Source organism: Leclercia sp. UBA2479 (genome assembly GCF_002341985.1).
GTDB classification, from domain to species: Bacteria; Pseudomonadota; Gammaproteobacteria; order Enterobacterales; family Enterobacteriaceae; genus Enterobacter; species Enterobacter pneumoniae.
In genome coordinates, this window is the sequence record NZ_DDPB01000008.1 from 227,934 (window position 1) to 282,151 (window position 54,218).

Annotated in this window: 50 protein-coding genes (1 of these 50 only partly in view); 32 read left to right on the forward strand and 18 right to left on the reverse strand. The window is 56.5% G+C overall.

Features of this window, described 5'->3' with window-relative positions:
• From B3B59_RS09390 to B3B59_RS09410, 5 genes are all read left to right on the forward strand, one after another.
• Positions 1-29: the end of a YgiW/YdeI family stress tolerance OB fold protein gene (locus B3B59_RS09390; protein WP_040074005.1), read on the forward strand. 379 nt of this gene lie to the left of the window's left edge; the window shows 29 of its 408 coding nt (coding positions 380-408); its start codon lies beyond the left edge, outside the window; it ends in the stop codon at positions 27-29.
• Between the two features lie 119 nt (positions 30-148).
• On the forward strand, positions 149-2,407 hold the full coding sequence (gene parC, locus B3B59_RS09395; protein ID WP_286808796.1) for a DNA topoisomerase IV subunit A: 2,259 nt from the start codon (positions 149-151) through the stop codon (positions 2,405-2,407).
• A gap of 169 nt (positions 2,408-2,576) precedes the next feature.
• Positions 2,577-3,314 carry a 1-acylglycerol-3-phosphate O-acyltransferase gene (gene plsC / locus B3B59_RS09400; protein ID WP_040074007.1) on the forward strand — a complete coding sequence of 246 codons (738 nt, stop codon included), beginning with the start codon at positions 2,577-2,579 and terminating at the stop codon, positions 3,312-3,314.
• 57 nt (positions 3,315-3,371) lie between these two features.
• Positions 3,372-4,784 carry a cell division protein FtsP gene (ftsP, locus tag B3B59_RS09405; protein ID WP_046885858.1) on the forward strand — a complete coding sequence of 471 codons (1,413 nt, stop codon included), beginning with the start codon at positions 3,372-3,374 and terminating at the stop codon, positions 4,782-4,784.
• A gap of 191 nt (positions 4,785-4,975) precedes the next feature.
• Positions 4,976-7,153 carry a YgiQ family radical SAM protein gene (locus tag B3B59_RS09410; RefSeq protein ID WP_286808798.1) on the forward strand — a complete coding sequence of 726 codons (2,178 nt, stop codon included), beginning with the start codon at positions 4,976-4,978 and terminating at the stop codon, positions 7,151-7,153.
• Between the two features lie 7 nt (positions 7,154-7,160).
• Here B3B59_RS09410 and B3B59_RS09415 read toward each other — a convergent pair whose 3' ends face one another.
• The 3 genes from B3B59_RS09415 to yqhD all read right to left on the reverse strand — a co-directional run bounded on the left by B3B59_RS09415 (position 7,161) and on the right by yqhD (position 9,843).
• Positions 7,161-7,634 carry a DUF3828 domain-containing protein gene (locus tag B3B59_RS09415; protein WP_207292408.1) on the reverse strand — a complete coding sequence of 158 codons (474 nt, stop codon included), beginning with the start codon at positions 7,632-7,634 and terminating at the stop codon, positions 7,161-7,163.
• A gap of 110 nt (positions 7,635-7,744) precedes the next feature.
• Positions 7,745-8,572, reverse strand: coding sequence for a 2,5-didehydrogluconate reductase DkgA (dkgA, locus tag B3B59_RS09420; protein WP_040074011.1), 828 nt, complete (start codon positions 8,570-8,572; stop codon positions 7,745-7,747).
• A gap of 107 nt (positions 8,573-8,679) precedes the next feature.
• Positions 8,680-9,843, reverse strand: a complete 1,164-nt coding sequence (gene yqhD, locus B3B59_RS09425) for an alcohol dehydrogenase (RefSeq protein WP_286808801.1) — start codon at positions 9,841-9,843, stop codon at positions 8,680-8,682.
• Positions 9,844-10,037: 194 nt separating this feature from the next.
• On the opposite strand from yqhD, the gene B3B59_RS09430 reads away from it, so the two are divergent.
• The gene (locus B3B59_RS09430; protein WP_040074013.1) at positions 10,038-10,937 is read left to right on the forward strand and encodes an AraC family transcriptional regulator; all 900 of its coding nucleotides are present in this window, start codon (positions 10,038-10,040) and stop codon (positions 10,935-10,937) included.
• Positions 10,938-10,964: 27 nt separating this feature from the next.
• Here the strand turns inward: B3B59_RS09430 and yghB are convergent, their stop codons facing one another.
• Together yghB and metC are read right to left on the reverse strand one after the other, a co-directional pair.
• On the reverse strand, positions 10,965-11,624 hold the full coding sequence (gene yghB, locus B3B59_RS09435) for a DedA family general envelope maintenance protein YghB (RefSeq protein WP_286808803.1): 660 nt from the start codon (positions 11,622-11,624) through the stop codon (positions 10,965-10,967).
• Positions 11,625-11,765: 141 nt separating this feature from the next.
• Positions 11,766-12,953, reverse strand: a complete 1,188-nt coding sequence (metC, locus tag B3B59_RS09440) for a cystathionine beta-lyase (RefSeq protein ID WP_040074015.1) — start codon at positions 12,951-12,953, stop codon at positions 11,766-11,768.
• Positions 12,954-13,202: 249 nt separating this feature from the next.
• On the opposite strand from metC, the gene exbB reads away from it, so the two are divergent.
• Both exbB and exbD read left to right on the forward strand, forming a co-directional pair.
• Positions 13,203-13,934: a tol-pal system-associated acyl-CoA thioesterase gene (gene exbB / locus B3B59_RS09445; protein WP_040074016.1), complete on the forward strand. Its 732-nt coding sequence runs from the start codon at positions 13,203-13,205 to the stop codon at positions 13,932-13,934.
• Positions 13,935-13,938: 4 nt separating this feature from the next.
• The gene (gene exbD / locus B3B59_RS09450) at positions 13,939-14,364 is read left to right on the forward strand and encodes a TonB system transport protein ExbD (RefSeq protein WP_040074017.1); all 426 of its coding nucleotides are present in this window, start codon (positions 13,939-13,941) and stop codon (positions 14,362-14,364) included.
• A gap of 175 nt (positions 14,365-14,539) precedes the next feature.
• On the opposite strand, the gene B3B59_RS09455 is transcribed toward exbD, so the two are convergent.
• From B3B59_RS09455 to B3B59_RS09465, 3 genes are all read right to left on the reverse strand, one after another.
• On the reverse strand, positions 14,540-15,436 hold the full coding sequence (locus B3B59_RS09455) for an SDR family oxidoreductase (RefSeq protein WP_040074018.1): 897 nt from the start codon (positions 15,434-15,436) through the stop codon (positions 14,540-14,542).
• A gap of 150 nt (positions 15,437-15,586) precedes the next feature.
• Entirely contained in the window at positions 15,587-16,024 is a 438-nt protein-coding gene (locus tag B3B59_RS09460) for a cytoplasmic protein (RefSeq protein ID WP_286808805.1), read from the reverse strand.
• 1 nt (position 16,025) lies between these two features.
• Entirely contained in the window at positions 16,026-16,430 is a 405-nt protein-coding gene (locus B3B59_RS09465; RefSeq protein WP_286808807.1) for a hypothetical protein, read from the reverse strand.
• Between the two features lie 101 nt (positions 16,431-16,531).
• Between B3B59_RS09465 and B3B59_RS09470 the strand changes: the two genes are divergently transcribed.
• Positions 16,532-17,035, forward strand: a complete 504-nt coding sequence (locus B3B59_RS09470) for an ESA_00282 family adhesion-associated protein (RefSeq protein ID WP_046886009.1) — start codon at positions 16,532-16,534, stop codon at positions 17,033-17,035.
• A gap of 82 nt (positions 17,036-17,117) precedes the next feature.
• Positions 17,118-17,609: a TIGR00645 family protein gene (locus tag B3B59_RS09475; protein WP_046886010.1), complete on the forward strand. Its 492-nt coding sequence runs from the start codon at positions 17,118-17,120 to the stop codon at positions 17,607-17,609.
• 47 nt (positions 17,610-17,656) lie between these two features.
• Here the strand turns inward: B3B59_RS09475 and B3B59_RS09480 are convergent, their stop codons facing one another.
• Positions 17,657-18,697 (reverse strand): aldo/keto reductase, encoded by a 1,041-nt coding sequence (locus tag B3B59_RS09480; protein WP_286808809.1) that lies wholly within the window; start codon positions 18,695-18,697, stop codon positions 17,657-17,659.
• An 83-nt stretch (positions 18,698-18,780) separates the two neighbouring features.
• On the opposite strand from B3B59_RS09480, the gene yghX reads away from it, so the two are divergent.
• Positions 18,781-19,668 (forward strand): YghX family hydrolase, encoded by an 888-nt coding sequence (gene yghX / locus B3B59_RS09485; protein WP_286808811.1) that lies wholly within the window; start codon positions 18,781-18,783, stop codon positions 19,666-19,668.
• 44 nt (positions 19,669-19,712) lie between these two features.
• Here the strand turns inward: yghX and B3B59_RS09490 are convergent, their stop codons facing one another.
• Positions 19,713-22,313, reverse strand: coding sequence for an autotransporter outer membrane beta-barrel domain-containing protein (locus tag B3B59_RS09490; protein ID WP_286808812.1), 2,601 nt, complete (start codon positions 22,311-22,313; stop codon positions 19,713-19,715).
• Positions 22,314-22,816: 503 nt separating this feature from the next.
• Between B3B59_RS09490 and B3B59_RS09495 the strand changes: the two genes are divergently transcribed.
• Complete coding sequence (locus B3B59_RS09495; RefSeq protein ID WP_207292403.1) at positions 22,817-24,448, forward strand: methyl-accepting chemotaxis protein; 1,632 nt, start codon at positions 22,817-22,819, stop codon at positions 24,446-24,448.
• A gap of 50 nt (positions 24,449-24,498) precedes the next feature.
• On the opposite strand, the gene fucR is transcribed toward B3B59_RS09495, so the two are convergent.
• Together fucR and B3B59_RS09505 are read right to left on the reverse strand one after the other, a co-directional pair.
• The gene (gene fucR / locus B3B59_RS09500; protein WP_040074026.1) at positions 24,499-25,215 is read right to left on the reverse strand and encodes an L-fucose operon activator; all 717 of its coding nucleotides are present in this window, start codon (positions 25,213-25,215) and stop codon (positions 24,499-24,501) included.
• Complete coding sequence (locus tag B3B59_RS09505; protein ID WP_286808813.1) at positions 25,212-26,195, reverse strand: sensor domain-containing diguanylate cyclase; 984 nt, start codon at positions 26,193-26,195, stop codon at positions 25,212-25,214. Before B3B59_RS09505 ends, fucR begins: the two co-directional genes overlap by 4 nt.
• A gap of 181 nt (positions 26,196-26,376) precedes the next feature.
• Between B3B59_RS09505 and B3B59_RS09510 the strand changes: the two genes are divergently transcribed.
• Both B3B59_RS09510 and B3B59_RS09515 read left to right on the forward strand, forming a co-directional pair.
• Entirely contained in the window at positions 26,377-27,429 is a 1,053-nt protein-coding gene (locus B3B59_RS09510) for an ABC transporter substrate-binding protein (RefSeq protein ID WP_286808815.1), read from the forward strand.
• The gene (locus B3B59_RS09515; protein ID WP_286808816.1) at positions 27,429-28,100 is read left to right on the forward strand and encodes a substrate-binding domain-containing protein; all 672 of its coding nucleotides are present in this window, start codon (positions 27,429-27,431) and stop codon (positions 28,098-28,100) included. Before B3B59_RS09510 ends, B3B59_RS09515 begins: the two co-directional genes overlap by 1 nt.
• Positions 28,101-28,127: 27 nt before the next feature.
• Here B3B59_RS09515 and yghU read toward each other — a convergent pair whose 3' ends face one another.
• A complete protein-coding gene (yghU, locus tag B3B59_RS09520; protein ID WP_046886016.1) occupies positions 28,128-28,994 on the reverse strand; it encodes a glutathione-dependent disulfide-bond oxidoreductase in 867 nt (288 codons plus the stop codon).
• A 246-nt stretch (positions 28,995-29,240) separates the two neighbouring features.
• Here yghU and B3B59_RS09525 point away from each other — a divergent pair, with 246 nt between their 5' ends.
• From B3B59_RS09525 to B3B59_RS09545, 5 genes are all read left to right on the forward strand, one after another.
• Positions 29,241-30,830 carry an ABC transporter substrate-binding protein gene (locus B3B59_RS09525; protein ID WP_046886017.1) on the forward strand — a complete coding sequence of 530 codons (1,590 nt, stop codon included), beginning with the start codon at positions 29,241-29,243 and terminating at the stop codon, positions 30,828-30,830.
• A 61-nt stretch (positions 30,831-30,891) separates the two neighbouring features.
• Complete coding sequence (locus B3B59_RS09530; protein WP_207292399.1) at positions 30,892-31,845, forward strand: ABC transporter permease; 954 nt, start codon at positions 30,892-30,894, stop codon at positions 31,843-31,845.
• Between the two features lie 5 nt (positions 31,846-31,850).
• On the forward strand, positions 31,851-32,696 hold the full coding sequence (locus B3B59_RS09535; protein WP_040074033.1) for an ABC transporter permease: 846 nt from the start codon (positions 31,851-31,853) through the stop codon (positions 32,694-32,696).
• On the forward strand, positions 32,689-33,666 hold the full coding sequence (locus tag B3B59_RS09540) for an ABC transporter ATP-binding protein (protein ID WP_286808818.1): 978 nt from the start codon (positions 32,689-32,691) through the stop codon (positions 33,664-33,666). The genes B3B59_RS09535 and B3B59_RS09540 overlap by 8 nt, the downstream gene beginning before the upstream one ends.
• Complete coding sequence (locus B3B59_RS09545) at positions 33,663-34,640, forward strand: ABC transporter ATP-binding protein (RefSeq protein ID WP_212476580.1); 978 nt, start codon at positions 33,663-33,665, stop codon at positions 34,638-34,640. Before B3B59_RS09540 ends, B3B59_RS09545 begins: the two co-directional genes overlap by 4 nt.
• A 39-nt stretch (positions 34,641-34,679) precedes the next feature.
• Here B3B59_RS09545 and B3B59_RS09550 read toward each other — a convergent pair whose 3' ends face one another.
• On the reverse strand, positions 34,680-35,228 hold the full coding sequence (locus B3B59_RS09550) for a DsbA family protein (RefSeq protein ID WP_040074036.1): 549 nt from the start codon (positions 35,226-35,228) through the stop codon (positions 34,680-34,682).
• 153 nt (positions 35,229-35,381) lie between these two features.
• On the opposite strand from B3B59_RS09550, the gene gss reads away from it, so the two are divergent.
• The 10 genes from gss (at position 35,382) to cobT (ending at position 44,897) form a co-directional block, all read left to right on the forward strand.
• Positions 35,382-37,244: a bifunctional glutathionylspermidine amidase/synthase gene (gene gss, locus B3B59_RS09555; protein WP_286808821.1), complete on the forward strand. Its 1,863-nt coding sequence runs from the start codon at positions 35,382-35,384 to the stop codon at positions 37,242-37,244.
• Between the two features lie 136 nt (positions 37,245-37,380).
• Positions 37,381-37,932: a peroxiredoxin gene (locus B3B59_RS09560; protein ID WP_286808823.1), complete on the forward strand. Its 552-nt coding sequence runs from the start codon at positions 37,381-37,383 to the stop codon at positions 37,930-37,932.
• Positions 37,933-37,950: 18 nt separating this feature from the next.
• Entirely contained in the window at positions 37,951-39,183 is a 1,233-nt protein-coding gene (locus tag B3B59_RS09565) for a protein-disulfide reductase DsbD family protein (protein WP_046886022.1), read from the forward strand.
• Between the two features lie 20 nt (positions 39,184-39,203).
• Entirely contained in the window at positions 39,204-39,761 is a 558-nt protein-coding gene (locus B3B59_RS09570) for a sigma-70 family RNA polymerase sigma factor (RefSeq protein WP_286808836.1), read from the forward strand.
• On the forward strand, positions 39,748-40,377 hold the full coding sequence (locus tag B3B59_RS09575; RefSeq protein WP_286791394.1) for an NrsF family protein: 630 nt from the start codon (positions 39,748-39,750) through the stop codon (positions 40,375-40,377). The genes B3B59_RS09570 and B3B59_RS09575 overlap by 14 nt, the downstream gene beginning before the upstream one ends.
• A gap of 32 nt (positions 40,378-40,409) precedes the next feature.
• Positions 40,410-41,927, forward strand: coding sequence for a cobyric acid synthase (locus B3B59_RS09580; protein WP_233800615.1), 1,518 nt, complete (start codon positions 40,410-40,412; stop codon positions 41,925-41,927).
• A complete protein-coding gene (cobU, locus tag B3B59_RS09585; RefSeq protein WP_286808824.1) occupies positions 41,924-42,469 on the forward strand; it encodes a bifunctional adenosylcobinamide kinase/adenosylcobinamide-phosphate guanylyltransferase in 546 nt (181 codons plus the stop codon). Before B3B59_RS09580 ends, cobU begins: the two co-directional genes overlap by 4 nt.
• The gene (gene cobS, locus B3B59_RS09590; RefSeq protein ID WP_233800619.1) at positions 42,466-43,224 is read left to right on the forward strand and encodes an adenosylcobinamide-GDP ribazoletransferase; all 759 of its coding nucleotides are present in this window, start codon (positions 42,466-42,468) and stop codon (positions 43,222-43,224) included. Before cobU ends, cobS begins: the two co-directional genes overlap by 4 nt.
• A gap of 3 nt (positions 43,225-43,227) precedes the next feature.
• The gene (locus B3B59_RS09595) at positions 43,228-43,836 is read left to right on the forward strand and encodes an adenosylcobalamin/alpha-ribazole phosphatase (protein WP_286808825.1); all 609 of its coding nucleotides are present in this window, start codon (positions 43,228-43,230) and stop codon (positions 43,834-43,836) included.
• An 11-nt stretch (positions 43,837-43,847) separates the two neighbouring features.
• Positions 43,848-44,897 carry a nicotinate-nucleotide--dimethylbenzimidazole phosphoribosyltransferase gene (gene cobT / locus B3B59_RS09600; protein WP_286808826.1) on the forward strand — a complete coding sequence of 350 codons (1,050 nt, stop codon included), beginning with the start codon at positions 43,848-43,850 and terminating at the stop codon, positions 44,895-44,897.
• On the opposite strand, the gene B3B59_RS09605 is transcribed toward cobT, so the two are convergent.
• Both B3B59_RS09605 and B3B59_RS09610 read right to left on the reverse strand, forming a co-directional pair.
• Positions 44,887-45,510 (reverse strand): DUF2238 domain-containing protein, encoded by a 624-nt coding sequence (locus B3B59_RS09605; RefSeq protein ID WP_040074049.1) that lies wholly within the window; start codon positions 45,508-45,510, stop codon positions 44,887-44,889. The two genes, cobT and B3B59_RS09605, sit on opposite strands and share 11 nt — an antisense overlap.
• A 115-nt stretch (positions 45,511-45,625) precedes the next feature.
• Positions 45,626-48,664, reverse strand: coding sequence for an autotransporter outer membrane beta-barrel domain-containing protein (locus B3B59_RS09610; protein WP_286808827.1), 3,039 nt, complete (start codon positions 48,662-48,664; stop codon positions 45,626-45,628).
• Between the two features lie 291 nt (positions 48,665-48,955).
• Here B3B59_RS09610 and B3B59_RS09615 point away from each other — a divergent pair, with 291 nt between their 5' ends.
• Both B3B59_RS09615 and B3B59_RS09620 read left to right on the forward strand, forming a co-directional pair.
• On the forward strand, positions 48,956-49,693 hold the full coding sequence (locus B3B59_RS09615; RefSeq protein WP_349676950.1) for an alpha/beta hydrolase: 738 nt from the start codon (positions 48,956-48,958) through the stop codon (positions 49,691-49,693).
• Positions 49,694-49,774: 81 nt separating this feature from the next.
• Complete coding sequence (locus tag B3B59_RS09620; protein WP_286808830.1) at positions 49,775-50,494, forward strand: GntR family transcriptional regulator; 720 nt, start codon at positions 49,775-49,777, stop codon at positions 50,492-50,494.
• On the opposite strand, the gene B3B59_RS09625 is transcribed toward B3B59_RS09620, so the two are convergent.
• Positions 50,482-51,681, reverse strand: coding sequence for an enolase C-terminal domain-like protein (locus B3B59_RS09625; RefSeq protein WP_286808831.1), 1,200 nt, complete (start codon positions 51,679-51,681; stop codon positions 50,482-50,484). The two genes, B3B59_RS09620 and B3B59_RS09625, sit on opposite strands and share 13 nt — an antisense overlap.
• 273 nt (positions 51,682-51,954) lie before the next feature.
• Between B3B59_RS09625 and B3B59_RS09630 the strand changes: the two genes are divergently transcribed.
• Positions 51,955-53,331, forward strand: a complete 1,377-nt coding sequence (locus B3B59_RS09630; protein ID WP_046886033.1) for a PTS transporter subunit EIIC — start codon at positions 51,955-51,957, stop codon at positions 53,329-53,331.
• 80 nt (positions 53,332-53,411) lie between these two features.
• Here the strand turns inward: B3B59_RS09630 and B3B59_RS09635 are convergent, their stop codons facing one another.
• Positions 53,412-53,975 carry a fimbrial protein gene (locus B3B59_RS09635; protein WP_046886034.1) on the reverse strand — a complete coding sequence of 188 codons (564 nt, stop codon included), beginning with the start codon at positions 53,973-53,975 and terminating at the stop codon, positions 53,412-53,414.
• Positions 53,976-54,218 lie beyond the last annotated feature (243 nt).

Sequence of the window (54,218 nt, forward strand, 5' to 3'; positions counted from 1 at the left end):
TGAAGCAGGTCATCAAACTGAACAAATAACCCTAAAAAGGACCGCTTAGCCGGTCCTTTTTCTTTGTGACTCAACACGCCAGATAGGGTAGTATCTGCGGCAATATTGCCTGAAGCCAACAGGTTTCTGAGTTGAGGAATCACAATTAATGAGCGATATGGCAGAGCGCCTCGCGCTACATGAATTTACCGAAAACGCCTACCTGAACTACTCCATGTACGTCATCATGGACAGGGCGTTACCCTTTATTGGCGATGGCCTGAAGCCGGTTCAGCGTCGCATCGTCTATGCGATGTCCGAGCTGGGGCTGAGCGCCAGCGCCAAGTTCAAAAAATCCGCCCGTACCGTTGGTGACGTGCTGGGTAAATACCATCCGCACGGCGACAGCGCCTGCTATGAGGCGATGGTACTGATGGCCCAGCCGTTCTCTTACCGCTATCCGCTGGTCGATGGCCAGGGGAACTGGGGTGCGCCGGACGACCCGAAATCCTTTGCGGCGATGCGTTATACCGAATCGCGCCTGTCAAAATATGCGGAAGTGCTGCTGGGCGAGCTCGGCCAGGGTACCGTTGACTGGGTACCTAACTTCGACGGTACGATGCAGGAGCCCAAAATGCTGCCTGCGCGTCTGCCAAATATCCTGCTGAACGGCACCACCGGTATCGCCGTGGGCATGGCGACGGACATTCCGCCGCACAACCTGCGCGAAGTGGCGAAAGCCGCCATTACCCTGATTGAACAGCCTAAAACCTCGCTGGACGAGCTGCTGGATATCGTGCAGGGGCCAGACTACCCGACCGAAGCCGAGATCATTACCTCCCGCGCGGAGATCCGCAAAATCTACCAGAGCGGCCGCGGCTCTGTCCGTATGCGTGCGGTATGGAGCAAAGAGGACGGCGCCGTGGTGATCACCGCGCTGCCGCATCAGGTCTCTGGCGCGAAAGTGCTGGAGCAGATCGCCGCCCAGATGCGCAATAAAAAGCTGCCGATGGTTGACGACCTGCGCGATGAGTCGGACCACGAGAACCCAACTCGTCTGGTGATTGTGCCGCGCTCTAACCGCGTGGACATGGAACAGGTGATGAACCACCTCTTCGCCACCACCGATCTGGAAAAAAGCTACCGCATTAACCTGAACATGATCGGCCTGGACGGGCGCCCGGCGGTGAAAAACCTGCTGGAGATCCTCACCGAATGGCTGGCGTTCCGCCGCGATACGGTGCGTCGCCGTCTGAATCACCGTCTGGAAAAAGTCCTGCGACGCCTGCATATCCTCGAAGGTTTGCTGGTGGCGTTCCTCAATATCGATGAAGTCATTGAGATCATCCGTACCGAGGATGAGCCGAAGCCAGCGCTGATGTCGCGCTTTGGCATCAGTGAAACCCAGGCCGAAGCGATCCTTGAACTGAAACTGCGCCATCTCGCCAAACTGGAAGAGATGAAGATCCGCGGTGAGCAGAACGAACTGGAAAAAGAGCGCGATCAGCTGCAGGCGATTCTGGCCTCCGAGCGCAAGATGAACACCCTGCTGAAGAAAGAGCTGCAGGCCGATGCCGATGCCTTTGGCGACGATCGTCGCTCTCCGCTCCATGAGCGCGAAGAGGCGAAGGCGATGAACGAGCACGACATGCTGCCGTCCGAGCCGGTAACCATTGTGCTTTCCCAGAGCGGCTGGGTGCGTAGCGCCAAAGGTCACGATATCGACGCGCCGGGCCTGAGCTACAAAGCGGGCGATAGCTACAAAGCGGCGGTGAAAGGGAAGAGCAACCAGCCGGTCGCCTTTATCGACACCACCGGTCGCAGCTATGCCATTGACCCGATTACGCTGCCATCGGCACGCGGACAGGGTGAGCCGCTCACCGGCAAGCTGACGCTGCCGCCGGGGGCAACCGTTGAGCATATGCTGATGGAGGCCGAAGAGCAGAAACTGCTGATGGCCTCTGACGCGGGCTACGGCTTTATCTGTACCTTTAATGACCTGATCTCACGCAACCGTGCCGGTAAAGCGCTGATCAGCCTGCCGGACAACGCCCATGTGATGCCGCCGCTGATCGTTGAGAACGAAAGCGACATGCTGCTGGCGATCAGCCAGGCCGGCCGTATGCTGATGTTCCCGGTCAGCGACCTGCCAGAGCTGTCGAAAGGCAAGGGCAACAAGATCATCAACATCCCTTCCGCTGAAGCTGCCAAAGGCGAAGATGGCCTGGCGCATCTGATGATTTTGCCGCCGCAGAGCACGCTGACCATTCACGTCGGCAAGCGTAAAATCAAGCTGCGTCCGGAAGAGCTGCAGAAGGTGGTGGGCGAGCGCGGACGTCGCGGTTCGCTGATGCGCGGCCTGCAGCGTATTGACCGCATTGAGGTTGACGCGCCTAAGGCGTCGCGCGCAGGCGATAGCGAAGAATAACGCCATATTCCCCCTCCGTTCTGGAGGGGGATCTCGCTAAAATTTCCTGTAAAGCCGTTGTTAATTCGTGCGTTGCGATTAACAATACGGGTTTGCGGATCCGTTCGTAATCCAGGTCCTGACTGAAATTGACATACCATTATCCGCTGTCAGGGCTTTTGAGGTCGCTATGCTATTAATTATTCGAATCATTCTTACCGTCATCTACTGCATTCTGGTCTGTATTTTTGGCTCTATCTGGTGCTTGTTCAGCCCGCGTAATCCAAAACATGTCGCGACGTTTGGCCATATGTTTGGCCGTTTATCGCCGCTGTTCGGCCTGAAAGTGGAGCTGCGCAAACCCGAGGGGGCAGAGCAGTATGGCAACGCTATCTATATCGCCAACCATCAGAACAATTACGATATGGTCACCGCCGCCAAGATTGTGCAGCCGCCGACGGTGACCGTCGGGAAAAAAAGCCTGCTGTGGATCCCGTTCTTCGGCCAGCTTTACTGGCTGACCGGCAATCTGCTGATCGACCGTAATAACCGCGCCAAAGCGCACAGCACCATTGCTGAAGTGGTCAATCACTTTAAAAAGCGCAAGATTTCAATCTGGATGTTCCCGGAAGGTACTCGCAGCCGTGGTCGCGGCCTGCTGCCGTTTAAAACGGGCGCATTTCACGCCGCTATTGCGGCAGGTGTTCCAATTATTCCTGTGTGCGTTTCCAATACTTCGAATAAGATTAATCTTAACCGCCTGAATAATGGGCTGGTGATTGTCGAAATGCTGCCGCCTGTCGACGTCAGCAAGTATGGCAAAGATCAGGTGCGTGAACTGGCAACCCACTGCCGTGAGCTCATGCTGAATAAGTATGAGGCACTCAATAAAGAAGTTGCTGAAAGAGAAGCTGCCGGCAAGGTTTAAGCCGGATGAAAGGGAAACGACTTCCCGCCTTGTTCGTTTGTATTACATGGAGCCAATATGTCACTCAGTCGCCGTCAGTTTATTCAGGCATCCGGAATCGCCTTGTGTGCAGGTGCGGTTCCACTGAGGGCAAACGCCGCCGGGCAGCAACAGCCGCTGCCCATCCCGCCGTTACTCGAATCCCGTCGTGGTCAGCCCCTTTTTCTGACGCTGCAACGGAGCCACTGGTCCTTTAGCCAGGGCACACGTGCGCCCGTCTGGGGTATTAATGGCCGCTATCTCGGGCCGACGGTGCGTGTCTGGAGCGGCGATGACGTGAAGCTGATCTACAGCAACCGTCTGGCCGAAAACGTCGCCATGACCATCAGCGGTTTGCAGGTGCCAGGCCCGCTGCTGGGTGGCGCGCCGCGCATGATGTCCCCGAGCGCCGACTGGGCGCCGGTGCTGCCAGTGCGCCAGCGTGCGGCGACGCTCTGGTATCATGCGAATACCCCTAACCGCACTGCCCAGCAGGTTTACAACGGCCTGGCGGGAATGTGGTTGATTGAGGACGAGGTCAGCAAATCGCTGCCTATTCCGAACCACTACGGCGTGGATGATTTCCCGATTATTATCCAGGATAAACGGCTGGATAATTTCGGCACGCCTGAATACAGCGAGCCGGGGAGCGGGGGCTTTGTGGGTGACACCCTGCTGGTTAACGGTGCCCAGAGCCCATACGTTGAGGTATCCCGCGGCTGGGTGCGTCTGCGCTTGCTGAACGCCTCAAACTCCCGACGCTATCAACTGCAAATGAGCGACGGTCGGGCCTTACACGTTATCGCGAGCGATCAGGGCTTTTTACCGGCACCGGTATCCGTCAAACAGCTGGCCCTGGCGCCGGGTGAACGCCGCGAAATTCTCGTGGATATGACCAACGGCGACGAAGTGTCGATTACCTGCGGTGAAGCGGCGGGTATTGTCGATCGTATTCGCGGCTTCTTTGAGCCCTCCAGTATTCTGGTGTCGACGCTGGTTTTAACCCTGCGCCCGACTGGCCTGTTACCGCTGGTGACCGACAGCCTGCCGATGCGCCTGCTGTCGGAGGAGATCCTCTCCGGGTCGCCGGTGCGTAGCCGGGATATCAGCCTGGGCGACGACCCGGGTATTAACGGGACGCTGTGGGACATTAACCGCATCGATATCACCGCTCAGCAGGGCACCTGGGAGCGCTGGACGGTGCGCGCGGACATGCCGCAGTCGTTCCATATCGAAGGGGTAAGCTTCCTGATCCGCAATGTGAATGGCGCGATGCCTTTCCCGGAAGACAGGGGCTGGAAAGATACGGTCTGGATCGACGGGCAGGTTGAGCTGCTGGTCTATTATGGTCAACCTTCGTGGCCGCACTTCCCGTTCCTGTTCCATAGCCAGACGCTGGAGATGGCGGATCGCGGCTCGGTGGGGCAGATGCTGGTGAACCCGGCGCCGTAAGTTTTACCCTCACCCCGGCCCTCTCCCGGAGGGAGAGGGAGAAAAAGGGCCAAAACCGCACATGACCGTTCCCTCTCCCCTGGGGAGAGGGCTAGGGTGAGGGGAAAAAGCCCGCACATTCCCCCTTCAATTCCCCCTCTGTTCCAGCGTATAATCCCGGCCCTTTTGTCTATTTTTTCTTCGGAAGCACTATGAGCGCAATCTCCTTGATCCAGCCGGATCGAGACCTCTTCTCCTGGCCGCAATACTGGGCAGCCTGTTTTGGACCGGCACCCTTTCTGCCAATGTCTCGTGAAGAGATGGATCAACTGGGCTGGGACAGTTGCGACATTATACTGGTGACCGGTGACGCCTACGTCGATCACCCGAGCTTCGGAATGGCCATCTGCGGCCGTATGCTGGAAGCGCAGGGCTTCCGCGTGGGGATCATCTCCCAGCCGGACTGGAACAGCAAAGACGACTTTATGCGTCTGGGCAAACCCAACCTCTTTTTCGGCGTGACCGCGGGCAACATGGACTCCATGATTAACCGCTACACCGCCGATCGTAAACTGCGTCATGACGACGCCTATACCGCCGACAACGTGGCAGGTAAACGTCCCGATCGCGCCACGCTCGTCTATACCCAACGATGCAAAGAAGCGTGGAAAGAGGTGCCGGTCATCCTCGGCGGAATTGAAGCGAGCCTGCGCCGTACCGCGCATTACGATTACTGGTCTGATACCGTGCGCCGCTCGGTGCTGGTGGATTCAAAAGCCGACATGCTGATCTTCGGTAACGGTGAGCGTCCGCTGGTGGAAGTCGCTCACCGTCTCGCCCAGGGCGAACCGGTAGGGAACATCCGCGATGTACGTAACACGGCGATCATGGTCAAAGAGGCGCTGCCGGGCTGGAGCGGAGTCGATTCCCGTATCATCGATATGCCGGGCAAAATCGATCCGATCCCACACCCGTACGGCGACGATCTGCCCTGTGCAGATAACAAACCGGTTGAACCCAAAAAAGCCGAAGCGAAAGCCGTTGTGGTTCAGCCGCCGCGTCCGAAGCCCTGGGAAAAGACCTACGTTCTGCTCCCGTCCTTCGAGAAGGTCAAAAGCGACAAAGTGCTGTACGCCCATGCCTCCCGTATTCTGCACCACGAAACCAACCCGGGGTGCGCGCGTGCACTGATGCAAAAGCACGGGGAACGCTATATCTGGGTTAACCCGCCGGCAATACCGCTCTCTACCGAAGAGATGGACAGCGTCTTTGCGCTGCCGTACAAGCGTGTGCCGCACCCCTCATACGGTAACGCCCGCATCCCGGCCTATGAGATGATCCGTTTTTCGGTCAATATTATGCGTGGCTGTTTTGGCGGCTGCTCCTTCTGCTCCATTACCGAGCACGAAGGGCGCATTATTCAGAGCCGTTCTGAAGAGTCGATCGTTAACGAAATCGAAGCCATTCGCGACACCGTGCCGGGCTTTACCGGCGTGATCTCCGATCTCGGCGGCCCAACCGCCAACATGTACATGCTGCGCTGTAAATCGCCGCGCGCGGAGCAGACCTGTCGTCGTTTATCCTGTGTCTATCCGAGCATTTGCGAGCACATGGACACCAACCACGAGCCGACGATCAACCTCTATCGCCGAGCCCGCGATCTGAAAGGCATCAAGAAGATCCTGATCGCCTCCGGCGTGCGTTACGACATCGCCGTGGAAGATCCGCGTTATATCAAAGAGCTGGCGACGCACCACGTCGGTGGTTATCTGAAGATTGCCCCGGAGCACACGGAAGAGGGCCCGCTGTCGAAGATGATGAAGCCGGGGATGGGCAGCTACGATCGCTTCAAAGCGCTGTTTGACACCTACTCAAAGCAGGCGGGCAAAGAGCAGTATCTGATCCCGTACTTCATTTCCGCGCACCCCGGCACGCGAGATGAAGACATGGTGAATCTGGCCCTGTGGCTGAAACAGCGTCGCTTCCGTCTGGATCAGGTGCAGAACTTCTACCCGTCGCCGCTCGCGAATTCGACCACCATGTATTACACCGGCAAGAACCCGCTGAGTAAGATTGGTTATAAAAGTGAAGAGGTGGTGGTGCCGAGAGGGGACAAACAGCGCCGTCTGCATAAAGCGCTGTTGCGTTATCACGATCCGGCTAACTGGCCGCTGATCCGTCAGGCGCTGGAAGAGATGGGTAAAAAGCACTTGATCGGTTCTCGCCGCGACTGCCTGGTACCCGCGCCAACGCTCGACGAGATGCGCGAAGCACGTCGTCAGAATCGCCATACGCGTCCGGCGCTGACCAAACACACGCCGATTGCGCATCAGCGTTCTCATGGCAGCGCAGGGGTTAAGAAGCCGGCGAAGCGTAAAGCCTCATCTTAATCGACCCTCAGGACGATTTTCGGCTGGCCTGTTTCACCAGGCTGGCCGACACTTCCTGCAGTTTCATTTTCAGGCTGCCCATCTCCGGGTAGACGAAATCATCGATCTTCCATGACATCCCGTCCGGGACAAGCTTCAGGATCAGCGTCCGTTCCCTCTCGTCGGATAGCGTATAAAACACCTGCAGGACAGTCTCATGTCTCCCGCGCTTGTCAGGGCTAACGCCGGAAACCTTCTGCAGCTTCACTTCCCCGTCCTGACAGCCGCACAGCGGATTGAAGTTCAGGTAGGGCACCTTATCGTGTGGCGTGACACGGATGTTTTCATGCAGAATATTTCTCATAGCCGGAGAGTAGAGCTGCTCCAGATTCACCCCATCGTCGTTATACAGCAGGGTAATAAAATCCTGTGGGGATTGAGCAGGCTGCGCCCAGGTAAAAAAAGGCAGCAGGGCGAGAGAGATCGCGAGACGTTTTTTCATTGAAAAATCCTTTTTCAGTGTAGGGAAAACGTCCCGATATTAAATGCACTCTAGATCTTCAGTCAGGCCGAAAATAACAACCCCCGGTATAACCGGGGGCTTTTCGGAATTTAACCACCAAACTGATCGGGATCCGGCCCTAGTCGCTTGCCCTGTTCCAGCTTCGCTATCTCGCCCAGCTCATCTTTATCGAGGCGGAAGTCCCAGACATTGAAGTTCTCGACAATACGCGAAGGGGTGACCGATTTCGGGATCACCACCAGACCGCAGTCGAGGTGCCAGCGAATGACAATCTGCGCCGGGGTTTTGCCATACTTCTCGGCCAGATCGCGAATGATCTTCTGATCAAACACCCCTTCGCCGCCTTGCGCCAGTGGGCTCCAGGATTCGGTCTGGATTTTGTGAGTCGCATTCCAGGCATGAAGCTGACGCTGCTGCATCAGCGGGTGGAGCTCAATCTGGTTAATCACCGGGGCGACGCCCGTTTCATCAATCAGACGTTGCAGGTGATGGACCTGGAAATTGCAAACGCCAATGCTCTTTGCCAGACCCGATTTTTGCAGTTCGATAAGCCCTTTCCAGGCCTCTACGTAGTGGTCAATCGCCGGGACCGGCCAGTGCATCAGATAGAGGTCGACGAAATCGAGTTGCAGCTTCTCCAGGCTCTCCTCTAACGCTTCGCGCGGGCGTTTCTGGTCATCGTTCCAGAGCTTGGTGGTGATAAAAAGCTCTTCGCGCGGCAAGCCAGCGCTGGCGAGCGCGGTGCCGACACCCTCTTCGTTTTTGTAGGCAGCAGCGGTATCAATTGATCGGTAGCCCACTTCCAGTGCTTTATGAATGGCGGACACGACTTCATCGTTACCGGCTTTCCATACGCCGAGCCCCAGCTGGGGCATTACGTTCCCGTCCTGAAGCTTGATTAAGGTTGGGTTTGCCATCTTTCCTCCTCCATTTGCTCAGCTACCGGGAGCGTGCCCCCGGCGGCGTGGTGTGCATTAAGTCTGGTCGAAATGCCGAAAAACGAAAGGCAGGCACGTAAAAACGCTTAGCGTGCGGCCTCGTAGATACGGCGGCTCACCTCCAGGGTAATATCTTTCTGCTCGCCCAGCTGCGTCATGCCGTGCTCTTCAAGTTTTGCCAGCAGGGCAGGGATAGAGCTGCCGTCGAGGCCATAATCGGACAGGCGGGTCGGAGCGCCCATCTGCTCGAAGAAGTTGCGGGTGGCGAGGATGGCCGCATCGATACGCTCATCTTCGGTGCCGCGGGTGATGTTCCAGACGCGTTCTGCGTATTGCAGCAGTTTGGCGCGTTTGGTCTCGCGCTTCTCATTCCACAGGGCAGGCAGCACGACTGCCAGGGTCTGGGCGTGATCCAGTCCGTGCATTGCGGTCAGTTCATGCCCCAGCATATGGGTTGCCCAGTCCTGGGGGACGCCCGCGCCAATCAGGCCGTTCAGCGCCTGGGTCGCGGCCCACATGACGTTGGCACGCACATCGTAGTTTTCGGGTTCTGCCAGCGCTTTCGGGCCTTCTTCAATCAGCGTCAGCAGAATGCCTTCCGCGAAACGATCCTGAATTTTGCCATTTACCGGATACGTCACGTACTGCTCTACGGTGTGAACAAAGGCGTCCACAACGCCGTTGACGACCTGGCGCGGCGGCAGCGTGTAGGTATAAACCGGATCCAGCACCGCGAAGACCGGCTGAACGTGTTCGTTCATAAAGGCCTGTTTGTCACCGGTGCTTTTACGGGAGATAACCGCCCCTTTGTTAGATTCTGAGCCGGTTGCCGGCAGCGTCAGCACGGAGCCCATCGGGATGGCGCTGGTAATGTTGCTCCCACCGGTTTGCAGGATCTCCCAAGGGTCGATGCCGTCAGCATAGTGGGCCGCGGCGGCGATAAATTTGGTGCCATCCAGTACGGAGCCCCCGCCTACCGCCAGCAGGAAGGTAATTTGTTCGTCGCGGGCGATCTTGACCGCATTCATCAGGGTTTCGTAGGACGGGTTCGGTTCAATACCGCCAAATTCACGCACATCCAGCCCTTGCAGCGCGCTGTAAACCTGATCCAGAACACCGGTTTTTTTCACGCTGCCGCCGCCGTAGGTAATCAGAACGCGGGCGTCGGCCGGGATCTGGTCACGCAGATCAGCGATGGCGCCTTTACCAAACAGGATGCGGGTTGGGGTATGGAGATTAAAATTGTTCATTGCTCGTTCCCTTAAGTGGGTGGAAAACGTGGCGGCGCAGAGTGCTGCCTGATGGTGTCCATTGTGAAGAGGGGGGGCGCGTCTCTCAATGCACATTCCTGCCGATGTCTTGCCCATTTCTACATCGCACTGGAGAAAATGCGAAAATATGCGCACAATGCCAGCATCAAAATTGCCCTCTGGAGCCCGCGAAAATGAACCGTCAGGAGACCTGTCAGCTATTAACGGCGCAGATTAACAGACTGAAAGTTAATGAAAATAATCTTAACCATCTGTTGCCCGATGTTCGTCTGCTTTACGGGACGCAACCCGGTACGCGTACGCCGGTGATGTATCAGCCAGGCATCGTTTTTCTCTTTTCCGGGCATAAAATTGGCTATATCAACGAGCGCGTGTTTCGTTACGACACCAACGAGTACCTGCTGCTCACCGTACCTTTACCCTTCGAATGTGAAACCTTCGCGACAGAGGCAGTACCGCTGGCGGGGATCCGCCTGAACGTGGATATTTTGCAGCTGCAGGAGCTGTTGATGGATATCGGCGAAGATGCGCTTTTCCGTCCGATGATGGCGGCGAGCGGCATCAATTCCGCGACCCTCACCGATGAGATCCTCTGTGCCATTGAACGTCTGCTGGATGTGATGGAGCGCCCGCTGGATGCCCGCATCCTGGGCAAGCAGATCATTCGTGAAATTCTGTATCACGTGCTGCTGGGGCCGGGCGGCGGCGCGTTACTGGCGCTGGTCAGCCGTCAGACGCACTTTAGTCTGATCAGCCGGGTGCTAAAACGGATCGAGAGTCAGTACACCGAAAACCTGAGCGTTGACCAACTGGCCGCCGAGGCAAACATGAGCGTTTCGGCGTTTCACCATAACTTTAAATCGGTGACCAGCACCTCGCCGCTGCAATATTTAAAAACCTATCGTCTGCATAAGGCGCGGATGATGATGATCCACGATGGCATGAAAGCCAGCGCGGCGGCGATGCGCGTAGGGTATGAGAGTGCGTCGCAATTCAGCCGCGAGTTTAAGCGCTATTTTGGTGTGACGCCGGGGGAAGATGCGGCCAGAATTCGTATGATGCAGGGGATGTAACACCCTCTCCTGTTGGAGAGGGCGAAATCAGGCGCGGCAGTATTTTTTGCGGATCACCACGACCAGGGTGCCGATTAAGCCTGCCACCAGAAGAAACAGAGGCAGAATCATCAGGAAGGTCATCACCTGGTCTTCGTGTCGTTTCACGAACGGAATCATGCTCAGGGCATAACCAAAGGTGGTAACGACCCCAACCCACAGCAGGGCACTTAACCAGTTAAAGAACTGGAAACGGCGATTCGACAGGCCTGAGATCCCCGCCATCGTCGGCAACAGGGTGCGGACAAAGGCCAGAAAACGCCCGGCCAGCAAGGCCAGCAGGCCATGTCGATCAAACATGCAGGTGGCGCGCTGGTGATATTTATGTGGCAACTGCGCCAGCCAACTCTTCACAATCCGTGTATTGCCCAGCCAGCGACCTTGCAGATAGCTCAACCAACAGCCGAGGCTGGCGGCGGAGGTCAAAATCACCATCGTGGGGGCGAAGTCCATAACGCCTTTGCCAATTAGCGCGCCTGCCAGAAGCAGCAGGCTGTCACCGGGTAAAAACGAGGCTGGCAGCAATCCATTTTCGAGAAACAGCGTTGCGAACATAACAAAATAGACAATCCCGACGATATGCGGGTCTGCCAGCGCTGCAAAATCGTGTTGCCAGAGCGCGGCAATAATTTCCTGGATGACAGCCATGGACTTTCCTGTGGAACAGCATGTATCGGTCTATTGTACTCCCATTTTCGCGCGCGGGGGTTGATCCCGGGCGCAACAAATACAGACATTTCTGCTGGTGGTGTGCAAAAAGAGGTCCAGGAGTCGTTTACAGCCCGCACTCTACACGATGCGCTCGAATCCTGCTGCTAAATCGGCAATTAAATCGTCCACGCTTTCCAGCCCAATGTGCAGACGGATCAGGGTGCCGGTAAAGTCGACATCGCCGCCGGGCCGCAGTGCCTGGATCTGCTCTGGCTGGTTTGGCAGGATCAATGATTCAAAGCCGCCCCAGGAGTAGGCCATGCTGAACAGCGTAAAGTTATCCAGGTAGGTAGCCAGCTCGTCGTCAGTCAGCCGTTTTTTCAATATAAAGGAGAAGAGGCCGCTACTGCCCGTAAAGTCACGTTGCCAAAACTCATGGCCCACGCTGCCCGGCAGTGCCGGATGGTTGACCCGCTCAACCTGCGGATGTCGCGCCAGCCACTGGGCCACCAGCAGGCTACTTTCATGGTGCTGACGCAGGCGCACCGCAAGCGTACGCAGGCCACGGCTGGTCATATAGGCGGTATCGGCATCGACCATCTGCCCCATCAGATAGGCATTTTCGCGCAACTGTGCCCAGCAGCGTTCATTGGCGACCGCCGTGCCAATCATGCCGTCGGAGTGGCCAATCAGGTATTTCGTGGCGGCCTGAATAGAGATATCGATACCGAAGTCCAGTGCCTTAAACAGCACCCCCGCCGCCCAGGTGTTATCAATCATGATAATGGCATCAGGCGCTTTACTGCGCACCGCCTTCACGATGGCGGGAACATCGTGTACTTCCATGGTGATGGATCCCGGCGATTCCAGGAATACGATGCGCGTATTCGGTTGAATACGTTCCGCAATCCCCGCCCCGATGGAGGGATCAAACCAGTCGGTAGTCACTCCCAGCTTGCTCAGAATTTTGGTACAGAAGTCCTGACTCGGCTCGTAGGCGGTATTGGTCATCAGGATGTGATCACCCTGTTCGACAAACGCCAGTATCGTGTTGGCCACGGCCGCCGCGCCGCAAGGGAAGAGAGCACAACCTGCGCCGCCTTCCAGTTCGCACATGGCTTCCTGCAATGAGAAGTGGGTCAGGGTGCCGCGGCGTCCATAAAACAGCTCACCGTTGGCACGGTTACGGGTGGCCTGTTTTTTGGCCTCGACGGTATCGAAAACTAAAGAGGAGGCGCGCTGAATGACGCTGTTAACGGAGCCGAGGGTATATTTTTTACTGCGTCCCGCCTGAACGAGGGCGGTATCAAGATGCTTCTCTGTCATGTTCGCGCAACCTGTTTTATACGTCTGGACGTCCAGACTATCATGAAAGTAAAAGTGTGTGCCTTCTTGCTGGAAGAATAAACAGATAATTTTTTAAAATAGGGCGATGAAAGTTTTCCCTGCGTAAGCGCAAGGAAAAAAAGGGCAAATTCATGCAGTATGCAAATACTAATGAGAACTACTATCAATTCGGAGATATTTTGATATTATTATGCTCAGAATTTGTGATTTGCGTCCTGGAGATACAGAGTGGGTAATAATTTGATGCAGACGGACCTCTCCGTCTGGGGCATGTACCATCATGCTGACATCGTGGTTAAGATTGTGATGATCGGCCTGATTCTGGCGTCCGTTGTCACCTGGGCCATCTTCTTCAGCAAGAGCGTGGAGCTCATCAGCCAGAAGCGTCGCCTTAAGCGTGAACAGCAGCAGCTGGCTGAAGCCCGCTCTCTGGATCAGGCCAGCGACATGACCTCCGCCTTCCACGCGAAAAGCCTGACCAGCCTTCTGGTTAATGAAGCTCAGAACGAGCTGGAACTCTCTGCAGGCAGTGAAGATAACGAAGGTATTAAAGAGCGTACAGGTTTCCGCCTGGAACGTCGCGTTGCTGCCGTGGGCCGTCATATGGGACGCGGTAACGGCTATCTGGCGACCATCGGGGCGATTTCGCCGTTCGTAGGTCTGTTCGGTACCGTCTGGGGCATCATGAACAGCTTCATCGGTATCGCTCAGACCCAGACCACTAACCTGGCGGTGGTAGCACCGGGTATCGCAGAAGCGCTGCTGGCTACGGCTATCGGTCTGGTTGCGGCAATCCCGGCCGTGGTTATCTATAACGTCTTTGCCCGCATGATTGGCAGCTACAAAGCCACGCTGGGCGATGTTGCCGCACAGGTTCTGCTGCTGCAAAGCCGTGACCTGGACCTCAACGCCAGCAATGTTAAGCCGGTACATTCCTCGTCGAAACTGCGTGTAGGTTGATTGTATGGCGATGCGTCTTAATGAAAATCTGGACGATAACGGTGAAATGCATGAAATCAACGTAACGCCGTTCATCGACGTTATGCTGGTTCTGCTTATTATCTTCATGGTTGCTGCGCCGCTGGCGACGGTAGACGTGAAGGTGAATCTGCCGGCCTCCTCCAGCCAGCCACAGCCGCGTCCGGAAAAACCGATCTACCTGTCCGTTAAGGCAGATAAATCGATGTTCCTGGGCAATGACCCGGTGACCGATGCGTCTGTGATCCCGGCGCTCGACGCGCTGACGCAGGGCAAGAAAGACACGACGGTCTTCTTCCGTGCCGATAAAACCGTCGACTATGAAACCATGATGAAGGTAATGGACACGCTGCACCAGGCAGGTTATCTGAAGATTGGTCTGGTCGGCGAAGAGAAAACGGCAGCGAAATAAAAGTAAAAAGGCAACGTCAGTTGCCTTTTTACTTATCAGCTCCCTCTCCCCGCGGGTGAGGACATCAGTCCGCACAGAAGCCAAAACAAAAAGGCAACGTCAGTTGCCTTTTTGCGTATTAACTCCCTCTCCCTGTGGGAGAGGGCCGGGGTGAGGGCATCAGCCCGCAGAGGGATTATGCCAGATGTTCCCCGCCGCATACCCCATGCACTTCTGCGGTAACATAGCTAGATTCCTGACTTGCCAGATAAACATATACCGGCGCCAGTTCTGCGGGCTGACCGGCGCGTTTCATCGGCGTTTGCTGACCAAACTGCGGGATTTTCTCCTGCGGCTGGCCGCCACAAATCTGCAGCGCTGTCCAGATTGGACCCGGTGCCACCACGTTCACGCGAATCCCTTTCTCCGCCACCTGCTTCGCCAGCCCGCGGCTGTAGTTAAGGATCGCTGCCTTGGTAGAGGCGTAATCCAACAGGTGTGGACTTGGCTGATAAGCCTGGATAGAGGAGGTAGTAATGATGCTCGCACCGGCTGGCAACAGCGGCAGCGCCTCCTGCGTGATGTAAAAGAGGGCCAGCACGTTCACCGCGTAGGTCTCTTTAAATTGTTGGGTAGTCAGGTCGGCAATGTCCTCGACCGCCGTCTGTTTCCCCGCGACCAGCGCCAGCACGTCCAGTCCGCCCAGCGCCTCATGCGCTTTATGCACCAGCGAGCGGGCAAAGCTCTCATCGCTCAAATCGCCGGGTAACAGCACCGCTTTGCGGCCAGCCTCTTCAATCAGCTGCTTAACTTGCTGCGCATCCTCTTCTTCGGCAGGCAGATAGTTAATCGCCACATCCGCCCCTTCACGCGCGTAAGCAATGGCGGCAGCACGCCCGATACCGGAGTCGCCCCCTGTCACCAGTGCCTTACGATTCTGAAGTCGGCCGCTGCCTTTATAGCTCTGCTCACCGCAATCGGGTACCGGATCCATTTTCGACTGAACGCCCGGCGCAGGCTGCTTCTGCTGCGGATACTCGCCGGTGTAGTACTGAGTGGTTGGGTCCTGAAGTTCGGTTTGATTCTTAGCCATAACTGCGCTCCTTGTTTGCGTAGAGAGAATCTAAGCTTAGGAGAATCAACTGCACTCTGAGAAATATTCAGGATAATCCTTAAGTTTTTTTACAACGGGAAGCGAAGCGGTAGACGTTAGTCGGGCGAGTGGGTGACGCAGAAAAGGTGGTCAGACAGGGTCGTTTTGCTGATGCTTTGCCAGATACTCCTCGTCGAGCGCGACGGTAGTGACGCATGAGGTGCGATAGCCCTCATCAGCAAGTTTACGCGTAATGCGCAGGGTGGCCGTTTCGCGGGCCAGCAGATACTGATAGTTGCTCTCCATTCGGGCCATAATTTTATCTTTCAGCGCGGGCTGGCGTTCAATTATGGCGCTGAGAGTGGCGCCGTAGATCTCTTCTTTGACCTGCAGGGGATAAATTTCCCGACGATTATGCCACTTCAGACGAACCAGCGCGGCCGGAATCGATACCAGTTCTTTGGCGATGCGCGCCATCTCTTCATTTTTGATCATTTTAAGCGTGTCGAGATTCTGCTTTAAGATAAACTCGTCGCTATTTTTATCATCTAAAGTCAAATACACATTGTTATTATCAACTTCTTTCATTTTATTCGTCCTCAAGTTGATAAAAAAGGGGCGTTTCCTTTTCGCAGGTAATTAAATTAAGCCAAATTTCATTACCCGCTTCATTTATTTCTTCGGTCTTTTCCGCCAATATTTGACTTAGTTCCTGCGCGTCAATTTCCCCTTCAGCTTGCAGATCATTTAGCAGGCGGGCAAAGGTCTCGATTTTAAAAACGCGAAATAAACGGTCTTTAATATGACGGTCATGCTCTTCCAGCAACATATTGCGTGACTGACCATCGCGGGTTACGCCAATTAATATATCTGGCGCATAATCAGCGAGCGTTCTTTTCCCCTTAGTTAAATTAGCGTCAGTTTCTGCTTCCGCCTGTTTCGGCTCCACTGAAGAAATGTGAAACCTGGACGGAACCAGATTCTCAGGCAGCATTTATATGTCCTTTAAATTCAACGGGGTGAGGTTGTTCGAAGCGTGAGATTCGTTGACAATAACATGAGGCAAATTTAAAATCAAAAAAAATGGAGCCTCTCATGAACAGCATTTTTTATACTGTCATTACATTGTTATTGCTTACTGCGGTTGTTCTTGTATTGATGCGCGATTTCAATAAAAGCAGCAATGATGCAGTCGGGCAGGCCTCGCCACCGCCGCCGCCTCTGTCCAAAGAGGAGGGGGAGGACCATTTTTCGCTGTTAATGAATGCCATTACCCCGGTGTGGTATTGGCGGGTTAATCATGAATATATTGATTTTCTCCATGCCACAATTAAACGAATGAACATGGCGGAATTAAATAGTATTCCCGGCTTGTTTGACGCTCAACGCCGTTGTAGCGATCTCAACTCGGCGGTCTACAAATATTACGATAATATCAAAAAGCGCTGCCTGAACGGAGAAAAGGTCTCCCACTCCGATCTCGATGTGCTGAACCTGCGCCAGTGTTTCCGCGAATTTAGCATGGAGGCTTATCCGGCGCTGGTAGTGCTGGTGTGGCCGGAATACCAGCGCCCGATGGTTAAGCCTGAGCATGTGTAAGGTCTTTATCGTTTAGTTGTTGCATACGAATTGCCTCCTTGCGATATACTGCACGCTGGTTTTTTTTCGCGGACAGGATCCTATGGAACGCTTTTTCGAAAACGCAATGTATGCTTCCCGCTGGTTATTAGCCCCGGTCTATTTTGGCCTTTCGCTGGCGTTAATTGCCCTCGGTATTAAATTCTTTCAGGAAATCTTTCACGTCCTGCCCCATATTTTCAGCGTCGCCGAATCCGATCTGATCCTCGTTCTGCTGTCGCTGGTAGACATGACCCTGGTGGGCGGTCTGCTGGTGATGGTGATGTTCTCTGGCTACGAGAACTTCGTCTCTCAGCTGGATATCTCTGCCGATAAAGAGAAGCTCAACTGGCTGGGCAAGATGGATGCGTCTTCGCTGAAGAACAAAGTGGCGGCGTCGATTGTTGCAATCTCATCGATTCATCTGCTGCGGGTGTTTATGGACGCCAAAAATATCCCGGATAACAAATTGATGTGGTATGTGATTATCCACCTGACGTTCGTGTTGTCGGCGTTTGTGATGGGGTATCTGGATAAGCTGAATCGCAGCAAGTAAGCCAAACCCGGACAGCCCTGCTGTAGCGCGGGGCTGTCCGTTTACCTCTATTTATCTGACGACGCCTGCCACAAGTTCAACTCCCCATCCGCCACATGACGATCAATCCTCGCCAGCTCGTCTGCGGTAAAGTGCAGGTTATTCAGCGACTTCGCATTCTCTTCCAGCTGTTCTGGTCGGCTGGCGCCGATAAGCACTGATGTAACGCGCTCATCTTTTAACAGCCAGCTCAGCGCCATCTGCGCCATGGTCTGGCCGCGCTGTTCCGCCATCTCATTTAGTAACCGCAGGCTGGCGAGGTTCGCTTCGGTCAGCATATTCTCCGTCAGTCCGCGCACTTTTTTGCCTTCCCGCTGCATGCGCGACCCTTCAGGAATGCCATTCAGGTATTTGCCGGTCAGCAGACCCTGCGCCAGCGGGGTAAAGGCGATACAACCCGTGCCGTTGGCCTTGAGCGTATCCAGTAATCCACTTTTATCGACCCAGCGGTTCAGCAAGTTGTAAGAGGGCTGATGAATCAGGAGCGGAATTTTCCACTCGCGCAGTAAGTCAGCCATCTTCTGCGTCCGCTCGGGCGAGTAGGACGAGATACCCACATAGAGCGCTTTTCCGCTCTGCACCGCCTGGGCCAGCGCAGAGGCGGTCTCCTCCATGGGCGTCGCCTCATCTACCCGGTGGGAGTAAAAGATATCCACGTAATCCAGACCCATCCGGCTAAGGCTCTGGTCGAGACTGGCGAGCAGATACTTGCGCGAGCCGCCTGAGCCATAGGGGCCGGGCCACATGTCATATCCCGCTTTGGTGGAGATAATCAGCTCGTCGCGGTAGGCGGCGAAATCCTGACGCAGCAGACGGCCAAAGTTCTCCTCGGCGCTGCCCGGCGGTGGGCCGTAGTTATTGGCGAGATCGAAGTGGGTGATCCCACAGTCGAAGGCTTTACGCAGCAGGGCGCGCTGGGATTCGAGGGGATGAACGTGACCGAAGCTGTGCCATAAGCCCAGCGACAGTGCGGGCAGACGCAGGCCGCTGTTACCACAGCGGCGGTACTGCATGGTTTCGTAACGTTCGGGGGAGGCGTTCCAGGGCATGATGTCTCCTTTATTATCGATAAATTTTCGAAACAGCGTTTTCATTCTATCCTTACAGAGCCCACAATTCATGGAGATATGCTATGACACGTCTCACCGCCAAAGATTTTCCGCAAGAGTTGCTCGACTGCTACGACTACTATGCCCACGGCAAAATCAGCAAACGCGAATTCCTCAACCTGGCGGCAAAGTATGCTGTTGGCGGCGTGACGGCGCTGGCGCTGTTTAACATGCTCAAGCCCAACTATGCCCTGGCAGAGCAGGTGAAGTTTACCGATCCCGATATTGTGCCGGAGTACATCACCTATCCTTCGCCCGAGGGTCACGGTGAAGTGCGGGGCTATCTGGTCAAACCGGCCAAAGCCGCCGGCAAGATCCCGGCAGTGGTGGTGGTGCATGAGAACCGTGGCCTGAATCCCTATATCGAAGACGTTGCGCGTCGGGTCGCAAAGGCGGGGTATATCGCCCTGGCGCCTGATGGCCTGAGTTCAGTCGGCGGCTATCCGGGTAACGACGAAGAGGGGAAGGTGTTACAGCAGAAGGTCGACCCCACCAAACTGATGAACGATTTCTTTGCCGCTATTGCGTTTATGCAGCAGCATCCGGAGGCCACCGGCAAGGTGGGGATAACCGGATTTTGTTATGGCGGCGGGGTCTCTAACGCGGCGGCGGTCGCCTGGCCTGAGCTCGCCTGCGCCGTCCCGTTCTATGGTCGTCAGCCCCCGGCGGCAGATGCCGCGAAGGTCAAGGCACCGTTGCTTCTGCACTTTGCCGAACTGGATAAAAACATTAATGAAGGCTGGCCCGCCTGGGAGGCGGCGCTGAAAGCCAATAATAAGGTTTACGAGGCCTATATCTACCCCGGCGTGAATCATGGCTTTCATAACGACTCGACGCCACGTTACGACGAAGCGGCAGCGGAACTGGCGTGGAAACGCACGTTAGGATGGTTTGAAAAGTATCTGAGCTAAGCGCAAAGCGCCCGGTGCGCGCAAGGGCACCGGGCATAACGTTATCAGAAGCTATAGCTTAAACCGGCCTGCACGCTGGCGTCGTTATCCACGTCGCCGGTGCCGTAGTAAATGCCCGTATTGACCGAGAAGTTATGGGCAACAGTGGCGTTGATCCCCGCACCGAACATGCCCATCGTATTGTTATGACCCTGAGTGTCGTGATAATCCGCCGCCTGGATATCCGTATCATCGCTGAACTCTTTCTGGAAGCGGGCATCCACCCAGGGGGTGATCTGCACATTCTTATTGAGATCGGTGAGGGTGGTGGAGAGACGCAGCCCTGCGCCGCCGTTCCAGGAGGAGACCTGGCTATCGGCGAAGGTCACCTCTTTGTCAGAGAAACCGTTGGCTTTGGTCTGATCCCAGCCAAGAATGGCGTACGGCTGTAGCAGCGTCTCCCCTGGCAGGAGCACGTTCACCCCAGCACGCGCCTGAGCCATATACAGGTTGCCGTCGGTGGAACCGTGCAGGGCTTCGGTCATGCCGCTGGTGTTGCCGGTCACGTTGTTGGCGGAGAGGGTGTAGCGCATATCGCCATAGCTGAAGCTACCGTCCGCGAACAGGCCCCAGTCACGGCCATTCATAGCCTGCTGCCAGCCGCCATAGAGGCTGTAATAGTTACCGTAGACGGTATCTTTGAAGCTATCCGGGCCGCTCTGGGTATCATCCACGCGGCTGCGGGTCCAGGCCAGGGCGATACCGCCGGTCACGCTGTCACCGTTGGCGAGCGCGTGCGTCCAGTCTACGCCGCCCTGCGCCCCCTGGGTGATGCTGGTGTAATCCACATCGTTGCTGAAGGTGCCGTTCTGATAGAGGAAATCTCCCCATACCTGCGCCCCCTCCTGCTGCGTCCCGGTCAGGGCAGCAAGATGCAGACGATCCAGGTGACTGGTGATGTCGTCGGTGACCTGGTGGCCCGCCTGTTCGGCGGCATCCAGCCCGGCGATCAGCCCCTGAACATCGCTCGCCAGAGAGCCTCGCTCACTGTTAAAGACGATATTCCAGCTCTGGCTGTTGTCTGCGGCGAGCAGCGTTTGCGGGGTGACATCCCCATTGGCGGCGACAATGTCCAGGCTGTTATCGTAGTTATAGGCTCCACTCCGGTTCTCAACCTGCTGCTCACCATTGGTAAAACGGGCGGCTGCGTAATCTTGTGGCGCACCCTCTGTGTTTGTCGTAAAGGTGCCGATCACCAGGTTTTGCTGATTCAGCGCCGAGGGGGTGATGTTATTCACCACGACCGCGTTGTCGCTGCCGGTAATCTGGCCGAAATCGACAAAGCTATCGGTACTCATATTCACAACGGCATTACTGCCCGTGGTAGCGGAGACAAGACGTGAGCCATTTTGTAGATTCCAGCTCGTGGCATCGTTAATGGTATCGATAGTAATGCTGTTCGCGCTGGTGGTGTTGATGGTTTCGAACTGATTAATCTGCCCGGATATAGAGCTGCCTGCATCCATGGATAAGGTATCGGTACCGTCACCGCCTGAGACGTTGCCGCTGACGTGGGAGTTATTGACCAGCACGACGGTATCGTTGCCGGTACCGGTGGTGATATCGCCATTGACGTTGGCGTTATTTTGCAGGGTAACCGTGGTATTGCCGCTATTCTGGCTGGTATTCACATCACCATTAATGGTGCTGTTATCCACCAGGATGGTGTCGGTGGCATTGCCGTTGAGGGTCACATTGCCATTCACCACGCTGTTATTCGTGACGGAGAGATCGACCTGACCTTTATCATTGATGATGCCCACATCCCCGGTCACGGTACTGTTATTCAGGGTTAAACTTTCGTGGGTAGTGCCATACATCGCAATCGCCACATCGCTAAAGGCATCCAGGTTGATATCGCTGAACGGTTCGGTCTTACTCAGTGTGTCCACAAGTGTTTTCATCTTCTTCGCCACCTGGCTGTTGCTGGCGTCGAGAGTGGCGTTGGTCAGCGAGACGGTGACATCCGAAGTGGCACTGCCGGTATAAATGCCGGCGTTGTCCATGGTGCTATTACTGATAGCAATATTTTGCATGCCCGCCCCCGCGCTGATAATACTGCCGTGCAGGACACTGCCATTGCTGACATTCACGTTGTGGGTCCCCTTATCAAGAGGGTCAACATAGATGGCGGCGCCCATCATATAGCTTTTATTTTTCCCGCCGTATTTGATCGCGCTGTTTTCACCGTTCAGGGTGGCATGATCGATATTGACCGTAGTATTGGTAGTATCCTTAGCCGATCCGACTTCGACCATATCCACCTTAGCGTTATTGGTGACATTAATATCGGCGGTACCGCCGGTGCTGCCCTGAATATAATAGCCTGTCATATCCGTGCCAGAGACGGTTAAGGTTTGGCTATCGGTTGGCGAACGGTGACCATCCATATAGATATCAGTTGCGGTTTTATCGGCCATAACGGCGTTAGTCGCGCCCTTATCCTGATAATAATTGCCATCATCGTAATGGGAGAGGCCGCAGGTTTGGGTCGTATCACCATTTTGACACGGGGTGGCGGTGCCCGCCTGGGCCTGCGCGGCGAAAGATGTTAAAGCCAGTAATACACATTGTGACAATACTGTCCGTTTTACGGAATGACGCATTTCAAATCCTCTTTGAGTCCAGAAAAAAGTGGACTCTTTTTAATTTAAAATTGCGTAATTCAGAAACGTCTGACGGGTAAAGGATGTAATGAAATTTAAAAATTGACCGCGCTAAAAATATGGCAATTAACCTAATTAAACCTGATTAATCAAAATAAATATATTCTTAAGGTGAATGTGATGGTTTTATTAACGTACAAAAAGCGGGGCTTTTAGGCTGAAGGCGGGCGATTCATTGGCAACGCTTCTCAACACCCTAATCCTTTCGGATTATGCGGGTAATGAATGGCGAGGATGACTTACATTTGTTAATTCTATGACATGTAAAAACACGTTATTTCCAGGGATATTTCCCCAGCATGATTATCGTTTCTCCGCTAATTAAAGGTGAATGAAAAGTTTTATAAAATTACTCGCGAAAAGGTATAACTTCCCTTTTTTCTGCCGATAACGGGATCAGGAGTCGCTTTCGGGCGATATCTTCCTCACGGTAAGGAAAAAAAATGCAAATGCTTCGTAATTTCACGATCCGTTTCGTTCTGCTGACGATTCTTGGGATCTTTTGTTTAATGTGGGCAGGCGTCGGGCTGTATAGCACCTGGTCCCTTTCTAAAATGTCGGACGGTAATGAAATCGACCGCCAGCTGGTCAAACAGATGACGGTCCTGAGCCAGGGCAACGATCAGTATTTTCGTTTCGTGACCCGCCTGACCCGCGCTATGGATGTTAAAGCGGCAGGAGGCTCGCCAGATCTCGCGCCTGTACAGCAGGCGCTGGATAACATGAGCAAAAAACTGGCGGAGATGAAAGCCATGTCTCCGGGGCCGATGGATGCGCAGGTCTCAGCCCAGGTCATTGCCAGCTGGCAGGCGTTACTGGAAAACGGCGTCATCCCTCAGATGCAGTTCGCACAGCAGGGCAACGTGGACGGTTACCGTCAACAAGCCAATAACGTCACGCCGCCGCTCAGTCGTGCGTTTGGCGCCAGCGCTGAAAACTTCAATAAAGCCGCCGATCGCCTGCTGGATACGACCCGCGTGATGGTAGACAACTTCACCAGCATCACCCGCACGGTGATTATCGTGGCGACCATCATTGGCCTGTTGATCTTGCTGTTTACCGATCGCTATCTGGTCGCCATGCTGGTGAAACCGCTGGATCGTATTCGCGAACATTTCCGCCAGATTGCGCAGGGCGACCTCAGCCAGCCTATCACCCCGTTTGGCCGTAACTGCGTCGGCCAACTGGTGCCGCTGCTGAGCGCCATGCAGGATAGCCTGCGCGAAGCGGTCAGCACTATCCGCTCGGGCAGCGATAACATCTGGCGCGGGGCGACGGAGATCTCCAGCGGCAATAACGACCTCTCTTCACGCACCGAAGAGCAGGCGGCCGCGCTGGAAGAGACCGCCGCCAGCATGGAGCAGCTCACGGCCACGGTGAAATTGAACGCAGATAATGCCCGTCAGGCCAGCCAGCTTGCGGATGTGGCCTCGACTACCGCCAGCCGGGGCGGTGCGCTGGTTGAAGATGTGATCAGCACCATGACCGGCATCTCGGACAGCTCGAAGAAAATCGCTGAGATCACCAATGTGATCAACAGCATCGCCTTCCAGACCAACATTCTGGCGCTGAACGCGGCGGTGGAAGCGGCGCGTGCGGGCGAGCAGGGACGTGGTTTTGCGGTGGTGGCGGGCGAGGTGCGTAATCTGGCCAGCCGCAGCGCCAATGCGGCGAAAGAGATCGAAGGGCTGATCGCTGATTCTGTCTCCCGCGTGGAGCAGGGTTCGCAGCTGGTTAACGACACGGGCACCACCATGGAAGCGGTGCTGCGGGCGGTAACCGAAGTGACCACCATCATGAAGCAGATTGCCGCCGCCTCGGAAGAGCAGAGCAAGGGCATTTCGCAGGTGGGCGTCGCCATCACCCAGATGGATGGTGTGACTCAGCAGAATGCGTCGCTGGTGGAGCAAGTTTCCGCCGCCGCCTCTGCGCTCGAGCGCCAGACCGAAGAGCTACAGCGGTCGGTGCAGAAGTTCCGTCTCTCAGCTCAGGAGCCCGTCGCCGCGCCGCCAAGCGCCCCGGTTCGCCTGAAACCCGCCGCGGCGTCAGCCGCAGAAGACTGGACCAATTTCTAAGGATCTGAAAATGGCCGCCTCGCGCGGCCAGCATTCGGCCTGACGTGGCGCTATCGCCTGACGAGCTCCGCGTCGGAGATAAGTTGGGTGACCTGTGACAGGTGGCCAATTTTCACTTCGCTGGAACGTCGGAACTTACTTTTGTCGATCAACAGCAAGGACTGGCTGGCGCGGCTGAGTAGCTGGGTTTTAAAACGGGCGTTATCGGGCGAGGGATCCCACATAATGCCCTGCTCATCCACCCCCTCGCAGGAAAAGATAAACAGATCGATCTCCAGCGATTTCAACTGGGTGACCAGCATGGGGTTCACATAGCAGCGGTATTTACGCTCAAGGGTACCGCCGGAGCAAATTAGCGTAACGCGTTCGCGTCTGGCCATCTCCTGGCAAATCGGCAGGCTGTTGGTAAACACCGTCAGGGCGATATCGGGGAGCTGTTTTGCCAGATGAAAGCAGGTCGAACTGGCATCCAGCGCCAGTGTCATCCCTTCGCTTACCCAGTCCAGTGCGAGGCGAGCAATATCGGCTTTGTCGGCGTAATGGCTTTTCAGCCGCGCGCCAAAGGGCTCACCGCCGTCTTGCCTGTCCGGGTGGATCGCCCGTGCCCTCCCGTGATGGCGCACAATCTTCCCCTGCTCCTGCAGCGCTTTCAGATCCCGGCGTATCGTCTCTTTACTCACCGCCAGCGCGTCGGCCAGCGCGTCCGTCGTCAGCCAGTCGCACGTCGCCAGCCGCTGAATAATGGCCTGCTGACGGCTGTTTTTCATGTTCCGGTTTCCAGACGGGGGAGAGAGAGGGGCGTCTGCCCGAGGGCGACACCGTTTTTACCGGTATGTTTGATCTGATACATCGACCGATCGGCGCGCTTGAGGGCATTCACAAAGTCATCCTCCTCCTGCACCTCATCAATGCCTACCGACGCGCCCACCCGCGCCTGGCCATTGTCCAGTTCAAAGGGGGTGAGGGCGGCGTGCAGGCACTGCTGAGCAATGCGCGTCACCTGCAGGCTGGAGAGTGCAAGGGGGAGTAAAAGCACAAATTCGTCGCCACCGAGACGCCCGACGATGCTGTCTGGTGGGCAGATTTCCCGTAAACGCTGGCTAAGCTGGATCAGCAGTTCGTCACCGCTGCGGTGTCCGAAGGCGTCGTTAACGGCTTTGAAATCATCAAGATCAATAAAGGCCACGCACAGCGGACCGCGGGCTTTAAGCTGTGCAAAGTGTTGCAGCAGGGCATGACGGTTAGCCAGCCCGGTGAGCGGGTCGTGGTTAGCCAGCTGCGCCAGCTGCTCTTCGTACTGCTTCTCTTTGGTCATATCAATATGCGTGCCGGTCACCTTCAGCGGCGCGCCGTTTTCATCCCATTCGGTCACGCGGCCCCGGTCAAGCACCCAGGTGATGGTACCGTTTCTGTGCTGCATACGGTGCAGCGCTTCATAGAAGGGGGTCTTACCGTTCAGATGATCGTAAAACGCGTCCAGCACGTCTTGCTTGTCATCGGGATGGAGGTGTTCCCGCCAGACCTCAAACTGGGCGCTAAGCGCTTTCGGCTGATAGCCCAGCATCGAGCCCCATCGGCGGTTATAGATAATCAGCTTGCCGCTGGGAATATCCAGCTGCCAGAGACAGAGACCCGTCCCGTCCAGCGCAGCGCTCAGCTTACTGCGGGCGTCACGTGCTAGCCTGACGAGCCGGGCATTGTGCTTTTTGAGATTCTGGATCTGTTGTCTTAACGCCTGCTCTGACATGAAAAGGCTCATCGGTAAATAAGAATGATTCTTGCGCGATTCCCGGATGGTTGTAAACATGCCGTTGAAAAAAGAGAGGGATTTGCGTTAAGGCACGCCTGCCCGCTCTACCTCTAAAGGGGCCGGGACACGCGGCGCGCAATCGTTATATAATAAATTACATAACGAATGTGAGGCTACGATGAAACAGCGCTTTTGGCAGGTATTACCTTTTCTTTTTCTGGCCATTTCTCCGTTCTCTTCTCAGGCGTCGCGCCAGATTACCGACCAGATTGGCCGTCAGGTGACGATCCCGGATGAGGTGAATCGCGTAGTGGTACTGCAGCACCAGACGCTGAACTTGCTGGTGCAAATGAACGCCAGCGATAAAATCGTTGGGGTGATGGCGAACTGGAAGCAACAACTCGGCGATGGCTATGCCCGCCTTGCGCCCGAGCTGAACCAGAAACCCATGCTCGGCGATCTCACCCATGTGGATCCGGAAAAGCTGGTTGCGCTAAAACCGCAGGTGGTGTTTGTCACAAACTATGCGCCGCGGGAGATGATCGACAAGATCGCTAGCCTTGGGATCCCGGTAGTGGCGATTTCGCTACGCCACGATGCCCCCGGTGAACAAGACAAACTGAACCCCACCCAGGCCGATGAAGAGAAAGCCTACGATTTGGGGCTACGGGAAGGGATCACCCTGATTGGCGAGATCGTGAATAAGCCGGCAGAAGCGAAGGCGCTGATTGCGGCAACGGACGCGGGACGCAAAAAGGTGCGCGATCGCCTGCAGGCGATCCCGGCCGCAGAGCGCGTGCGTGCCTATATGGCGAACCCGGCGTTAACCACCTACGGCTCCGGAAAATATACCGGTTTAATGATGGCGCATGCGGGGGCGCTGAATGTGGCCGCCGCCACCATCAAGGGCTTTAAAACCGTGGCGATGGAGCAGGTTATCGCCTGGAACCCGCAGGTAATTTTCGTGCAGGATCGCTACCCCTCCGTGGTCAATGAGATTAAAACTTCTGCGCAATGGCAAACCATTGATGCGGTGAAAAATCAGCGCGTCTACCTGATGCCCGATTACGCGAAAGCCTGGGGTTACCCGATGCCGGAAGCGATGGGGCTGGGCGAGTTGTGGATGGCGAAAAAACTCTATCCCGGGAAGTTCAAAGACGTGGATATGCGCAAAGAGGCTAACGCCTGGTATCACCGTTTTTACCGCACTGACTACCAGGGCATCGATTAATGCGCGTTTTGGCGGCAGGCAGTTTGCGCGGGGTCTGGCCATCGTTACTGCGCCACTTCCCGGAGCCGGTAGAGACCGCGTTTGGCCCGGCGGGGCTGCTGCGGGCGCGTATTGCGGTGGGTGAAGCGTGCGACCTTTTCGCCTCGGCAAACCTTGCCCATCCCCGGGCGCTTAATCCGCTCGCCGTCATCCCCTTCGCCCGCAATTCACTCTGCCTGACCGTGCGCAGTGATGTGCTGCAGCAGGGGGATGACTGGCTATCGCTGCTGACCCGCGCCGATTTACGCCTCGCCACCTCGACGGCGGGGGAGGACCCTTGCGGAGATTATGCGCAGACGTTATTTGATCGCATGGGCGATAGCGGCGAGGGGGTAAGAGTCCGGGCGAGGGCGCTGGTCGGTGGGCGACACTCTGCGCCGATTCCTGCGGGCAAGCTGGCGGCGGAATGGATTATCCACAGCGGCCAGGCTGAGCTGTTTATCGGCTATGCCAGCTATGCCTCCAGGCTGCGCACGATCCCCGGCTTAACCGTGATTCCTCTCCCGGCGCCTTACAACCCCTGCGCGGAGTATGGCTGTGCGGTGATAACCCCTGCAGGGCAGCGGCTGGGCATGTTTTTACTGTCAGAGGTTGCGAAGGGGATCTTACGCGAAGCGGGATTTGAGGCATAGCCGGGCGGCGAACCACCCGGCCTGCGCTTATGCCTGGCGCTTATCTTCTGTGTTGGTGTCAAAATCGCTGGCGGCGTGGCGTTCATGCAGCTGTTCGTTCAGCTCGCCATAGGTACGGTTCACAATACGGCCCCGTTTGACGGCTGGGCGATTTGCAACCTCTTTCGCCCAGCGCTGCACATTTGTGTACTTCTCTGCATCCAGGAACTCGGCGGCGTTGTACACACTGCCCAGCGCCACGCAGCCAAACCATGGCCAGACGGCGATATCGGCAATCGTATACTCATCGCCTGCCACGTAGCGGCCGCGCGCCAGCTGTTTATCCAGCACGTCGAACAGACGTTTCGCTTCCATGGTAAAGCGATCGATCGCGTATTCGATCTTCACGGGGGCGTAGTTATAGAAATGGCCGAAACCGCCGCCGAGGAAGGGGGCAGCCCCCTGCAGCCAAAAAAGCCAGTTCAGCGTTTCGGTACGGCCTGCCGGGTCTTTCGGCAGAAAATGACCATACTTCTCGGCCAGATAGAGCAGGATATTGCCAGATTCAAACACCCGGGTCGGCGGGGTGGTGGAGTGGTCGCGCAGCGCCGGGATCTTGGAGTTAGGGTTCACTTCGACAAACCCGCTAGAGAACTGATCGCCCTCACCAATGCGAATCAGCCAGGCATCGTACTCGGCGTCGGTTACGCCCAGAGCCAGCAGCTCTTCGAGCAGAATGGTCACCTTCTGTCCGTTCGGCGTACCCAGCGAATAGAGCTGCAACGGATGCGCGCCGACGGGCAGCGCTTTTTCATGCGTTGCGCCGGAAATAGGGCGGTTGATATTGGCAAACGCGCCGCCGGTGTTCTGCTTCCACTCCCACACTTTCGGTGGCTGATAGTTGTTGTCTGACATGTTGACCTGCCTTTTGCATGATGTGTTGAGGCAGTTTAGCAGGAGATTCGTGAACCCTTTAACGTTGCGAGCGCATAAGGTTATGCGCTATTCCACATTGCGCTTATATATATCAAATTCGGTATAAGCTTAATCGAAAATCGCATTTTCATTGTTAATGCGAAAGGGCGTAAAGCTGCCTATGATGCTTGCACATATATAAAAACGTGCAGTAATAAACACTTTATCAGGCAAGGAGTTAGTGAGATGCGTAAGCTTCTGTTTTCGGCAGTTGTGGTTTCGCTCGCGTTAGGTCTGGCGGGTTGTGATGAGGCAAAAAATAAAGAGGCGGCCAACGCGCCTGCCGCCAACAATGACGCGCCTAAAGCGGGCGGTTCGTTAATTATCGGCATCACCTCCGGCGACCCACTGGCCGTGAATCCGCTCTATGCCAGCGACCGTACTACGTTAACTATCATGCAGGCGCTGTATGCACCGCTATATAGCTTCAACGAGGGGAAAATCGAATGGGGGCTGGCCGAAAGTCTGACGCCCGCCGCTGATAACCTGAGCTATACCCTGACCTTAAAACCCAATCTGAAGTGGCAGGATGGCCAGCCGCTGACCGCCGACGACGTGGTCTTCACCTTCAATAAACTGCTCGACCCCAGCCAGCATAGCTTCTTCCGCAGCATGTTCACCTACGGCGGCAAACCCGTGGTGGTGAGCAAGGTTGACGATCGCACCGTTAAGTTCACCCTACCGCAGGTGAGTGCGGCATTTACCGGCACGCTGGTACAAATTTATCCCATCCCGCAGCACGTATTCGCCGGTGAAAGCGATTTTGAAAAGAGCGCCAAAAACGATACGCCGGTCGGTTCCGGGCCGTTCAAATTTAAAGAGTATCGCGCCGGGCAGTACTATGCCCTGACGCGTTTCGACGATTACTGGAACGGCAAAGCGAAGCTCGATTCCGTCACCTACCGTTTTGCCAAAGACAGCAACTCTGCCAACCTTGCGCTGCAAAATGGCGAGATCAACATGAAGATGGTGGATCCGCAGGATGTGTCACGCCTGAAAAACACCGGCAAATTCGACTTTGTGGTCTATCCGGAAGGGCGTCTGGCCTATATGACGTTCAACCAGAACGTACCGGTCATGAAGAGCAAAGCGCTGCGGCAGGCTATCGCCTACGCCATCAACAAAGACGAGCTGACCCAGACCGCCTTCACCTCGCTGGATTATGCGAAACCCGCCGCCTCGTTCCTGACGCCGGATACCCTCTACCAGACCGCCGACGTAGAGCAGTACAAGTTCGATCAGCAAAAAGCCAAAGCGTTGCTGAAGGACTCAGGCGCGCCAGAAAACCTGAAGCTGCGTCTGGCCTACGTGAATACCAATAAAACCCAGGAGAGCCAGGCGCTGTACATCCAGCAGGCCCTGAAGGGAATTGGGGTGATCGTTGAGCTGATGCCGCTGGATTCCAACGCCATGTCGCAGCGCAGTCTGGACATGAACAACACCGCGTGGGATCTGAATCTGGGTGGCTACATCATGGGCGCAGAGCCGGACGGCTACAAATCCCTGTTTATGAGTAACGAGGCCTACAACTACGCGCACTATAAAAACCCGCAGTTCGATGCTCTGTGGGATAAAGGTGCTGTGGAAACCGATGCCAAAAAACGTGCGGAGATCTACAAGCAAATCCAGCAGACCGTGGCGAGCGACATGACCTATTACCCGATCGCCTATACCAATGCGATCGTTGCCGTGGATAAACGCTTCGGCGGCACAAAAGAGGCGGAGCCGAAGCCGGTTTATCTGTTCCAGGACTTATCAAAAATCTATCAGAAATAAGCGGTTGCCCCGGCCATTTCGCCGGGGCATTACGTCAAGGTAAGTCGTTTAAGGGCATGTCGTGAACACATTACTCACGCGTCGGTTGCTGCAACTGCTGCCGATGCTGTTCTTTATTTCGCTGGTGGCGTTTTTGCTGGTCAAACTCGCTCCTGGCGACCCGGTTGCCGCCTATATCACGCCGCGGATGGCGCCGGAAGATATCGAGCGCATCCGTCAAAGCCTGGGGCTGGATAAGCCGCTGGTCACCCAGTACCTGCTGTGGCTGAAAAACGTCGCGCAGGGCGACCTGGGTTACTCGCTTATCTATCACCGCCCGGTGCTGGAGATGATCGCCGAGCGCATTCCGGCCACCCTGGGATTGATGGGGGCGTCGCTGCTGCTGGCCATCGTGCTGGCCATTCCTCTCGGGCTGCTTGCCGGGGCGTTTAAACATCGCTGGCTGGATCATCTGCTGAATCTGTTTGCCTATATTGGCATCTCGGTGCCGATCTTCTGGTTCGGCATACTGCTGATCACCGTGTTTGCCGTACAACTCAACTGGTTTCCCAGCATGGGGATGCGCACCATCGGCATGGAAGATAACTGGCTGGATGTGGTTCGCCACGGCGTTCTGCCGTGCATTGCGCTCACCTTTTACAATCTCTCAAGCTATGTGCGCTACATTCGCTCCAATACCATCACGCAGCTCTCTGCCGACTACGTGCAGACCCAGCTCGCGTACGGCGCGACCCGTTCCGGCATTCTGTTCCGCCATGTGCTGAAAAACGTGCTGCTGCCGGTAATTACCCTGTTCGGCCTGTCGTTTGGGGAGCTGGTGGTCGGGGCCTACGTGACGGAAAGCGTCTTCTCCTGGCCGGGCATGGGGTTGCTGGGGATCCAGTCGATCACCTCGCTGGATTACCCGTTGATCATGGCGATCATCATGCTCTCTTCCATGATGTTGATCGTGGGCAACCTGATCGCCGATCTGCTGTATCGCTTCGCCGATCCCCGCATTCGAACTCTGAGGTAACCCGGATGAGCAGACGCTGGCAGCAAGTTCGTCACCAGCTGCGCCGCAACCGTCCGGCGCAGTTCTCGTTATTTGTCCTTTTTATCTTTGTTGTCGCCGCGCTCTGTGCGGGGCTGAGCCCGTTCGACCCGGATCAGATGGCGCTGAACGCCCGTACCCTGCCGCCGGACAGTACTCACTGGTTTGGTACCGATGAGTACGGGCGCGACTACTTTACACGCGCCCTCTACGGCGGGCAGATCTCGCTGATGGTGGGTTTTCTGGCGATGGTTTTCTCTACGCTGATTGGCACCCTCGTCGGCACGATCAGCGGCTATTTTGGCGGCTGGCTCGATAACCTGATGATGCGTATCGTCGATATTCTGATGGCGATCCCGGCCTTCTTCCTGCTGCTGGTGGTGAACGCTTACCTCAAGCCAGGCGTGGATAACATCATTTTTATCATCAGCCTGCTGACGTGGATGAACATGTCCCGGCTGGTACGTGCCGAAACGCTTTCGGTTAAAGAGCGCGAATATGTGCTTTATGCCCGTGCTTCCGGCGAACAGCCGCTACGGATCATCGTGCGCCATATCATTCCCGGCGTGCTGCCGACCATTATCGTGGCCGCCACGCTCAATATCGCTTCGGCGATCCTGATGGAGTCGACGCTGAGCTTCCTTGGGCTTGGCGTACAGGCACCGGCCGCCTCCTGGGGAAGTATGCTCAACAACGCCCAGTCGTACATTGGCGAAGCGTCGTGGCTGGCGATGTTCCCCGGCATTCTGATCCTGCTGACGGTGTTCAGCTTTAACGTATTAGGCGACGTATTTCGTACCGCCTTTGAGCCGGGAGCGAACCGCGATGAGTAACTTACTCGAACTCGATAATCTGCAAACTACCTTCCATACCCGACAGGGAGATGTCCATGCAGTTCGCGGCGTGAGCTTTCAGGTGCAGCCGGGGGAACTTATCGGCATTGTTGGCGAATCTGGCTGCGGCAAGAGCGTGACCTGTAAATCCATTATCCAGCTTCTGGGGAGTAACGGCCGCATCACTGGTGGCAGTATTCGGTTTCAGAATGCCGATCTGGCGCAAAAAACGCCGCAGCAGATGCGCGCCATTCGCGGCAATGAGATCGCCATGATTTTCCAGGATCCGATGACCGCCCTTAACCCGGTGCTCACCATCGGCAAGCAGATGTCTGAGATCCTGATGCGTAATAAAGGGCTGGCCAAAAAAGCGGCCAAAGCGGCGGCGCTGTCGATGCTGGAGCAGGTCGGCATTGCCGAGGCGGAACGGCGCTACAATCAGTATCCTCATGAGTTCAGCGGCGGCATGCGCCAGCGGGTGATGATAGCCATTGCGCTCTCCTGTAACCCAAAGCTGCTGATTGCCGACGAACCGACCACCGCTCTGGACGTGACGATTCAGGCGCAGATATTGCGTCTGCTGAAAAGCCTGCAACAACAAACCCAGACCGCCATCCTGCTCATTACCCACGATCTGGGCGTGGTGGCGCAAGTGTGTAGCCGCGTCGTGGTGATGTATGGCGGGCTGGTAATGGAGGAGGGGAGCGTTGAGGACATTTTTTACCGTCCGGCGCACCCCTATACCCAGGGGCTGTTGGCCTCATTGCCCCGTCCGGGCGAGGTGAATCAGCGATTATCGCCGATCGAAGGCACGCCACCTGGCTTGCTCAATCCGCCTCCCGGCTGCCCCTTTGCTGAGCGCTGTCCGAAGCGGATGCCGCAGTGTGATCGGCAGCCGGCGTTTTACCGGATGGACGAAGGCCACCGCGCCGCGTGCTGGCTATGGGCCGATAAGGAGGTTCAGGCATGAGCGAACAACGTACTCCGTTAGTCAGCGTGCGTGAGCTACGCAAACACTATCCTCTAAACAGCGGGCTACTGCGAAAGGGGGCGGCGGTGAAAGCGGTGGATGGCGTCAGTTTTGACATCATGCCCGGTGAAACCTTTGGCCTGGTGGGGGAGTCAGGCTGCGGCAAATCGACCCTCGGACGCGCCATTTTACGCTTGTTTGCCATCACCTCCGGCGAGATCCACTTTGCCGGGCAGAACATTGCCCAGGCCAGCGAGAAACAGCTGAAACCGCTGCGCAGAAGGATGCAGGCGATTTTTCAGGATCCCTACTCCTCGCTCAACCCCGGCATGACCGTGCAGCAGTTGGTTGCCGAGCCGATGCAGATCCACGGCTACAGTCGGGAGGAGCAGCGTGAACGTACCGAAACGCTGCTCTATAAAGTGGGGCTCAAACAGGAACATCTGCAACGTTTCCCCTATGAGTTCAGCGGTGGTCAGCGTCAGCGCATCAGCATTGCCCGCGCCTTGTCCGTGCGCCCGGAGTTTGTACTGTGCGATGAGCCGCTGTCGGCGCTGGATGTCTCGGTGCAGGCGCAGGTGGTGAATATCCTGCAGGATTTACAGCAGGAGCTGGGGCTCACCTATCTGTTTATCGCCCACGATCTGTCGATGGTGCGCCACATCTCCAGCCGCATTGGGGTGATGTATCTCGGTAAGCTGGTGGAAGTCGCACCCGCGAATGCGCTCTATCAACATCCGGCCCATCCCTACACGCGTGCTTTGCTGGCGGCGGTGCCCCAGCCCGATCCGCGCATCCGCAATCTTGATAACGCCACGTTGCGGGGCGAGATCCCAGGGCCGACCTCGGCGCTGCCAGGCTGTCGTTTTTGCAGCCGTTGCCCCCATGCGATGCCGGTGTGTCAGGCGCAGGAACCGGCGATGCAGGAGATCGCGCCGGGGCACTTTACCGCCTGTTGGTTATTTAAAACGTAACAGGAGCCACCCTCTTGCCCGGACGAGAGAGGGTGGCGCTTATCCGAGCAGTCGCTTCACCCATACCGCAACCTCGTCGCCGCTGCCCAAATCGGGCTGCACCAGACCATCGACCATAAAGGTTGGGGAGACATGGATCCCATTCTGACGTGCATATTTACAGTGCCACTTAATTTCCGTTTGCAGTTCCGGGCGCGCAAAGGCGTCGGCAAGCTGCACCCCGCTGTAACGCTCGATGCGCGCGATAATCTCCTCGGGCGTCGCCTGCATATTCGGCCCGCTACAGTGGTCGGTAAATTCAAACTCTTCCCGGCGATCGGCCACCGCCTGCATCACCTTGTGTGCCGCCGCTTTCCCCTCGGGCAGCGTCGACGCCGCCAGAATGCAGCGCACAATCACGCCGGAAAAGAGATGCCAGGGCTGCGACTGTAAACGGATTTTGACGGTGATCTTATCCTCGCCAGCCTGTTCCAGCAGCGCGTTTAACTTATTAAAGGCCTTGACCGAAAACGGGCAGGTCGGTTCCAGGAACACTTCAAAGATGCGTGGGCCGTGACCCCACTCCAGCGGCTGCGCCTGTACGCTCATATTGACTCCTGTGTTGTCTGTTTTTCGTTATTGCTGCGGCGAATAATTTGCCACGCGGGTGTATGATAAATCCACCTCTGTCAGGTTAATTACAACGTGCAGACGACGACAACCCCCTAAAAAATTGCCGCCTGCCTTTATTAGGTTGGAAACATGCGTAAAGGAACGTTAAGCAGTAATGCGCCATTCGGGACATTATTAGGCTATGCGCCGGGAGGCGTGGCGATCTACTCCTCGAATTACAGCTCCCTCGATCCGCGAAATTATCCGGAAGATGCCGATTTTCGCAGCTATACCGGCAATGAATATATGGGGCACAAGTGGCAGTGCGTTGAGTTTGCCCGCCGCTTCCTGTTCCTGAATTACGGCTTTGTCTTTACCGACGTGCGCATGGCGTGGGAGATCTTCTCTTTACGCTTTGTTCGTCAGGTGGTGAATGACGATATCCTGCCGCTGCAGGCCTTTGCTAACGGCTCTCAGCGCGCGCCGGAGGCGGGAGCTTTGCTTATCTGGCAAAAGGGCGGTGAGTTCCACGAAACCGGCCACGTGGCCGTCATCACGCAACGGCTGGGTGATAAGGTGCGCATTGCGGAGCAGAATGTTATTCACTCTCCGCTGCCGCTGGGACAGCAGTGGACGCGCGAACTCAGAATGAGCGTGGAGAACGGCTGCTACCGGCTCCATGACACCTTCAGCGACACCGAAATTCTGGGCTGGATGATCCAGACCAGCGACACCGAACACAGCCTTCCGCAGCCTGAAGTCAACGGCGAACTGCTGAATATTCGCGGCGCGCGGCTGAAAAACAACCGCCAGTTTGATGGCAAATGGCTCAATGAGAACGATGCGCTGCAGCAGGCCTACGTGCGTGCCAACGGCCATTTTATCAATCACGATCCCTGCCACTATTTCACCATCACCGAAAGCGCCGAGCAGGAGCTGATCAAAGCGACCAACGAGCTGCACCTGATGTATCTGCATGCCACCGACAAGGTGCTGAAAGATGACAACTTACTGGCGCTTTTCGACATTCCGAAAATTCTCTGGCCGCGCCTGCGTCTCTCCTGGCAGTGGCGTCGTCACCATATGATTACCGGCCGCATGGATTTCTGCATGGATGAGCGCGGCATCAAGGTGTATGAGTACAACGCCGACTCCGCTTCGTGCCACACCGAAGGTGGCCTGATCCTGGAAGAGTGGGTGAAAAACGGCTATCGCGGCGGCGGACATAACCCGGCGGAAGGGTTACTGGAAGAGCTGTCCGGCGCCTGGAAGCACAGCCAGGCCCGTCCCTTTGTGCACATCATGCAGGACAACGATGTGGAGGAGGATTACCACGCGCTCTTTATTCAACGTTCACTGCTTCAGGCCGGGTTTGAAACCAAAATCCTGCATGGGCTGGGGGCGTTAAGCTGGGATGCGGCAGGCCAATTAATTGATGATGAAGGGCGGCTGGTCAACTGCGTCTGGAAAACCTGGGCGTGGGAGACGGCCATCGAGCAGATCCGCGAAGTCAGTGAAACCGAGTACGCGGCGGTTCCTATTCGTACCGGCCATCCGCAAAACGAGGTGCGCTTAATCGATGTGTTGCTGCGCCCGGAAGTGTTGGTCTTTGAACCTTTATGGACGGTGATCCCCGGCAACAAAGCCATTTTGCCGGTGCTGTGGCAGCTCTTCCCTCACCATCGCTACCTGCTGGATACCGATTTTGAGGTCAACGCACTGCTTAGCCAGACCGGGTACGCCGTGAAGCCTATCGCCGGGCGCTGCGGCAGCAATATCGATCTCATCAGCCCGCAGGAGGAGCTACTGGATAAATCGAGCGGCAAGTTTGTCGATCGCAAAAATATTTACCAGCAGCTGTGGTGTTTGCCGAAGGTGGACGAGAAGTATATCCAGGTCTGTACCTTTACCGTCGGCGGCAATTACGGCGGTACCTGCCTGCGCGGTGATACTTCGCTGGTGATTAAGAAAGAGAGCGATATCGAACCGTTAATGGTGGAAAAAGATCGGTAACCCCGACCCATCCTGACGCTCTCTTCCCCTCCGCAAGCGACCCTTGCGGATTTTTTTTTATCGGCGAGCGAAACCTTCGGGTCTTAGCGTGCGAACTATGATTCATAAAGTACGTTTTTTCCTGATGGAGCTGACCATGAAACTGTTAAACACCTTCTCTGCTGCTGCGGTAGTGACCTTTTCCCTCTTCACCCTGAATGCCAACGCGGCGCTCGAGGTGGGGGATAACGCGCCCAATTTCAGCCTGAAAGGGGCGCTGGGGGGCAAGCCGCTCACCTTCTCGCTTCAACAGGCATTACAGAAAGGCCCGGTGGTGCTCTACTTCTTCCCGGCAGCCTTTACCAAAGGCTGCACCCTGGAGGCACATGCTTTCGCCGAAGCGAGCGATGATTTTAAAAAGCTGGGGGCGACCGTGGTTGGGGTCACCGCCGGGAATGTCGATCAGGTGGATGAGTTCTCGAAGCTGGAGTGCCGTGATAAATTTGCCGTGGCCGCCGATCCCGGCGCGAAAGTGGCGGGCGAGTACAAAACGCTGATGCAGATGAACGGTAAAACGGTCTCTGACCGCACCTCCTACGTCATCGCCCCTGACGGTAAAATTCTGATGAGCTATACCGACCGTAACCCTGACCAGCATATCCAGAAGTCCATGGATGCCGTGAAGCAATACGCGAACACACATTCATAATTAGTTTCGGGGCCCGCTATGTTAACCGCCATTCTGGCCGCCTTCGCCGGCGGCATTATCCTCAATTTTATGCCGTGCGTTTTTCCGGTGATTTCGCTGAAGGCGCTGGGGCTGTTGCGACATCAGGGAGACCGGGCCAGCGCCCGCACCGAAGGGCTCGGTTTTTTACTGGGCGTGATTTTTACCATGCTGGCACTGGCCGCCGTGTTGCTGGCGTTGCGCGCTGGCGGTACCGCCGTGGGTTGGGGCTTTCAGCTGCAATCTCCACTGGTCATTACCGCGCTGGCGCTGATTATCCTCGGCGCGGCGCTGAACCTGCTGGGGGTGTTTGAGGTGGGATTATCCCTGCAGCGGGCGGGGGAAATCTCAGGCGGGCGCGGGGCATTTACCCGTTCGGCGTTAACCGGCGCGTTGGCGATTGTGGTCGCTACGCCATGCTCAGCCCCCTTTATGGCGGGTGCGGTAGGGTATGCGCTGGTGCAGCCGCCAGCGGTTTCGCTGGTTATCTTCCTTTCGCTGGCGCTGGGGTTCGCCGCCCCCTTTACCCTTATTTCGCTCTTCCCGGCGATTGCCGCTCGCCTGCCCAGACCGGGCGCCTGGATGGATATCCTCAAGCGCGGGCTGGCGTTTCCGATGTTTGGCGCCTTTGCCTGGCTGGTGTGGGTATTAGCGCAACAGGCGGGAACCACCGCGCTGGCGGCAATGCTGGCCTGTGCCGTGGTGGTGAGCTTCACCGCGTGGCTGTATGGTATGGCCCAGCGCAGACGTTTCGCCGGCCGTTCGTATAAAGTGCTGCTGGCGGTGACGGTGGTGCTCTTCGTGGCGGCGATTACGCCCCTGCCGGGCATCATGCAGACGCAGTCCGTTACGGCAGAACCGGCCGTTGCGAGCCAGGTCGCGCCGGTGAAGTGGTCGCCGCAAACGGTGGCAGAGATGCGCGGCCACGGCAAAGCTATCTTTGTTAACTTTACCGCCTCGTGGTGCATCACCTGTCAGGTGAACGATCGCACCTCGCTCTCTACCGCGGCGGTGAAGCAGGCGCTGTCGCGCACTGGCACTATTTATATGGTGGCGGACTCCACCAAATTTAACGCCGATATCGACGATGCCATGACGGCCTTCGGGCAGGGCGGGCTGCCGCTGTACGTGGTCTATCCGGCCGACGGTAGCGAACCTAAGGTGCTACCGCAGGTGCTGACCCCATCGATTGTGGTGAACGCCCTCGATCGGGCGGCCGGTAAAAAAGCGTGAGGTAATTCGCATGGCGAATGATGGATAGCAATCTGGCTCCCCGCGAGACCTGGCCCGGGCTGATGGCACGTGCGCAGGCCGGGGATCGCGACGCCTATTCCCTGTTGCTCCGGGCCCTGGTGCCGGTGATTCGGGCGCTGGTCCGTAAGCAGATTGCCGATCCTGTGCTGATCGATGATGTGATTCAGGAGGTGCTGCTCACCGTGCACCGGGTGCGTCATACCTACGATCCGGCCTGCCCCTTTTTACCCTGGCTGATGGCGATCGCGCAGGCGCGTACCGTGGATGCGTTACGCCAGCGCGGACGGCGACAGCGGCGGGAAAGCGACGATGGGCCGCTGGCGGAAGGGGTCTGGACCGGTAATATCGGTCAACAAGAAACCGAAGAGGAGCTGGCGTCGATTTTAAACCAGCTTCCGGCGCGCCAGCGCCAGATTGTGGAGCATATCCACCTGCAGGAGATGAGCCTCGCCGAGGCCGCCGCACGGCATAACCTGACTATTTCGGCGGTCAAATCTCTCCTGCACAGAGCCTTAACCAATCTTCGCCGGATGGGAGCGAACCATGGCCGATCATGATCTCTTGATTAAACAATTGAGCCGCGAGGCGACGCCCGTGACGCGCCCGCAGGCCCGCAATCTGCGGGTGCTCACCTGGATGCTGCTGGCGCTCCCCTGCGCAGGATTAAGCAGCCTGCTGGTGAACCGTGCCGCCACCGACTGGTCTGCAGCGGGATCCTGGCTGGCGGTGGTGCAACTCTCTCTCGCTTTCCTGGTCGGGGGGATGGCGATTGCGAATGCGTTCACCCTGAGTATTGCCGGGCGCAAGCCGCTGAGCTGGCGCTGGTTTGCGCTGCCCCTGCTGCTATGGGCCATAGGGGCGCTGTTCAGCCTCAATTCATCGCCTCCTGCCGGGCATCACAGCGGTGAAGTGAACTGCTATGCCTTTATGCTCACGGTCAGCGCCCCGATGGTGGTGATTGTCATTGCGTATCTGCGCCGCACCCGGTCACTCTATCCTCTGCGCACCCTGGCGACCGCCGGGGCCGGGGTCGCCAGCATGGCGCTGACGCTGCTCACCTTATGCCACCCCGTTGAGATACACCCGATGGATTTTCTGCTGCATATTGCCGCCATCCTCACCATTGTCAGCGCAACGATAGTGTTGGGCTGGAGGCATGTAGTGATAAGCTGAATACCTCTCAGTGAAGGTATTCAGGAGAAGTAATGACGCAGGCAATCATGCTGCAGGGCACCGCCTCGGACGTGGGAAAAAGCGTGCTGGTGGCCGGGCTGTGCCGGATATTCCATCAGGATGGCTGGCGCACCGCCCCCTTTAAATCACAAAACATGGCGCTCAACTCCGGCATCACCCCTGACGGTAAAGAGATGGGGCGGGCGCAGATCATGCAGGCCGAAGCGGCGGGGATCCTCCCGGACGTGCGTATGAATCCCATTTTGCTGAAACCCACCTCTGACTGCCAGGCGCAGGTGGTGCTGATGGGCGAGGTGCTGCGCGATATGGATGCCGTTCGCTACCACGATTTCAAACCCCGGCTTCGCGAGCAGATTGCCGCGGTGTACCAGAGCCTGGCGCAGGAGTACGACCGGCTGGTGCTGGAAGGGGCGGGCAGCCCGGCAGAGATCAACCTGCGCGACCGGGATATCGTCAATATGGGCATGGCCGAGATTGCCCGCTGTCCGGTGATCCTCGTGGCCGATATCGATCGCGGCGGCGTCTTTGCGGCGATCTACGGCACCCTGGCCCTGTTGCAGGAGCATGAGCGCTGGCGGGTGAAAGGGGTCATCATCAATAAATTTCGCGGCGATGTGTCGCTGCTGACCCCGGGGCTGCGGCAGATTGAGGCGCTCACCGGTGTGCCGGTTCTGGGCGTGCTGCCCTGGCTGGAGCTTGATCTGGAAGAGGAAGACAGCGTGGTGTTACAACGCCGCGCCATGCAGCAGGGGCAGCGCAGCGTCGATATCGCCGTGGTGCAACTGCCCTACATGTCCAATTTCACCGACTTTAATGCCCTTTCCGCGCAGCCGGACGTCCGGGTGCGCTATGTCCGCGATCCGCACCAGCTTGCAGGCGCAGATCTGATTATCCTGCCGGGTAGCAAAAGTACATTGCAGGATCTCACCTGGCTGCGGGAGAGCGCGATGGCGCAGGCGCTGCGGGTGCAACACCGGAACGGCGTGCCGCTACTGGGGATCTGCGGCGGATATCAGATGCTAGGCAACACCCTGATAGATGAGGTGGAGTCCGGCCTCGGTACGCTGCCAGGGCTGGGGTTGCTGGAGACCGTCACCCGTTTCGCCCCACTTAAAACCACTACCCTGGTCGATGCCAGACTGGCTGAACTTCCCGGCTGGCTGGCCAGCGCTTCAGGCTTGACGCTGCGCGGCTACGAAATCCATATGGGACAAACCACCCTGGCTACCGGCGCGCAGCCGGCCCTGTACCTGCAAAAAAATGGTCAGCCCGTCGCCGACGGCGCGGTGAGCGACGATGGTCTGGTCTGGGGTACCTATCTGCACGGTCTGTTCGACAACGACATCTTTACCCGTACCCTGGTGGACAGCCTGCGGGTGCGAAAAGGACTCGCCCCCCTGGAAACCTTGCCAGACTACGCGGCCTATAAAGCGCAGCAGTTTGACAAGCTGGCGGCGAGCATGCGCCAGCATCTCGATCTACAGAGCATTTACCGGATTATGCGCGAGCATCAGGAGCCGATGGCATGATTTTAGTTACGGGCGGGGCGCGCAGCGGCAAAAGCGCGCAGGTTGAAAAGCTGGTTGCCGGACAGTGTCAGCAGGTGCTCTATATCGCGACCTCCGTCGTGACGGACGAGGAGATGGCTCGCCGCATTGCGCAGCATCAGGCGCAGCGCCCCGCACACTGGCGCACCTGGGAGGGATACCGTGCGCTCGATCGGGTGCTACGCGAGCAGGTGCAGCCGGGAGAAGGGGTGGTGCTGGAGTGCATCACCACCTGGCTCGCTAACTTGTTGTACGAGGCCTCCGGCGGTGCCGATCCGGATACGCTCGATTTCGCGCCGCTGGAGATCTGGCTGCAGGAGCAGGTGGACGCGCTGATTACCGCCTGCCAGCACACTGCGGCACCGGTATTTATTGTTACCAATGAGCTGGGGATGAGTATCACCCCGGAAAATCGCCTCGCGCGTCACTTTGTCGATATCGCCGGGCGGGCCAACCAGAAGCTGGCCCGGGCCGCAGACGACGTATGGCTGATGGTCTCAGGGATTGGAGTCAAAATTAAATGAAGCTGAATTTACTCTGGGCCACGCTGCGGCTAATGACCCGTTTCCCGGTGCCGGAGAAGTGGGCCGATGGCGTCGAGTTTCGCCAGCTCGGGCGTGGCGTGCCCTATTTCCCGCTGGTGGGGCTGTTTGTCGGCGTGGTGGCCGCGCTGGCCGCGTTGCTGGTGAGCCAGACGGGCGGCGGCATTTACCTGGGGGCCGCCGTCTGGGCGCTGGCGATGGCCCTGCTGACGGGCGGCTTCCATCTCGACGGGCTGGCCGATACCTGCGACGGGATCTTCTCTGCCCGTAGCCGGGAGCGGATGCTGGCGATCATGAAGGACAGCCGCCTCGGCACCTTCGGCGGGCTGGCGCTGATCTTCTGCATTCTGCTGAAGGTGATGGCGGTGACGGGCTTATCCTCTCGTCCCCCTGCGGAACTCTTCGTGCTGCTGGTCTGTGCGCCGGTTGTCTCACGGGCAGGGCTGGTGCTGGGGATGTATGGTCAGCGCTATGCCCGGGAAGGCGAGGGGCTGGGTACGCTGTACATTGGCGGCATTCTGTTTCACGAAGCGGCGATAACGCTGCTCATCGGCGCGCTTATCGTGGTGGCGCTGACCGGACTCCACGGCGTGGCGGCGATGCTGGTCACCTGGGGGCTGATGGCATGCCTGGTGCGCTATTTGCGTACCCGTTTAGGCGGCCAGACCGGCGATACCCTTGGCGCGCTGGCAGAAACCGGCGAGACGCTGTTTCTGCTGGCCCTGATGTGGAGCTAAACCATGCGCCTGGTTCTGGTACGTCACGGGCAAACCGCAGCCAATGAGAGCGGCCTCTTTTACGGCAGCACCGACCTGCCATTAACCGATAAAGGCATTGAGCAGGGGCGGCGAGTGGGGGAGTGTCTGGCGACGCTCACCTTCGGGCAAATTCACTGCAGCCAGCTTCAGCGCGCGCAGCAAACCGCCCGACTGGTGGTGCCCAACGGCATTATCACCAACAGCGATCCCCGGCTCAACGAGATGCACTTCGGTAGCTGGGAGATGCGCCACCACAGTAGCATTGCCGAAGAGGAACCCCATGCGTGGCAGAGCTGGGTGGATGACTGGCAGAACGTCACCCCCGGCGGCGGTGAGCCCTTTGCCGAATTTGCCGGGCGGGTAAAAAGCGTTGCCGACGAGCTGGCGCAACAACAGGAAGACGGCGACAGCCTAGTCGTCGCTCATCAGGGCGTATTAAGCCTGATGCTGGCCCACTGGCTGCGTATGCCGGCAGAGGCGATGTGGCACTTTCCGTTTCAGCAGGGCAGCTGGACGATGGTGGAAATTCGCGGTGGGTTTATGATCTTACGCCACTTTAATCATCAAAGTCCCTTCCGTTCAGAACAGTGAGAATAACACCCATGCAGAGCATAGAAGCGCTGGTGGCGGCGATCGCCCCGCTGGACGCAGAGAAAATGGCGCAGGCCGCGCAGCACATTGATGGTCTGGTGAAGCCGCTGAATAGCCTTGGCAGGCTGGAAGCGCTGGCTATTCAACTGGCGGGTATGCGGGGGCTGCCGCCGCTGGGCAATCTGGCCAAAGAGATTATCGTGATGTGCGCCGACCACGGTGTCTATCAGGAGGGGGTGGCACTGGCTCCGCAGGCGGTCACCCGTCTTCAGGCGCAGAATATGCTCAATGGCTCCTCTGGCGTCTGCGTGCTGGCGAAAAGCAACCAGACGACGGTGCTGCCGGTGGATGTGGGCATTAACGGCGACCCCATTGACGGGATGCTCAGCCTGAAAGTGGCGCGGGGCAGCGATAACATCGCCGTCGGCCCGGCAATGCGTCGCGAGCAGGCGGAACAGATCCTGCTGGCGAGCGCTGAGCTGGTAAAACAGCGGGCCGCAGCGGGGATCGCGGTGTTGGGTACCGGTGAGCTGGGGATGGCGAACACCACCCCCGCCTCGGCGATGATCAGCGTCCTGTGCGGCTGCGATCCGCATGAGGTGGTGGGGCATGGTGCAAACCTGCCCCCCGAGCGGCTGCAGCACAAGGAGGCGATTGTCAGGCAGGCCATCCGCGTTAATCAGCCCAATCCCGCCGATGCGCTGGACGTGCTGGCGAAGGTAGGGGGGTATGACCTGGTGGGGATGACCGGGGTTATCCTGGGGGCCGGGGCCTGCGGACTGCCGGTGGTGCTCGACGGTTTTCTCTCTTACGCTTCGGCAATCGCGGCCTGCCAGATCGCGCCGGCGGTGAAACACTACTGCATCCCTTCCCATTTCTCAGCAGAGAAGGGATCGCAGCGTGCGCTGGAACATCTTGGTTTACAGCCCTATCTCTGGCTCGACCTCCGGCTTGGCGAGGGGAGCGGCGCCGCGCTGGGCATGTCGATCGTCAGCGCCGCCTGCGCCATGTATAGCCAGATGGGCGTGCTGGCGCACAGCGGCATTGACCTTAAGGCTTAACCGTCCTCATTAGCTGTCGCTGATGAGTGCGCCCGAGCAGCAGGACGGTGGTGAGCGCGCCGAGCAGGGCGCAGAACATATCCGACTGGGTATCCCAGGGATCGCCCTGGGTCCCGAGGAAATCATCCGCGCCTTGTCCCATCGCCAGCGCCGCCCACCACTCGATCAGCTCATAGGTGGCGCTAATGGCCAGCGCAATGCAGCAGACCAGAAACGCGGTCATTTTGCGCCCCTGAACGTAATGACCGCGCAGCAAGATCTCCCGCGCGGCCAGGGCCGGCACCAGCCCCTGGAAGAAGTGACCCAGTTTGTCGTAGGGGTTGCGGCTGAGGTCAAACAGCGCCTGCACCTCAAAACCGATGGGCACTTTGGCATAGGTGTACATCCCGCCGACCATCAAAATGAGGGCGTGGAAGAAAATCAGAATGTAGAGCAGCGGGGTTAAGGGATAGCGCTGATGGGTTGCCAGCAGTAGAGGCACAACGATCACCACCGGCGTGACTTCCATCAGCCAGGTGATACGGTCGCCGGTATAGACACCGGTGTAGATCAGGACAAGCAGCAGGATCAACGCGCCGCCTTTTAATGCCGGGGAGAGCGTGGTTGCAGTCATAGCATTCTACTTATTGAAAAATGACTACTATCGACCTGCAGGGGTAAAAATTCAATGGCTGGCAAAGGGATAAAAAAACGGGGCCCGTAGTGGCCCCGTTTTTCAGCTGTGGTTATCAGAACATCTTACGTAAACGCAGACTGAAGGTATGCGCCTGGTAACGGTCACCGGCCTGCAGATCGTAACGGGCATCAATGCTCAGCTCGTTTGCGTCATACAGCGTGCTACCAACCGCCAGACCGGCCATATCTTCGACCGGGGCCGCGCTTTTGGTGATGAAGCTGGTTTCACCAATGGTATCTGCGGCGTAGGTTGCACGGCTGCTCATTTGACGGTTGTCATACTGGTGGATCCAGGAAACCTGTGCGAATGGCGTCAGCTTACCCAGACCGGTGTCGAAGGTTTTTTCGATGCGGGCACCGATATCACTCACCACCGATTCAGAGTGGGTGCTGCCCACGTCCAGCGCCATGCCGTTTCCGCCTGTCTCGGTATAGCCATCAACATGCTGATAACCGTAAGTCAGGCTGGCGAGCGGCGTGACGACCACGTCTGCCGGCAGGGTGATCGGGTAACCGAACTCGGTCTGCAGGGTGACGGAAGAGCCGTTAAATTTACCCTGAGCGGAGCCGGAGAAACCGGTGAACTCAGCGCGACGAACGGAGCTGTAGTTCTGACGGTTCAGCCCTGCGGAGAGGTTCAGGTACCAGGGTTCGCCGGTATAACCTGCGTAAGCAATCACACCGTAGTTATCGGCGGTAGAGGTGTTACCACTCAGGTTGTCTTTACCGTGAACAGAGGTGTTGCTGTAGTTCACCGCCGCACCCAGACGCCAGTCGTCGCCCAGCGCGCGGTCGGCGCCGAGGATCAGACCGCCGAATTTGGCGGAGTAACCGCTGATATCGCGGGTGCTGTCCTGACGGGCATAACCGCCAAACGGCTGACCCCAGACGATCCAGTTCGCGCTATAGTCGTCGCCGGTCGCCACGCCCGTGGTGCCGGAGGCCTGTGGATTGCGTACGGCATCAATGTGTGCGCCAACCACGGCCTGCGCGGTAGAGGTTGCTACCCCTGCTGCGGTGCTGGTGTTGATATTCTGACCCGGAGAAAGCTTCTCGCCCACGCGGTTGGCTTCTGCAGTGCCATCGATCGCTAAAGAGGCGTTATACAGTTCAAGCAGCTGCGGGGAAGCGATGCCAGAGTAGTTGCTCAGACCGCCCAGCGCCGCGGTTGCGGTTGGCGTGGTAGCCCAGCTGTGTTTACCTGGCTGTGCAGGTTCTGTCGGCTCAGGTTGTGATGGCTGAGTCGGTTGCGTCGGCAGAGTCGGCTCAGGTTGCGCCGGCTGAGTTGGCTGAGTGGGCTGCGTCGGCGTCGGCGTCGGCTGAGTCGGAGTCGGCTTCGTCGGCGTTGTCGGCAGAGTTGGGGTCGGCTTTGTCGGCGTAGTCGGTTGAGTTGGCGTCGGCTGCGTCGGCGTTGTCGGCTCAGGTTTGGTTGGGTTCGTCACCACATCCGGTTCACTGTTCTGTGGGCCCACGGTCAGCACCAGGGCTTTATTGGCATCAACCTCATACACTGAACCGTAAACCTTGCCGTTATAACCGACGGCTTTATATTTCAACGCGCTGGCGTTGTATTGCGTGTCCGCGCCCTGCGCGTTAATCACCACATAGCGCTGACCTTCAGCGAATTTGTAGGTGCTGCCGGTACGCAGTAGGTTAACGCTGGAACCCGCGTCGATGACGGCGTTGCCGCTAACGTTCAGGCGGCCGTAGCCACTGTCGCTCAGCAGGTCGAGGTCCTGGGTCGCCAGATCGGAGATCCCGGAAATCAGCGTCGCAGCGGCTTTTTGATGGTAATCGCCGGTGATGCTGATGGCGTTATTCACCTGCAGCGAGGCCGCGTCGTTCACCACGGTGCTGTTGTTGGTCAACACGTTGTCATTCAGCAACAGGGAACCGGTACCAAAGATGAGATCGGATTTGGTGGTGGTAATGGTGCCGACAGTGTTGAGCCCATCAAGGCCGGTCAGCACGCCCACGGAGTGATCGCCGCCGTTAATTTTCAGCGCGACAGGGCTACGGGATTCAATAATGCCCTTCACCATATTGGTGTTAGTCAGCGTCACGTCAGCGCTGGCATTGCCATTATTGATGTCGCTGTAAATATAGAGCGCGTAGGTCTGGCCGCTTATCACGCCGTTATTCACAATGGTCATGGCATCCGGCGTGGTATTGAAATTAATCAGGTAAATACCTGAGTAACTACCAACGATCTCGCCGTTATTAACGATACTCTTGATTGAGGTAGTGCCGGAGGTACTGTCAAAGATACCAATGCTGCCGTGGATCGTGCCATTATTCTCGAGGGTATTGATGATACCGTAGTTATGAATGCCGCTGTTACTGGCCTCAATGGTATTATCGTTAATCAGCGTGGTGATGGTGCCCTGGTTATAAACCCCTGAGCTGTCACCCATCATATCCTCAGTGGCGATCAGACTTCCGGTGTTATGCAGCGTACCGATGGAGCCGCTGTTGTAAATAGCGCCATTGTTGCCAAATCCTGGCATATTTCCCGATTCGGTTGCGATGACCCCGGCGTTATTTAAATTATCAATTCGCCCCAGGTTACTGATACCGCGTGGCCCGTTAATTGTGCCATCAACTGCGTTAGTCAGCGTGCCGATATTGCCGGCATTATCAATCGCGCCAGTATCGTAATAATTAAGGCTATAGCTGTCGGATGAAAATTCAATTTTGCCATGGTTGATGAAGTTTGAAACTACACCGGCAGAACTGATCTCAAGAATACTGCCATAGTGATAGCGATTGACGCTGGCAATGGTGCCATTGTTAATCAGTGTACCGACATTACCATCAATTTGGGCAATATTAAGATTGCTATAAGAATTATTGTCAGCCATATCCTGAATATGGCTGTTATTAATAAGGGTTCCAACAGTAATACCCGAGTTCACCGCTAACGCCGTGGTGGGGTTACCGATCAGTGGGTCATCAATAATGACGCTATCAGCAGAGGTCGTGATAACGAGATCGCTAGAGGCAACAGCAAAGGCGTGCGTAGTCATCAAACCCTGCGCAGCCGCGGAGGCCAGCAGCAGAGAGATCAGCTGGCTAAGGCGTTTTTTTTCCATGGTGTACCATCATAAAGTTGCAAACATTGTAAGATGCAGCTGGTCTAATCTTCGGATTAATCCGATATCATTGGTGTGGAGAATATACATTTTGTTGCCAAAAACAATAAGCGCTGCTTAATTATTTGTTATTGAAACAAAGGCCTCTTTTTTATGTGCCTTTTAATTTAACTTAGGGACTGGAATTAAATGCAGCAAAAACAAAATATATTCTTTCTGGTGCTATTGATTCATTTATCTTTTTTATTAACAGGGTGTGTTTCAGGGGCTCTTAATCAGGCGGCAAATAAAATGGCTGCCCGTTCTGGTCTGATCAGCACTGATTTGCAGGCTAATCAATTTACCCTGGTTAGCTGGAGCCGAATTACCCCTCCGGTTAATTTATTGCGGGTGTACATTGAAGGGGACGGCTTTGCCTGGAGAAGTCGTACCCAGCCATCAAATAACCCCACCCCGCATAATCCAGTTGGCCTGAAACTGGCCGCCAGCGATACAGCGGCCAATGTGCTCTATCTCGCCCGGCCCTGTCAGTTTTTATCTTCGCCTCTGCCGCGCCAGTGCCAGGTAAACATGTGGACAAACGATCGTTTTTCTCCCGCGGTGATTGATGCCATGAACGAGGCGCTCGACCAGGTCGTGCAGCGCTACCCGGGCGTGCAACTCGATGTGATTGGCTACTCCGGCGGCGGAAATATTGCCGCGCTGCTGGCTGAGCGACGTCGCGATGTGCGGACTCTGCGCACCGTAGCAGGCAACCTGGATGTGGCCTTTGTGAATAGGCAGCACAAGGTCAGCCCCATGCCCCACGCGCTTAGCGCGATGGATGCAGCCGCGACCCTTCGCCACGTGCCGCAAACCCACTTCAGTGGTGAAGAGGATACGACCATTCCACCTGCCGTCGCCGCGCGTTTTCAGCAGGCGGTGGGCGGCGGTTGTGTTCGGGTTGTGCGCGTAGCAGGTATGGCGCATGGATCTGACTGGGCATCCGTCTGGCCAGCGCTGCTGGCGAAGGGGGTTCCTGCGTGTTAAGTGAAGCGTTATAAAATAACCAGGCGCAAAATGATAAACTCATCGCTCGCCGCAACGGTTGAAAATAGGCAGGGCCGAGCCATGAAAAAAAGTGAGTTTGTTACCCAGGATCTTCTGAGCAAGATTTATCAGGAGAGCACGCCTGGGCCGCGTAAACTGCCCCCTGAGCGGCAGCTGGCCGAAGAGTATGGCGTGTCGCGCTTTACGATTCGTCAGGCGCTGGAAAAACTGGTGAGCATTGGCCTGGTGCGCATTGTGCAGGGCTCGGGGATCTGGATCAACGAGCATGCGCGTAACAACCCACTGATCTACAACTCGATCACCGAAAAGCGCTTTGATCAGATGCGTTACCGGATGCTCAGCCTGCATAAGCGGCGGCCTGACCGGGCGGCGCAACAGATCTTTGGCATCGCGGAAGAGAGCTTCATCTGGCACTTTTGCCGTCTGCGTTATGTCGACGATCAGCCGGTACAGCTGGAGGTTTCCAGTATGCCTGTCGCGGACTTCCCCGACCTCAATCAACAGGCGATCGAGCGTTCTATCCAGCAGTATGTGGTGAGTAAAGGTTTAACTATCTCGCACATGCTCACGACCTATCGCGCCGTGAGCGTCAGCCGTGAACAGGCCGTCATGCTGGGCTGCAAAAAAGGCAGCCCGGCAATGCATATCAATAACCGTGGGATTCTGGAAGGAGGGCGCGTCTTTGAAGTCAGCGATATCATTGATATCAACTATACCTGTACCTACGTCACTCCGTGGAACCGCGATAACTTAGCCTGGCGGCAAAATCAGGGCGTGTGAATCGCGCCATCGGGCAGACGACTTTGCGTCCATTCGTGTGGGCGATAGACCACCGGATGCGCCCGCGCCAGCTCCTCATTGAACCCTACGCCAATGCCTGGCGCGACAGGGGGATAGATAAAGCCCTCTTTCGCCTCTGGCGCCCCCGGGAACACCCGATCGGTGGTGTCCGAACGCGGGATAAACTCCTGAATAGCGGCATTGTGCAGGTGAATGTTCAGATGGGTATTCACCGCCACGCCGATGGGCGTCATGTCCCCGGGGCCATGCCACGCCAGGCGTACCCCGAAGGCCTGACACAGATGCGCCAGTTTGATAGCCGGGGTGATGCCGCCAATTTGCGAAACATGGCAGCGGATGAAGTCGATACGGCGATTCACAATCAGGTCATGCCATTCCGCCGGGTTATTAAAGAGCTCGCCCATCGCCAGCGGGACGCAGCTTTGTTGGCGAACCTGCTCCAGCCATCCGCTCTGCTGCGGCGGGAGAATATCTTCGATAAAGTAAGGCTGATAAGGCTCCAGCTGTTTCGCCAGTTGAACGGCCTGCTGAGGGAAGAGGCGCTCATGTACATCGTGCAAGAACTGGATCTTCCAGCCATATTTTTCCCGCAGGGCGCGGAACATCTCCACGGTGTTAGCCATGTACTCGTGTTGATCGAACCAGGCCCCGGGGGTGGGGTTATCAGGCGCGTGCAGGGCTGACGGCGTGCCGCCATAAAACCCTAACTGGCAGCGAATATGACGATAGCCCTGCGCCAATAGCGTATCCACAGAGGCGAACAGCGCACCCAGCGTCTCGCCGCTGGCATGACTGTAAGCGGGGATCGCATCGCGAGATTTGCCGCCCAGCAGCTGGTAAAGCGGCATACCCGCCAGTTGGCCTTTGATATCCCACAGGGCCATGTCCACGCCAGAAATGGCGTTGTTCATTGCCGGGCCGTTACGCCAGTAGGCGTTCACGTTCATCATCTGCCACAGGTCTTCGATGTTACTGGCATCGCGGCCTATCAGCAGCGGCTTTAGATATTCATCGACCAGCGTTTTGACCGCCAGCGGACGCTGCTGGAAAGTGGCGCAGCCGTGTCCGATTACCCCCTGTTCAGTGGTAACGCGCACGGTCACCAGGTTATGTCTGTCCGGACGGGTAATAAAGCAGGCAATATCTTTAATAATCACAGACGTCACGAAGAACTCCTTTGCGGCGACTTTGGGAATAGTTGATAGGTTTATCATCGCTCTAAAAATGTTGGCAGGTAAACCGTTTTTTTATTATTTATTTTGGTCAGTTATTTGCGAATAAATGAATTAAAAACCGTACCAATTTTGCTAAAGCGTGGGTTTTTGGCCTCTGTTTGTAAGTAACTGTGAGGCTAATCAACTTTTATTGGTTTGTTTTGTCAGATGGGTTTAATTATGCTTCTGGACAACATTAAAACAACAACACCGGCAGGAGTCTTTATGGGGACGCAAGAAGCCATCAACAATATTATTCGTCTGGTCGGTGGCCAGGGGAATATAAATAAAGTCTGGCACTGCATGACGCGATTACGCTTCGATTTAATCGACGACAATAAAGTGGATCAGGCCGCCATTAAAAATCTCCCGGGCGTGCTGGGGGCTCAGCTCCAGAGCGACCAGTTTCAGGTCATTATCGGGCCAAAGGTGAATAGCTGGTATGAACAAATGCTGAAGGTGCTGGGACAGAGCACCGACAGCGCGCCAGCGGAGACAAAAGGGCGCAAGAGTCTGGTCTCGATGTTTATGGATACCGTTTCCGGCGTGTTTGGCCCCATCGTACCTGCCATTGCCGGCGCAGGGATGATCAAAGGGCTGCTGGCGGGCCTTATTGCGCTGAAGGTGGTCTCTGCGAAGAGCGATACCGTGATGGTTATCGATCTGATCGCCAGCGGCGTCTTTTACTTCCTGCCCTTCTTCCTGGCGGTGTCGGCGGCCAGGATCTTTAAAACGAACGAATACCTGGCGGCAGCCGTTGCGGCCTGCCTGATGTATCCTTCGCTGATTGAGGCGGCTAAAGCGCTGGCGGCGCATCAGGAAGGGGCGGTAAGCGCGCTCTGGCTGCTTAATGCTATTCCGGTATCGGTGTTTAACTACGCTTCAAGCGTTATTCCGGTCATCTTCTCGGTGCTGGCGCTGAGCTATATCCATCGCTGGGTGGATAGCATCATGCCGGATGTGCTGAAAACCGTCTTTACACCCACGCTGACGCTGTTTATTGGCGCGCTGGCCGCGCTGGTGGTGATTGGCCCCATCGGGATCTGGCTGGGCAAAGGGCTGGCCTACTTTATTGAAGGGCTGTTCGGCGTGTCGGCGAGCTTTGCCGGGTTAATCGTCGGTGCGATACGACCGGTGGCCATTCTTACCGGCATGCACCACGCCATGACGCCTATCGCGTTGCAAAACTTCAGCGACCGCGGCTACGACATGCTGATGCCAATGATGTTTATGGCTAACATGGCGATTGCCGGTGCGACCTTTGCAATCTGGCGCCTGAGCCGCGATCGTCAGGAGAAAACGGTCACGCTGTCAGCCGCGATTTCGGCCCTGTTGGGGATCACCGAGCCGGCGCTATTTGGCGTACTGACCCGCTACAAAAAAGCCTTTATCGCGGCTACGGTAGCCAGCTCGCTGGCATCGGCGTTTATCGCCTTCTTCGGGGTGCGCCTGTATGGCTACATTCTATCGAGCATCTTTAGTTTGCCCGCCTATATCGGCCCGTACTTTATGTTTGCGCTATCGGGTGTGGCTATTGCGCTGGTGCTGTCGTTTGTCATCACGACGGTACTGGTGGGAAGAGAGCAGACGGCAGAGAAATAGCGCGTATTGGGCTGAATGCTTTACCGATAAAACCCGATGGGTATTTAGCAAAGCCTGCCAGCGGCAGGCTTTGTTGGCTTTTAGTAGGAGATCGTGAAGACGGAGGTGCCTTTAATATCACCTGCAGTGACGCCGTTTGCCGTTTTCACGTAAGTTGCTTTGTAGCGTACCAGGGTAGGGGCACCCGGCGTAAACGCAACCGTTTTAGTGCTTGAGCCGTCAAGTTTGATGCGGCTATTGTCATAATTAACGAGGGTGATTGCCGCATTGCGGGCTGGGTTAGTGGTAATTTCGTTGACCAGGACATTATCCATCGCAGCATTGAAGTTACCTGACATACTTACCGTTAGATTCCCCGTAAAATTACGTCCTCCGGTTTTGCAGTCCTGAATGGTATAGAACACGTCTTTCGCAAATGTCATTGAAGGGGCGTTGACTGCCAGTTTTTCAAGTTCATTCGCTCTAATATCGTCGAGCCTGACGGTATTGCTGGTTATGGCGCCGCCCGGAGTAATATTACAGGATTCAGTGTCATCGATGACAATGCCGTCAATCACAACCTGAGCCGTATTCCCTGCGGCCATAGCCGGGACGCTCATCACCGTCGCTACGGCAATAATAGCGGCTTGAATATTTTTATTCATTTACAAAATCCATATTTAATTTAATGAAAATTCCTGAGGCAAATAGAAATGATCACGCTGAAATTTCCTGGTGATACAAACTGAATTTGCTGTTCTGCTTTTTCGCAAAAATAATATTACCTTGCCCTGAGCCTGACCTGAAGTGATTTTCATAAACGGAAAGCTATTATTCCCTTAAAGGGGTGGATTAGGAATTTATTCGGCTGGGATTCATCTCGGAAATATATTTATTTTTTTTTTTTT

Coding starts and splice junctions, on each gene's coding strand:
- parC (WP_286808796.1), top strand. CDS start 149: ATGAGCGATATGGCAGAGCGCCTCGCGCTACATGAATTTACCGAAAAC.
- plsC (WP_040074007.1), top strand. CDS start 2,577: ATGCTATTAATTATTCGAATCATTCTTACCGTCATCTACTGCATTCTG.
- ftsP (WP_046885858.1), top strand. CDS start 3,372: ATGTCACTCAGTCGCCGTCAGTTTATTCAGGCATCCGGAATCGCCTTG.
- B3B59_RS09410 (WP_286808798.1), top strand. CDS start 4,976: ATGAGCGCAATCTCCTTGATCCAGCCGGATCGAGACCTCTTCTCCTGG.
- B3B59_RS09415 (WP_207292408.1), bottom strand. CDS start 7,634: ATGAAAAAACGTCTCGCGATCTCTCTCGCCCTGCTGCCTTTTTTTACC.
- dkgA (WP_040074011.1), bottom strand. CDS start 8,572: ATGGCAAACCCAACCTTAATCAAGCTTCAGGACGGGAACGTAATGCCC.
- yqhD (WP_286808801.1), bottom strand. CDS start 9,843: ATGAACAATTTTAATCTCCATACCCCAACCCGCATCCTGTTTGGTAAA.
- B3B59_RS09430 (WP_040074013.1), top strand. CDS start 10,038: ATGAACCGTCAGGAGACCTGTCAGCTATTAACGGCGCAGATTAACAGA.
- yghB (WP_286808803.1), bottom strand. CDS start 11,624: ATGGCTGTCATCCAGGAAATTATTGCCGCGCTCTGGCAACACGATTTT.
- metC (WP_040074015.1), bottom strand. CDS start 12,953: ATGACAGAGAAGCATCTTGATACCGCCCTCGTTCAGGCGGGACGCAGT.
- exbD (WP_040074017.1), top strand. CDS start 13,939: ATGGCGATGCGTCTTAATGAAAATCTGGACGATAACGGTGAAATGCAT.
- B3B59_RS09455 (WP_040074018.1), bottom strand. CDS start 15,436: ATGGCTAAGAATCAAACCGAACTTCAGGACCCAACCACTCAGTACTAC.
- B3B59_RS09460 (WP_286808805.1), bottom strand. CDS start 16,024: ATGAAAGAAGTTGATAATAACAATGTGTATTTGACTTTAGATGATAAA.
- B3B59_RS09465 (WP_286808807.1), bottom strand. CDS start 16,430: ATGCTGCCTGAGAATCTGGTTCCGTCCAGGTTTCACATTTCTTCAGTG.
- B3B59_RS09470 (WP_046886009.1), top strand. CDS start 16,532: ATGAACAGCATTTTTTATACTGTCATTACATTGTTATTGCTTACTGCG.
- B3B59_RS09475 (WP_046886010.1), top strand. CDS start 17,118: ATGGAACGCTTTTTCGAAAACGCAATGTATGCTTCCCGCTGGTTATTA.
- B3B59_RS09480 (WP_286808809.1), bottom strand. CDS start 18,697: ATGCCCTGGAACGCCTCCCCCGAACGTTACGAAACCATGCAGTACCGC.
- yghX (WP_286808811.1), top strand. CDS start 18,781: ATGACACGTCTCACCGCCAAAGATTTTCCGCAAGAGTTGCTCGACTGC.
- B3B59_RS09490 (WP_286808812.1), bottom strand. CDS start 22,313: ATGCGTCATTCCGTAAAACGGACAGTATTGTCACAATGTGTATTACTG.
- B3B59_RS09495 (WP_207292403.1), top strand. CDS start 22,817: ATGCAAATGCTTCGTAATTTCACGATCCGTTTCGTTCTGCTGACGATT.
- fucR (WP_040074026.1), bottom strand. CDS start 25,215: ATGAAAAACAGCCGTCAGCAGGCCATTATTCAGCGGCTGGCGACGTGC.
- B3B59_RS09505 (WP_286808813.1), bottom strand. CDS start 26,195: ATGTCAGAGCAGGCGTTAAGACAACAGATCCAGAATCTCAAAAAGCAC.
- B3B59_RS09510 (WP_286808815.1), top strand. CDS start 26,377: ATGAAACAGCGCTTTTGGCAGGTATTACCTTTTCTTTTTCTGGCCATT.
- B3B59_RS09515 (WP_286808816.1), top strand. CDS start 27,429: ATGCGCGTTTTGGCGGCAGGCAGTTTGCGCGGGGTCTGGCCATCGTTA.
- yghU (WP_046886016.1), bottom strand. CDS start 28,994: ATGTCAGACAACAACTATCAGCCACCGAAAGTGTGGGAGTGGAAGCAG.
- B3B59_RS09525 (WP_046886017.1), top strand. CDS start 29,241: ATGCGTAAGCTTCTGTTTTCGGCAGTTGTGGTTTCGCTCGCGTTAGGT.
- B3B59_RS09535 (WP_040074033.1), top strand. CDS start 31,851: ATGAGCAGACGCTGGCAGCAAGTTCGTCACCAGCTGCGCCGCAACCGT.
- B3B59_RS09540 (WP_286808818.1), top strand. CDS start 32,689: ATGAGTAACTTACTCGAACTCGATAATCTGCAAACTACCTTCCATACC.
- B3B59_RS09545 (WP_212476580.1), top strand. CDS start 33,663: ATGAGCGAACAACGTACTCCGTTAGTCAGCGTGCGTGAGCTACGCAAA.
- B3B59_RS09550 (WP_040074036.1), bottom strand. CDS start 35,228: ATGAGCGTACAGGCGCAGCCGCTGGAGTGGGGTCACGGCCCACGCATC.
- gss (WP_286808821.1), top strand. CDS start 35,382: ATGCGTAAAGGAACGTTAAGCAGTAATGCGCCATTCGGGACATTATTA.
- B3B59_RS09560 (WP_286808823.1), top strand. CDS start 37,381: ATGAAACTGTTAAACACCTTCTCTGCTGCTGCGGTAGTGACCTTTTCC.
- B3B59_RS09565 (WP_046886022.1), top strand. CDS start 37,951: ATGTTAACCGCCATTCTGGCCGCCTTCGCCGGCGGCATTATCCTCAAT.
- B3B59_RS09570 (WP_286808836.1), top strand. CDS start 39,204: ATGGATAGCAATCTGGCTCCCCGCGAGACCTGGCCCGGGCTGATGGCA.
- B3B59_RS09575 (WP_286791394.1), top strand. CDS start 39,748: ATGGCCGATCATGATCTCTTGATTAAACAATTGAGCCGCGAGGCGACG.
- B3B59_RS09580 (WP_233800615.1), top strand. CDS start 40,410: ATGACGCAGGCAATCATGCTGCAGGGCACCGCCTCGGACGTGGGAAAA.
- cobU (WP_286808824.1), top strand. CDS start 41,924: ATGATTTTAGTTACGGGCGGGGCGCGCAGCGGCAAAAGCGCGCAGGTT.
- cobS (WP_233800619.1), top strand. CDS start 42,466: ATGAAGCTGAATTTACTCTGGGCCACGCTGCGGCTAATGACCCGTTTC.
- B3B59_RS09595 (WP_286808825.1), top strand. CDS start 43,228: ATGCGCCTGGTTCTGGTACGTCACGGGCAAACCGCAGCCAATGAGAGC.
- cobT (WP_286808826.1), top strand. CDS start 43,848: ATGCAGAGCATAGAAGCGCTGGTGGCGGCGATCGCCCCGCTGGACGCA.
- B3B59_RS09605 (WP_040074049.1), bottom strand. CDS start 45,510: ATGACTGCAACCACGCTCTCCCCGGCATTAAAAGGCGGCGCGTTGATC.
- B3B59_RS09610 (WP_286808827.1), bottom strand. CDS start 48,664: ATGGAAAAAAAACGCCTTAGCCAGCTGATCTCTCTGCTGCTGGCCTCC.
- B3B59_RS09615 (WP_349676950.1), top strand. CDS start 48,956: ATGGCTGCCCGTTCTGGTCTGATCAGCACTGATTTGCAGGCTAATCAA.
- B3B59_RS09620 (WP_286808830.1), top strand. CDS start 49,775: ATGAAAAAAAGTGAGTTTGTTACCCAGGATCTTCTGAGCAAGATTTAT.
- B3B59_RS09630 (WP_046886033.1), top strand. CDS start 51,955: ATGGGGACGCAAGAAGCCATCAACAATATTATTCGTCTGGTCGGTGGC.
- B3B59_RS09635 (WP_046886034.1), bottom strand. CDS start 53,975: ATGAATAAAAATATTCAAGCCGCTATTATTGCCGTAGCGACGGTGATG.